This window comes from Acidiluteibacter sp. (assembly GCF_055129545.1).
The window spans coordinates 115,343-173,013 of record NZ_JBSRUB010000035.1 but is presented as its reverse complement, the minus strand read 5'-3'; the positions used below and the strand labels follow the sequence as shown (position 1 = coordinate 173,013).

The 57,671-nt window shown below is 36.1% G+C and carries 53 protein-coding genes (1 of these 53 cut by a window edge); 32 read left to right on the top strand and 21 right to left on the bottom strand.

The genetic code is table 11. The features are described from left to right. From porU to ACTB0X_RS17180, 7 genes are all read left to right on the top strand, one after another. Positions 1 to 2,031: the 3' portion of a type IX secretion system sortase PorU gene (gene porU, locus ACTB0X_RS17210; RefSeq protein WP_463026283.1), read on the top strand. Its footprint begins 1,794 nt before the window's first position; 2,031 of the gene's 3,825 nt are visible here — the last part of the coding sequence; the start codon falls outside the window, past its left edge; the stop codon is at positions 2,029 to 2,031. 68 nt (positions 2,032 to 2,099) lie between these two features. Continuing rightward, a complete protein-coding gene (gene porV / locus ACTB0X_RS17205) occupies positions 2,100 to 3,305 on the top strand; it encodes a type IX secretion system outer membrane channel protein PorV (RefSeq protein ID WP_463026282.1) in 1,206 nt (401 codons plus the stop codon). Position 3,306: 1 nt separating this feature from the next. Continuing rightward, the gene (ispF, locus tag ACTB0X_RS17200) at positions 3,307 to 3,786 is read left to right on the top strand and encodes a 2-C-methyl-D-erythritol 2,4-cyclodiphosphate synthase (protein ID WP_463026281.1); all 480 of its coding nucleotides are present in this window, start codon (positions 3,307 to 3,309) and stop codon (positions 3,784 to 3,786) included. A gap of 283 nt (positions 3,787 to 4,069) precedes the next feature. Beyond that, the gene (locus ACTB0X_RS17195; RefSeq protein WP_463026280.1) at positions 4,070 to 4,291 is read left to right on the top strand and encodes a GNAT family N-acetyltransferase; all 222 of its coding nucleotides are present in this window, start codon (positions 4,070 to 4,072) and stop codon (positions 4,289 to 4,291) included. Positions 4,292 to 4,393: 102 nt separating this feature from the next. Further along, a complete protein-coding gene (gene cdd / locus ACTB0X_RS17190; RefSeq protein WP_463026279.1) occupies positions 4,394 to 4,888 on the top strand; it encodes a cytidine deaminase in 495 nt (164 codons plus the stop codon). A 55-nt stretch (positions 4,889 to 4,943) separates the two neighbouring features. Beyond that, complete coding sequence (gene pdhA / locus ACTB0X_RS17185) at positions 4,944 to 5,972, top strand: pyruvate dehydrogenase (acetyl-transferring) E1 component subunit alpha (protein WP_463026278.1); 1,029 nt, start codon at positions 4,944 to 4,946, stop codon at positions 5,970 to 5,972. 15 nt (positions 5,973 to 5,987) lie between these two features. Next, positions 5,988 to 7,604 (top strand): pyruvate dehydrogenase complex dihydrolipoamide acetyltransferase, encoded by a 1,617-nt coding sequence (locus ACTB0X_RS17180; protein WP_463026277.1) that lies wholly within the window; start codon positions 5,988 to 5,990, stop codon positions 7,602 to 7,604. Between the two features lie 72 nt (positions 7,605 to 7,676). On the opposite strand, the gene ACTB0X_RS17175 is transcribed toward ACTB0X_RS17180, so the two are convergent. Then, positions 7,677 to 8,195 (bottom strand): plastocyanin/azurin family copper-binding protein, encoded by a 519-nt coding sequence (locus tag ACTB0X_RS17175; RefSeq protein WP_463026276.1) that lies wholly within the window; start codon positions 8,193 to 8,195, stop codon positions 7,677 to 7,679. Between the two features lie 62 nt (positions 8,196 to 8,257). On the opposite strand from ACTB0X_RS17175, the gene mtgA reads away from it, so the two are divergent. After that, complete coding sequence (mtgA, locus tag ACTB0X_RS17170) at positions 8,258 to 8,947, top strand: monofunctional biosynthetic peptidoglycan transglycosylase (RefSeq protein WP_463026275.1); 690 nt, start codon at positions 8,258 to 8,260, stop codon at positions 8,945 to 8,947. Continuing rightward, complete coding sequence (locus ACTB0X_RS17165; RefSeq protein ID WP_463026274.1) at positions 8,937 to 9,554, top strand: DUF6973 domain-containing protein; 618 nt, start codon at positions 8,937 to 8,939, stop codon at positions 9,552 to 9,554. Before mtgA ends, ACTB0X_RS17165 begins: the two co-directional genes overlap by 11 nt. Here ACTB0X_RS17165 and ACTB0X_RS17160 read toward each other — a convergent pair. Further along, positions 9,551 to 10,114 carry a hypothetical protein gene (locus ACTB0X_RS17160; RefSeq protein ID WP_463026273.1) on the bottom strand — a complete coding sequence of 188 codons (564 nt, stop codon included), beginning with the start codon at positions 10,112 to 10,114 and terminating at the stop codon, positions 9,551 to 9,553. The genes ACTB0X_RS17165 and ACTB0X_RS17160 overlap by 4 nt on opposite strands. Before the next feature lie 164 nt (positions 10,115 to 10,278). On the opposite strand from ACTB0X_RS17160, the gene ACTB0X_RS17155 reads away from it, so the two are divergent. From ACTB0X_RS17155 to ACTB0X_RS17145, 3 genes are all read left to right on the top strand, one after another. Further along, entirely contained in the window at positions 10,279 to 11,361 is a 1,083-nt protein-coding gene (locus ACTB0X_RS17155; protein ID WP_463026272.1) for a sensor histidine kinase, read from the top strand. Then, entirely contained in the window at positions 11,342 to 12,070 is a 729-nt protein-coding gene (locus ACTB0X_RS17150; RefSeq protein ID WP_463026271.1) for a LytR/AlgR family response regulator transcription factor, read from the top strand. Before ACTB0X_RS17155 ends, ACTB0X_RS17150 begins: the two co-directional genes overlap by 20 nt. A 123-nt stretch (positions 12,071 to 12,193) precedes the next feature. Then, positions 12,194 to 12,604, top strand: a complete 411-nt coding sequence (locus tag ACTB0X_RS17145; RefSeq protein WP_463026269.1) for a DUF1987 domain-containing protein — start codon at positions 12,194 to 12,196, stop codon at positions 12,602 to 12,604. Here the strand turns inward: ACTB0X_RS17145 and ACTB0X_RS17140 are convergent. Beyond that, a complete protein-coding gene (locus tag ACTB0X_RS17140; protein WP_463026268.1) occupies positions 12,597 to 13,433 on the bottom strand; it encodes a DUF1853 family protein in 837 nt (278 codons plus the stop codon). The genes ACTB0X_RS17145 and ACTB0X_RS17140 overlap by 8 nt on opposite strands. A gap of 63 nt (positions 13,434 to 13,496) precedes the next feature. On the opposite strand from ACTB0X_RS17140, the gene ACTB0X_RS17135 reads away from it, so the two are divergent. The 7 genes from ACTB0X_RS17135 (at position 13,497) to ACTB0X_RS17105 (ending at position 23,468) form a co-directional block, all read left to right on the top strand. Continuing rightward, positions 13,497 to 14,108 (top strand): OmpH/Skp family outer membrane protein, encoded by a 612-nt coding sequence (locus tag ACTB0X_RS17135; RefSeq protein WP_463026267.1) that lies wholly within the window; start codon positions 13,497 to 13,499, stop codon positions 14,106 to 14,108. A 4-nt stretch (positions 14,109 to 14,112) separates the two neighbouring features. Then, complete coding sequence (locus ACTB0X_RS17130) at positions 14,113 to 14,673, top strand: DUF4924 family protein (RefSeq protein ID WP_463026266.1); 561 nt, start codon at positions 14,113 to 14,115, stop codon at positions 14,671 to 14,673. A 517-nt stretch (positions 14,674 to 15,190) separates the two neighbouring features. Then, entirely contained in the window at positions 15,191 to 19,342 is a 4,152-nt protein-coding gene (locus tag ACTB0X_RS17125; RefSeq protein ID WP_463026265.1) for an ice-binding family protein, read from the top strand. Next, the gene (locus tag ACTB0X_RS17120; RefSeq protein WP_463026264.1) at positions 19,342 to 20,874 is read left to right on the top strand and encodes a T9SS type A sorting domain-containing protein; all 1,533 of its coding nucleotides are present in this window, start codon (positions 19,342 to 19,344) and stop codon (positions 20,872 to 20,874) included. Before ACTB0X_RS17125 ends, ACTB0X_RS17120 begins: the two co-directional genes overlap by 1 nt. 5 nt (positions 20,875 to 20,879) lie before the next feature. After that, entirely contained in the window at positions 20,880 to 21,785 is a 906-nt protein-coding gene (locus ACTB0X_RS17115) for a T9SS type A sorting domain-containing protein (protein WP_463026263.1), read from the top strand. Between the two features lie 108 nt (positions 21,786 to 21,893). Continuing rightward, positions 21,894 to 23,024: a hypothetical protein gene (locus ACTB0X_RS17110; protein ID WP_463026262.1), complete on the top strand. Its 1,131-nt coding sequence runs from the start codon at positions 21,894 to 21,896 to the stop codon at positions 23,022 to 23,024. A gap of 42 nt (positions 23,025 to 23,066) precedes the next feature. After that, positions 23,067 to 23,468 (top strand): T9SS type A sorting domain-containing protein, encoded by a 402-nt coding sequence (locus tag ACTB0X_RS17105; RefSeq protein ID WP_463026261.1) that lies wholly within the window; start codon positions 23,067 to 23,069, stop codon positions 23,466 to 23,468. A 73-nt stretch (positions 23,469 to 23,541) separates the two neighbouring features. On the opposite strand, the gene ACTB0X_RS17100 is transcribed toward ACTB0X_RS17105, so the two are convergent. After that, positions 23,542 to 24,633: a M20/M25/M40 family metallo-hydrolase gene (locus tag ACTB0X_RS17100; protein WP_463026260.1), complete on the bottom strand. Its 1,092-nt coding sequence runs from the start codon at positions 24,631 to 24,633 to the stop codon at positions 23,542 to 23,544. 111 nt (positions 24,634 to 24,744) lie between these two features. On the opposite strand from ACTB0X_RS17100, the gene ACTB0X_RS17095 reads away from it, so the two are divergent. Continuing rightward, positions 24,745 to 25,341 carry a hypothetical protein gene (locus ACTB0X_RS17095; protein ID WP_463026259.1) on the top strand — a complete coding sequence of 199 codons (597 nt, stop codon included), beginning with the start codon at positions 24,745 to 24,747 and terminating at the stop codon, positions 25,339 to 25,341. 20 nt (positions 25,342 to 25,361) lie between these two features. Further along, a complete protein-coding gene (locus ACTB0X_RS17090; protein ID WP_463026258.1) occupies positions 25,362 to 26,402 on the top strand; it encodes a hypothetical protein in 1,041 nt (346 codons plus the stop codon). A 182-nt stretch (positions 26,403 to 26,584) separates the two neighbouring features. On the opposite strand, the gene ACTB0X_RS17085 is transcribed toward ACTB0X_RS17090, so the two are convergent. From ACTB0X_RS17085 to ACTB0X_RS17070, 4 genes are read right to left on the bottom strand one after another with little or no spacing between them, the layout of a single operon-like run. Beyond that, on the bottom strand, positions 26,585 to 28,102 hold the full coding sequence (locus ACTB0X_RS17085; protein ID WP_463026257.1) for an OstA-like protein: 1,518 nt from the start codon (positions 28,100 to 28,102) through the stop codon (positions 26,585 to 26,587). Positions 28,103 to 28,110: 8 nt separating this feature from the next. After that, on the bottom strand, positions 28,111 to 29,391 hold the full coding sequence (locus ACTB0X_RS17080; RefSeq protein WP_463026256.1) for an adenylosuccinate synthase: 1,281 nt from the start codon (positions 29,389 to 29,391) through the stop codon (positions 28,111 to 28,113). Between the two features lie 9 nt (positions 29,392 to 29,400). After that, positions 29,401 to 29,760: an STAS domain-containing protein gene (locus tag ACTB0X_RS17075; protein WP_463026255.1), complete on the bottom strand. Its 360-nt coding sequence runs from the start codon at positions 29,758 to 29,760 to the stop codon at positions 29,401 to 29,403. A gap of 3 nt (positions 29,761 to 29,763) precedes the next feature. Continuing rightward, entirely contained in the window at positions 29,764 to 30,240 is a 477-nt protein-coding gene (locus ACTB0X_RS17070) for a Fur family transcriptional regulator (RefSeq protein WP_463026254.1), read from the bottom strand. Between the two features lie 231 nt (positions 30,241 to 30,471). Here ACTB0X_RS17070 and ACTB0X_RS17065 point away from each other — a divergent pair, with 231 nt between their 5' ends. After that, positions 30,472 to 31,746 carry a T9SS type A sorting domain-containing protein gene (locus ACTB0X_RS17065; protein WP_463026253.1) on the top strand — a complete coding sequence of 425 codons (1,275 nt, stop codon included), beginning with the start codon at positions 30,472 to 30,474 and terminating at the stop codon, positions 31,744 to 31,746. 52 nt (positions 31,747 to 31,798) lie between these two features. Here ACTB0X_RS17065 and ACTB0X_RS17060 read toward each other — a convergent pair whose 3' ends face one another. Beyond that, a complete protein-coding gene (locus ACTB0X_RS17060; protein WP_463026252.1) occupies positions 31,799 to 34,000 on the bottom strand; it encodes a RelA/SpoT family protein in 2,202 nt (733 codons plus the stop codon). A 149-nt stretch (positions 34,001 to 34,149) separates the two neighbouring features. On the opposite strand from ACTB0X_RS17060, the gene ACTB0X_RS17055 reads away from it, so the two are divergent. From ACTB0X_RS17055 to ACTB0X_RS17045, 3 genes are read left to right on the top strand one after another with little or no spacing between them, the layout of a single operon-like run. Beyond that, the gene (locus ACTB0X_RS17055) at positions 34,150 to 35,517 is read left to right on the top strand and encodes a methylmalonyl-CoA mutase family protein (protein ID WP_463026251.1); all 1,368 of its coding nucleotides are present in this window, start codon (positions 34,150 to 34,152) and stop codon (positions 35,515 to 35,517) included. 5 nt (positions 35,518 to 35,522) lie between these two features. After that, positions 35,523 to 37,664 (top strand): methylmalonyl-CoA mutase, encoded by a 2,142-nt coding sequence (scpA, locus tag ACTB0X_RS17050; protein ID WP_463026250.1) that lies wholly within the window; start codon positions 35,523 to 35,525, stop codon positions 37,662 to 37,664. A 4-nt stretch (positions 37,665 to 37,668) separates the two neighbouring features. Further along, complete coding sequence (locus ACTB0X_RS17045; protein WP_463026248.1) at positions 37,669 to 37,917, top strand: hypothetical protein; 249 nt, start codon at positions 37,669 to 37,671, stop codon at positions 37,915 to 37,917. 4 nt (positions 37,918 to 37,921) lie between these two features. Here ACTB0X_RS17045 and ACTB0X_RS17040 read toward each other — a convergent pair whose 3' ends face one another. From ACTB0X_RS17040 to ACTB0X_RS17030, 3 genes are all read right to left on the bottom strand, one after another. Continuing rightward, complete coding sequence (locus ACTB0X_RS17040; protein WP_463026247.1) at positions 37,922 to 39,433, bottom strand: histidine kinase dimerization/phosphoacceptor domain -containing protein; 1,512 nt, start codon at positions 39,431 to 39,433, stop codon at positions 37,922 to 37,924. Positions 39,434 to 39,512: 79 nt separating this feature from the next. Continuing rightward, entirely contained in the window at positions 39,513 to 40,427 is a 915-nt protein-coding gene (locus ACTB0X_RS17035) for a septum formation inhibitor Maf (protein WP_463026246.1), read from the bottom strand. An 81-nt stretch (positions 40,428 to 40,508) separates the two neighbouring features. After that, positions 40,509 to 41,522, bottom strand: coding sequence for an SRPBCC family protein (locus ACTB0X_RS17030; protein ID WP_463026245.1), 1,014 nt, complete (start codon positions 41,520 to 41,522; stop codon positions 40,509 to 40,511). 240 nt (positions 41,523 to 41,762) lie between these two features. Between ACTB0X_RS17030 and ACTB0X_RS17025 the strand changes: the two genes are divergently transcribed. The 4 genes from ACTB0X_RS17025 to ACTB0X_RS17010 are packed head-to-tail and all read left to right on the top strand — an operon-like array spanning position 41,763 to position 45,143. Then, positions 41,763 to 42,764 (top strand): peptidoglycan DD-metalloendopeptidase family protein, encoded by a 1,002-nt coding sequence (locus ACTB0X_RS17025; RefSeq protein ID WP_463026244.1) that lies wholly within the window; start codon positions 41,763 to 41,765, stop codon positions 42,762 to 42,764. Positions 42,765 to 42,767: 3 nt separating this feature from the next. Beyond that, positions 42,768 to 43,103: a hypothetical protein gene (locus ACTB0X_RS17020; protein WP_463026243.1), complete on the top strand. Its 336-nt coding sequence runs from the start codon at positions 42,768 to 42,770 to the stop codon at positions 43,101 to 43,103. A gap of 40 nt (positions 43,104 to 43,143) precedes the next feature. After that, positions 43,144 to 43,875: a porin family protein gene (locus ACTB0X_RS17015; protein WP_463026242.1), complete on the top strand. Its 732-nt coding sequence runs from the start codon at positions 43,144 to 43,146 to the stop codon at positions 43,873 to 43,875. A gap of 8 nt (positions 43,876 to 43,883) precedes the next feature. Beyond that, positions 43,884 to 45,143, top strand: coding sequence for a mechanosensitive ion channel family protein (locus ACTB0X_RS17010; protein ID WP_463026241.1), 1,260 nt, complete (start codon positions 43,884 to 43,886; stop codon positions 45,141 to 45,143). A 3-nt stretch (positions 45,144 to 45,146) separates the two neighbouring features. On the opposite strand, the gene ACTB0X_RS17005 is transcribed toward ACTB0X_RS17010, so the two are convergent. From ACTB0X_RS17005 to ACTB0X_RS16980, 6 genes are all read right to left on the bottom strand, one after another. After that, positions 45,147 to 46,979 carry a T9SS type A sorting domain-containing protein gene (locus ACTB0X_RS17005; RefSeq protein WP_463026240.1) on the bottom strand — a complete coding sequence of 611 codons (1,833 nt, stop codon included), beginning with the start codon at positions 46,977 to 46,979 and terminating at the stop codon, positions 45,147 to 45,149. A gap of 139 nt (positions 46,980 to 47,118) precedes the next feature. Next, positions 47,119 to 48,885: an acyl-CoA dehydrogenase family protein gene (locus ACTB0X_RS17000; RefSeq protein WP_463026238.1), complete on the bottom strand. Its 1,767-nt coding sequence runs from the start codon at positions 48,883 to 48,885 to the stop codon at positions 47,119 to 47,121. A gap of 20 nt (positions 48,886 to 48,905) precedes the next feature. After that, the gene (locus tag ACTB0X_RS16995) at positions 48,906 to 50,078 is read right to left on the bottom strand and encodes an acetyl-CoA C-acyltransferase (RefSeq protein WP_463026237.1); all 1,173 of its coding nucleotides are present in this window, start codon (positions 50,076 to 50,078) and stop codon (positions 48,906 to 48,908) included. Positions 50,079 to 50,123: 45 nt separating this feature from the next. Further along, positions 50,124 to 52,532 carry a 3-hydroxyacyl-CoA dehydrogenase/enoyl-CoA hydratase family protein gene (locus tag ACTB0X_RS16990; protein ID WP_463026236.1) on the bottom strand — a complete coding sequence of 803 codons (2,409 nt, stop codon included), beginning with the start codon at positions 52,530 to 52,532 and terminating at the stop codon, positions 50,124 to 50,126. A gap of 18 nt (positions 52,533 to 52,550) precedes the next feature. Next, positions 52,551 to 52,988 carry a MarR family winged helix-turn-helix transcriptional regulator gene (locus ACTB0X_RS16985; protein ID WP_463026235.1) on the bottom strand — a complete coding sequence of 146 codons (438 nt, stop codon included), beginning with the start codon at positions 52,986 to 52,988 and terminating at the stop codon, positions 52,551 to 52,553. A 115-nt stretch (positions 52,989 to 53,103) separates the two neighbouring features. Beyond that, positions 53,104 to 54,867 carry an AMP-dependent synthetase/ligase gene (locus ACTB0X_RS16980; protein ID WP_463026234.1) on the bottom strand — a complete coding sequence of 588 codons (1,764 nt, stop codon included), beginning with the start codon at positions 54,865 to 54,867 and terminating at the stop codon, positions 53,104 to 53,106. A gap of 75 nt (positions 54,868 to 54,942) precedes the next feature. Between ACTB0X_RS16980 and ACTB0X_RS16975 the strand changes: the two genes are divergently transcribed. Genes ACTB0X_RS16975 through ACTB0X_RS16965 form a run of 3 tightly spaced genes read left to right on the top strand, consistent with a single transcriptional unit; the run spans position 54,943 to position 56,025 of the window. Next, positions 54,943 to 55,440: a cupin domain-containing protein gene (locus tag ACTB0X_RS16975; RefSeq protein WP_463026232.1), complete on the top strand. Its 498-nt coding sequence runs from the start codon at positions 54,943 to 54,945 to the stop codon at positions 55,438 to 55,440. 52 nt (positions 55,441 to 55,492) lie between these two features. Then, complete coding sequence (locus ACTB0X_RS16970) at positions 55,493 to 55,732, top strand: hypothetical protein (protein WP_463026231.1); 240 nt, start codon at positions 55,493 to 55,495, stop codon at positions 55,730 to 55,732. Then, on the top strand, positions 55,732 to 56,025 hold the full coding sequence (locus ACTB0X_RS16965; protein ID WP_463026230.1) for a type II toxin-antitoxin system RelE/ParE family toxin: 294 nt from the start codon (positions 55,732 to 55,734) through the stop codon (positions 56,023 to 56,025). Before ACTB0X_RS16970 ends, ACTB0X_RS16965 begins: the two co-directional genes overlap by 1 nt. Before the next feature lie 89 nt (positions 56,026 to 56,114). Here the strand turns inward: ACTB0X_RS16965 and ACTB0X_RS16960 are convergent, their stop codons facing one another. The 3 genes from ACTB0X_RS16960 to ACTB0X_RS16950 all read right to left on the bottom strand — a co-directional run bounded on the left by ACTB0X_RS16960 (position 56,115) and on the right by ACTB0X_RS16950 (position 57,393). Further along, the gene (locus ACTB0X_RS16960; RefSeq protein ID WP_463026229.1) at positions 56,115 to 56,630 is read right to left on the bottom strand and encodes a DUF4399 domain-containing protein; all 516 of its coding nucleotides are present in this window, start codon (positions 56,628 to 56,630) and stop codon (positions 56,115 to 56,117) included. Positions 56,631 to 56,747: 117 nt separating this feature from the next. Then, positions 56,748 to 57,098: a HepT-like ribonuclease domain-containing protein gene (locus ACTB0X_RS16955; RefSeq protein WP_463026228.1), complete on the bottom strand. Its 351-nt coding sequence runs from the start codon at positions 57,096 to 57,098 to the stop codon at positions 56,748 to 56,750. Continuing rightward, the gene (locus tag ACTB0X_RS16950) at positions 57,085 to 57,393 is read right to left on the bottom strand and encodes a nucleotidyltransferase family protein (RefSeq protein ID WP_463026227.1); all 309 of its coding nucleotides are present in this window, start codon (positions 57,391 to 57,393) and stop codon (positions 57,085 to 57,087) included. The genes ACTB0X_RS16955 and ACTB0X_RS16950 overlap by 14 nt, the downstream gene beginning before the upstream one ends. Between the last annotated feature and the right edge of the window lie 278 nt (positions 57,394 to 57,671).

Genomic DNA, 57,671 nt, shown 5'->3' with positions numbered 1-57,671 from the left:
ATGTTGTATGAAAGAGCAACCACTACCGCTGAATTGCCAAAGTATTTGTTGCTATATGGTGATGGATCTTATGACAATAAGAATAGAACCTCTGGAAATACCAACTTTGTGGTGACTTATCAAAGTAAAAACTCAACTAGCCCAGTAGCATCCTATGTTAGTGATGATTATATGGGCGTGTTGGACCTAAATGAAGGAAGGTATTTAAGTTCTGATAACGATAAGGTTGATATTGGCGTAGGTCGATTTCCAGTTAAAACCTTGGCTGAATCGCAAGGGGTGTTGAATAAGGTGCTGATGTATGAGACTACTCAAACGCTAGGAGATTGGAGAAATTTATCTGTGTTTGTCGCAGATGATGAGGATGGAACGCTGCATATGAATCATTCGGCGATTGTGTCTAGAAATCTGGATTCGGTAGCATTTATGAATGTTGAAAAGATTTATTTGGATGCTTTCCAGCAGATAGCAACGCCAGGAGGAGACCGTTATCCACAAGCAACTATAGCTCTTAATTCTGCAGTGAATAAAGGTAGTTTGTTGGTTAATTATACTGGTCATGGTGGCGAAACTGGATGGACTGCAGAGCGAGTGTTGGGAGTAAGTGATATTAATGCATGGAAAAATAACAAACATTTACCTATTTTTGTAACTGCTACTTGTGAGTTTAGTCGTTTTGACGATCCGATGAGAAATTCTGGTGGTGAGCTTGTATTATTGAATAAAGATGGCGGAGGAATTGCCTTAATGTCAACCACCCGATTGGTTTACGCAACTCCTAATTTATACTTAAATGATACCTTGTATAAACGGATGTTTGAAAAGGAAAATGGAGATTATAAGTATCAACGATTAGGAGATATTTTTGCGATCACAAAAGCACAGCATTCTAACTCATCCAACTCAAAGAATTTTACGCTTCTTGGAGATCCAGCTACTAAATTGGCAATTCCTCAATACAATAATGTTGTGACTACAGCAATTAATGGCAGTGCAATAAATGGAAGAGATACTTTAAAAGCGTTAAGTAAGGTCACTTTTACTGGAGAGGTAAGAGATAACAATGGAAATTTGATGAGTAATTTTAATGGATTCGTTTATCCCACGATTTTTGATAAAATCAAATCTTATACAACATTAAATAATGATAACAATGGCTATTACAATTATAGTTCGAGAAATAGTCGATTGTTTAAAGGGAAGGCAAGTGTAGTCAATGGCGTATTTTCATTTGATTTTATAGTGCCAAAAGACATTGCTTATAATGTGGGCGCGGGAAAAGTAAGCTATTACGCAGATAATAGTCAGATAGATGCGAATGGTGGCTCTACAAACTTTTTAATCGGTGGGACAGCTGATTCAATAGATTTAGATGATCAAGGTCCTGAGATTGAAATGTATTTAAATGACAAGAACTTTGTTTACGGTGGAATCACTCACGAAAATCCTACATTGATATTGGAATTATCAGATTTGCAAGGTATTAATACCGTGGGAAATGGAGTAGGACACGATTTAGTCGCCTATTTGGATGATAAAACTGATGAGAGTTTTGTATTGAATGATTTTTATGAAGCTGCTCTAGATGATTACAGCAGTGGGAAGGTGACGTACCCAATGAAAAATTTGGCCGAAGGAAAGCACCGCTTAACTGTTAAGGCATGGGATGTTCACAATAATTCATCCGAACGAACTTTAGAGTTTGAAGTCCTAATGGAGAAAGATGTTGAATTGGATCACGTTTTGAATTACCCTAATCCCTTTACTACAAATACCCAGTTTTGGTTTGAGCACAATCAAGCAGGACAAACCTTAGATGTTAAAGTGGATGTTTATACCGTGAGTGGGAAATTAGTGAGAAGTATCACGCAAGTAGTTCAAGCAACCGGTTATCAATCTCGCTCAATACAGTGGGATGGACGAGACGATTTTGGGGATAGAATTGGACGAGGAGTTTATGTATATCGACTAAAGGTTAGTTCAAGAAATGGCTCTGTAGCTGAGAAATACGAAAAATTAGTGATTTTATAATAATGTGAGAATCCCAACGTTTAGAATTCTTACATTTGTTCCCCTTTGTTAAAGTTTAAAACAGATTAATGAAAATTAAAAATATTATTTCCTTTTGTGTTGTTCTCGTATTCACGATTGGAATTTCGATAGGTCAAAATCAATTTGATAGAGCACAGGACGTTCAGCTAAATACCATTACTACAGCAGTTCCATTTTTGCAAATTACCCCTGATTCTAGGTCAGGAGCTATGGGTGATGCTGGAGTTGCGCTTTCACCTGACGCCAATTCAATTCATAACAACCCTTCAAAATTGGCTTTTATTGAAAACGATTTTGGAGCATCATTATCTTATTCTCCATGGTTAAGAAATTTGGTTCCAGACATTAATCTTGCTTATGTGTCAGTTTTTAAGAGAATTGATAAGCGGTCAACTGTTGCTGCTTCTCTAAGGTACTTTTCATTGGGAAAAATTGCTTTTACGGACAACAATGGAACATCACTTGGTGATTTTAATCCAAATGAATTTGCTTTAGATGGAACATATGCTTCAAAGCTCTCTGACAATTTTTCAGTAGGAGTTACTGCAAGATTTATTTATTCTAATTTAACTCAAGGTCAATCTGAGAGTAAGGCTGGGATCGCTGGCGCTGCAGATGTGTCTGCTTATTATCAAAGTGAACGATTCCGTTTAGGAGATTATAAAGCAATCTTTAGAGCAGGATTAAATGTTTCTAATATTGGGTCTAAGATTTCTTATACTGAATCAGCTTCATCGGATTTTATTCCAATGAACTTAAGAATCGGGCCGTCTATCACAGTTGATTTGGATGATTACAACCAATTGACTTTCTTGTTCGATGTGAATAAATTATTAGTTCCAACTCCTCCAGTATATGCAGTTGACGAAACAGGAGCGCCTGTTTTTGATTCTGAAGGAAACCGAGTGATCGCTGAAGGTGAAGATCCAGATAGAGGGATCGCTAGTGCTATTTTTGGATCATTTTCGGATGCACCTGGTGGTTCCAAGGAGGAGTTGAAAGAGTTAAACTATTCAGTAGGATTAGAATATTGGTACGATCGACAATTTGCTGTGAGAATGGGCTATTTTTATGAAGATGAAACGAAAGGAGATCGTCAATTTTTTACTGTAGGGATTGGCTTGCAATTGAATGTGTTGGGAATTGATTTGGCTTATTTAGTTGGAAACAAACAACGAAATCCATTGGCAAATACTATTCGATTGACACTTACTGCTAATTTTGCAGATATGAAAAAACCAAAGGCAGAATAATATGAAAATACGTGTAGGATTTGGATTCGACGTACATCAGCTCTCAGAAGGAGCTGATTTTTATTTGGGCGGTATTAAAGTGCCACATACCAAAGGCGCAACTGGTCATTCAGATGCTGATGTGTTGATTCATACTATTTGTGATGCGCTTTTAGGTGCTGCAAACTTGCGAGACATTGGCTTTCATTTTCCTCCAACAGACAATGCTTACAAAGGAATAGATAGTAAAATTTTGCTTAAAGATGTGGTGAAATTGTTGAAAGATAAGGGATACATAATTGGTAATATTGATGCTACAGTTGCTTTAGAACGACCAAAAATTAATCCGCACATTCCGGCAATGAAAGCTGCATTAATTCCTATTTTAGAAATCGATGAAGATGATTTGTCGATCAAAGCGACCACTACTGAAAGACTAGGTTTTGAAGGAAGAGAGGAAGGAGTCTCTGCTTATGCGACTGTTTTAATTCAGAAAGACTAAACGAATTTCTGAATAAAACGTTTATTTCTTTTTCAATAATTGGATAGATTAAAATAACACTTAAAATTAGGTTCTATCATTCTGCAGATCAGTTAGCGGTTTTAAGACTTTTTCGGTCCAACACTCCTCGATTTTTTAATCCCTCTGAAGAAAACCATTTAATTGAATACCTACAAAATGAAATAGAAGAGTATTTCGTTGTAGAAAAAAAATATGAAATTGTTGATGCAGGTGGTATTAACTATTTTCTAGAAAATAAATTAGCTCGAATTCTTGGGATTTTGTGCATCCTGATAGGCATAGAGACGGAATTGGAGGTCAGCTAACTCAATATCGAATAGATCGTTTGCTTCTGAATAAACAAGTTGATGCAGTAGAAGTAAGAACCTCTCAATTCACTTTTGAATTTTACCAAAAAATGGGTTTTAAATTGGATAAAATTGAAAAAGATTATTGGGCAAAAGGATTCGATTTATACCATATGACTTTTGATAAAGTCACTTAATCTTAAAATCGTTTAGTGAATATTCTTTGTTGGGTTCTTGATTCAATGAAGTTCAATAAGTCTTTCTTATTTTGTTACCTTTAATCGTTCAAAAAACGAAACATGAGAGTAGTTAAAAAGCAAATAGAATTTACTGAATACGATACCATCGACCAGCTCAACTCTAACGACCAATCTTTACTAAAAGACGCTATAAATATTTCACACACTGCCTATGCTCCCTATTCTAATTTTAAAGTAGGAGCGGCTATATTATTGAGCAATGGAGAAGTAGTAATCGGTAATAATCAAGAAAATATAGCCTATCCATCAGGGTTGTGTGCTGAACGAGTGGCTATTTTTCATGCTGGAGCAACGCATCCAAATGAAACAATTGACACCATTGCAATTTATGCGGAATCAGATGTGATGCCTGTAGATACACCAATATCACCCTGTGGTGCATGCCGACAAGTCATCATGGAATATCGCCAAAAACAAAGCACGCCTATTCGTGTTATTTTAAAGCCCCAACAAGGAAATATATGGTTGTTTGAGTGTGTAAGTGATTTGTTGCCTTTTGCATTCGACTTAAAAGGACTTAAAAAACAAAATTAAGTACCAATAATCCCTCAAATATTATAAATTTGTAATCCATTTTAAAGAAGGTGTAATGGCTAAGAAAACAACATCAACGAAGAGTTCAGACAAGAGTAAAGAATTCTCAAAAGAAACATATTTAACCTGGTACGAATCAATGCTTTTGATGAGAAAGTTTGAAGAGAAATCAGGTCAATTATATATCCAACAAAAGATTAGAGGCTTCTGTCACTTATACATAGGTCAAGAAGCATTAGTTGCTGGTGCGATGTCAGTTATCGGAGATGATGACAATATGATTACTGCCTACAGAGATCACGCGCATCCTATTGCTAAAGGAGTTCATCCAAATGCGATTATGGCTGAATTGTATGGTAAAGTTACGGGCTGTTCCAAAGGTAAAGGTGGTTCTATGCACATGTTTTCTAAAGAAAAGAATTTCTTTGGTGGGCATGGGATTGTAGGAGGTCAAGTGCCAATTGGCGCAGGGATTGCATTCGCAGATAAATACAAAGGGAATAAAAATGTAACCATTTGTTACATGGGTGATGGTGCTGTTAGACAAGGAGCTTTTCACGAAGCGTTGAACATGGCGATGACTTGGAAATTGCCTGTTATTTTTGTGATTGAGAACAACCAATACGCAATGGGTACTTCTGTTGAACGTACGTCTAACGTAACAAATTTGAATCGTTTAGCAGATGCTTATGATATGCCAAACGAACAAGTAGATGGAATGGCATGTGAGCCAGTTCACGAAGCTTATGAAAGAGCAGTAAACAGAGCACGAAAAGGAGATGGACCAACTTTATTGGAGATGAGAACTTATCGATATAAAGGACACTCTATGTCTGATCCTGCAAAATATAGAACAAAAGAAGAGTTAGAGGAATATAAATCGTTGGATCCTATCGAGAATGTATTGGTAGTGATTAAGGAAAAAAAATATGCTACAGATAAAGAATTGAAAGTGATTCAAGATCGAGTGAAGGCTCAAGTTCAAGAATCAGTTGAATTTTCTGAGAAATCAGAATTTCCAAAAGCAGAAGATTTATATAAAGACGTTTATTCTCAGGAAGATTATCCTTTCGTGAGAGACTAAAAATAGTAAGGTATTATGGCTGAAATTATAAAATTACCCCAGTTGAGTGACACAATGGAAGAGGGGACTGTAGCAAAATGGCATAAGTCTGTTGGAGAGCAAGTGAACGAAGGCGATTTATTAGCTGATATTGAGACAGACAAAGCAACCATGGAGTATGAGTCATTTCAAGAAGGTGTCTTATTGTATCTAGGTGTGGAAGAAGGGAAAACGGCTAAAGTGAACTCTATTCTTGCCATTATAGGTGAAAAAGGAGAGGATTATCAATCTTTGTTGGATGGAGATGATTCAAAAGCTGATGCTAAGTCAGAAAAACCGGCGAAAGCAGATGATAAAAAGTCCAGTCCAGTTGCTGCAGATAAAAAAGAAAAAATAGATACTTCTTCTATCAAAGCGACGATCGTTAAAATGCCAAAGTTGAGCGACACCATGAAAGAAGGGACTGTTGCTAAATGGCATAAAAAGGTGAACGATACCGTTGAATCTGGAGAACTGTTAGCAGATATTGAAACAGACAAAGCCACTATGGAATTCGAAGCTTTCGATGATGGTGTGTTGTTGTATCAAGCTGTTGAAGAAGGTAAATCTGCTGAGGTAGATGCTGTTTTAGCGGTGATTGGTGAGAAGGGAGCTGATTATGAAAGCTTGATTAAAGCCTATCAGCAAAATGCCACTTCAGACACTGAAGAGTCAGGTGATGATGAAAAAGAAGAAACAGACAAAGAAACCAAAGTAGAAGAAGTTTCAGCTCCAGCTGCTGCTGAAAATGCGGATGGTTCTCGCATAAAAGCATCTCCACTTGCGAAGAAAATGGCTTCTGAGAAAGGAATTAATTTAGGCCAAGTAAAGGGAACTGGAGACAATGGTAGAATTACCAAGAAGGACATAGAGAACTTTGTGCCTGCAGTTGCTGCTCAAACAGCTACCGCATCTAATATTGCTACTGGGTCAGAAAACTTCGAAGAGAAACCGATTTCTCAAATGCGTAAAACCATCGCGAAGCGATTGGCAGAAAGTAAATTTACCGCACCGCATTTCTATTTAACAATAGAATTAGATATGACCAATGCCATTGAAGCAAGAAAAGCAATTAATGCAATGGAAGGGGTAAAAGTTTCATTTAACGATATGGTTGTTAAAGCTGCAGCAGTAGCTTTGCAACAACATCCACAAGTTAATTCTTCTTGGTTAGGCGATAAAATACGTATCAATCATCATGTAAACATTGGCGTAGCAGTTGCTGTGGAAGATGGATTATTGGTGCCTGTTGTTCGTTTTGCCAACACCAAACAATTGTCGCAAATTGGTGCAGAAGTGAAAGATTTTGCACAGCGAGCGAAAGACAAAAAACTGCAGCCACAAGATTGGGAAGGTAGTACATTCTCTATTTCTAATTTAGGAATGTTTGGAATTGATGAGTTTACTGCGATTGTAAATCCACCAAACTCTTGTATCATGGCCGTTGGAGCAATCAAAGAAGTTCCTGTGGTAAAGAATGGACAAATCGTTCCAGGTTCTGTTATGAAGGTAACTTTATCTTGTGACCATAGAACAGTTGATGGTGCAGCAGGTGCAGCATTCTTACAAACATTTAAGAAATTTATTGAGAATCCTGTCGCTATGTTGGCGTAAGGGAATATCTATAAAAATAAAAAAAGGTCTCGGCATTTGCCGAGACCTTTTTTCGTTTAAACTGTTTGGTGATTAATTTACGGTTAAGCGTCCAACCATTTTAGGGAAATGCCCAGGGTAGGTACAGATATACTGATAAGAACCTTTCTTAGGAGCAGTAAACGTTATGGTAACTTCTTCACCCATTGTTGTCATTTTGGTGGCTACAATGATTCGATCGTCATTTGGGGTGAAGTTATTTGCTTCACCTGCAGCAATTCCTGCTGTAGCAATTTCTTGTCCTGCTCCCATTGGAACTAAAACAAAGTTGTGCAACATGCCTGCAGCTGAAGATTGATTTTTAAAGATTAGGGTCACTTCTGCTCCTTCATTTAATGTTAGACTAGCAGGCTCATAGGCAATTTCTGCCATAGATTCTCCCTTTGCAGCAACGTTGATTTCAACTTGTTCAGTAATAATTTCTATACTGGACTCTTTTTTAGCAGGTGCTTCTTTCTCTGCTTTGTTTTCATCCACTGGTTTATCACCACCACATGCTATTAAAGCAATTGTTAGGGCAAAAAAAGTGGCACTTTTTAAATACTGTTTCATGACTTATTTATTTAGATTTAATTAATTCGGTATACATTTACATTAACAAATGTACTCCCCTTATGTTTAGGAAAATTCTCAAGTGGATTGGGCGACTAATTCTTATATTTTTTGGATCGACACTCTTGTCGGTTTTGGTTTTTAAGTTCGTGAATCCTCCAATAACCCCTTTCATGATAGCCAAGTATTTTGATGGTGATTCTAGGCAAATTCAAAAAGATTGGGTTTCAATAGAAGACATGAGTCCAGATTTGCCATTAGCAGTAATTGCCGCGGAGGATCAAAAGTTTATGACGCACAATGGCTTTGATGTAGAAGCGATTGAAAAGGCAATCAAGAACAATAAAAAGGGAAAAAAAGTAAAAGGTGCCAGTACCATTAGCCAGCAAACAGCTAAGAATGTGTTTTTAGTTCCTTCTAGATCTTGGGTTAGAAAAGGATTTGAAACATATTTTACTTTTTTAATTGAATTGTTTTGGTCGAAGAAACGAATCATGGAAGTGTATTTGAATGTCATTGAGCAAGGCGATGGAATATACGGCGTGCAGGCTTCTGCTATTATTCATTTCAATAAAGATGCAAAGAAAGTCAGCCGATCTCAGGCGGCATTAATGGCGGTGGTTCTTCCCAATCCGGTTAAATTTAAAATTAAGAATCCTTCATCCTATGTTAGAGGTCGCCGAAGCTGGACCGTTCGTCAAATGGGAAACCTAGGAGGGCAAGCTGTTGTAAAATCATTCTATGAAGATTAAGTTAGGGCTTGTTTTTTTGTTAGTTGGCTCGTTGAATGTTCATGCTCAATTTAGAAAGCAATTCAAAACCTTGGGGTGTGCAGAAAAAAGATGGGTGTTTTTTCATCCTTTTATTGCTAAAAAAACCGCAAAACTAAGTTCGGAAGTAGTGAAGGTGGCGAACTCAGATTCCATAAAATCAATTTTAGGTAAGGATGGAAATGGAGGAAATTTAGATGCTTTTCGCCACACGTATTGGATGGCAGTTTTAACTCAAGAAATAGGAAGCCGAAGGGCTTTAAAGTTGGGGAGCGCTCACGAAAAAAAGAACAAACAAGACTTTAAAAAGAAGCGACTAGAAGATGGAGCCATTCCCGATAGCGTAAGTATTGAAATGGATTTATTTAACAATCGTTTTGGTGCAAGTTTGGTTGAGAAGAAGCAAGCGGTTTCGGCAGTTCAAATGCAAGAAATAGTCATTCAGCAAATATGTAAAGGCAACACCATGGTCATTGCAAAGAATGCAGATCTGCAATCATTGGATTCAAATGGAAATAGAATTCTTCGTTCTGAATGGGAAGGAAAATGGAATTCTGGTCGAGTTTTGGTTCCTTCTAGTTGCAATTAAAAACCGATTCCTATACCTGCTCTAATCTGTGGATTAGAATAGGGGGAATAAATCGTCTCGTTAAGGTTAAAAAGCACTAGTAAACTTATGAATGAGTTGCCGCCGATTGAACCTCTATAGCCGCCGCCAACAAAAACTGAATGTATATTAATGCGTTCTAATTCAGGTCGTAGTATGTCAGGAGCAAAAGCAGTGTTCATTAACTCGTACTCTGCGTGAGCAATAAAGCTCTCTAAAAAATAATATTGAGTAAATATACTTCCTGCATAGCTACTGAATCGATACGTGAATTTATATGTACCGTCTTTGATGTAGTTGTATTTTGCTCCAATTCCGACTAAAAAATTATCGGTTAGTAAATACCCTACTGTTGGCGAAATATCTACATAAGTGTAAGTGCCAAAAGTGCCACCAAGGCTCCCACCGATGATTAACTTGTCCATAATGTTAAAATCCTTCTTCGGCTTTTTTACAGGTTCGTCTGATTCTGTCAGGGTCTGCGCATTGACTTGAGAAGCAGCGAGCACTATAAAAAGTAAAAACAATGTGATTTTTTTCATTGGTATTGGTTTGATTTTGTTCCTTTCAAACAATCAAATTTACAGAAAGTAAATCTACCGGTATTGTCCATTTGGACGACCTATTCGCCTTTTGTAATTTTTTAATTGAGTAGTCCCAAGTTTTAAAATATCTTTACTTCATTGCATTTAAACTGCATTTGCCCATGAAAATTGTTTTCAAACAACAAAACTTATACTGGATTTCACAAGTTTATGGGTGGTTGATCTATGTGGTGTTGATGGGGTTGCTAAATCAATTGAACGGAGCAGAACTCAATCAGCAATTGATCTTTAATTTACTGGTTACTTTTTCACTAGGGGTTTTGATTTCACACATTTATCGAGAATTAATCTTGAACCTGAATTGGCTGAAGTATCAATTGTATAAATTGATTCCGAGAATATTGTTGGCCTGTGTGGTGTTTGGTACGTTGTTTTTCACCGTTCACACCTTGATTTCTGATGTATTAATTGCCGGAGAAATTTATGTGTTTGAATGGATTGATGTCATCCGAAATGTGATCAATCAAACCGTGATATTTTTACTCTGGTCGTCGTTGTATTTCCTGTTTCATTTTGTTCAGAATTATCGCAAAGAAGAAATTAAAAACTTAAAATGGCAAGCGGCTCGAAATGAAATCGAATTGAATAAGATTAAATCACAATTGAATCCCCATTTTATTTTCAACTCCATGAACAGTATTCGAGCATTGGTAGGAGAGAATCCAGAAAAAGCAAAAGATTCCATTACTCGGTTGTCGAATATTTTGAGGAGTTCCTTTATGCTGGGCAAACAAGAAGTGATTGCTTTTAAGGATGAAATGCAATTGGTGCAAGATTATTTAATTCTGGAGAAAACACGATTTGAAGAGCGGTTGACCGTCGATTATTCGATTGATGAAAATACATACGACTGGCCAGTTCCTCCTTTGATGGTGCAAACCTTGGTGGAAAATGGAATAAAACATGGAATATCGAAGTTGACCGAAGGCGGGAGGATTTCGATTTCTTCCCGAATAGAAAATGATTTATTGAAAATTTGCATTTTAAACAGTGGAAATTATAACGAGCTATTAATTTCTGAAACGGCTTTTGGATTAGAGAATACAAAACAGCGGTTGCAATTATTATTTGGAAAGGAGGCTCATTTTTCCATCTTTAATAACCCCAAAGGTGAAGTGGAGGTGCAGTTGCATATTCCACATCACGTAATACAATACACCTATGATGAGAGTAATAATAATTGATGATGAACGATTGGCTCGAAAAGAGTTGGCGAGTATGCTAAATGAGTTTAATTCGGTTGAAATCATTGCAGAATGCACCAATGCAGACAATGGAATTGAAAAAATAGAAGAGCTAAAACCAGATTTAATCTTTTTGGACATTCAGATGCCAGGGAAGGATGGGTTTGCCATGTTGGAGGAATTGTCATTTGTACCCAAGGTCGTATTTACGACTGCTTACGATGAGTATGCGCTGAAAGCATTTGAAGTAAGTGCCTTTGATTATTTAATGAAGCCAATTGATGTGGAGCGTTTGAAAGAAACCATTGATCGGTTAAAACAACCGGAGGGGGAAGTAGAGTCAGTTCAAAAGTCAGTTGAAAATACTGGTCGGTTTTCTCCAGAGGATCAGGTTTTTGTAAAGGATGGTGATAAGTGTTGGTTTGTTAAGCTGACAGACATCAGCCTGTTTGAGTCTGAAGGAAATTATGTTCGGGTGTATTTTGGAGACAATAAGCCGCTGATATTAAAGTCGCTAAATAACTTAGAAGAAAGGCTAGATTCCAAAACTTTTTTTAGAGCTAATCGGAAGTACATCATTAATTTGAACTGGATCAGCAGTGTAGAAAGTTGGTTCAATGGCGGGCTATTGGCTAAACTTAGAAACGACAAACAAGTGGAGATCTCTAGAAGGCAAGCTGCAAAGCTTAAAGATATGATGAGTTTGTAAGTTGGTCGGCGAATTTAGTTACTTAGTCTAATAGTTGTAAAAATAGGTAGCAGATTTTTTGAAATCAGAAATTATATTTTGCATATTTGATTACACACTACAGATACAAATAACTCTTAACTTATGCAGTATATCCAAATAGAACCCACCTATAAAACTCCCAAAGTAATTTTAGATCCTGAAAATGGGTCCGTTCAAATTTCAGGTAGATCAATATTGGCAGATGTTGATGAATTTTACCAGCAATTGTTGGATTGGATTGATACTTTTTTATCTAATTCTCTGCCTCGAAGAGTTACTTTCGAGTTTGATTTAGAGTATTTCAATGTTACTTCGTTCAAACGAATTCTATTTATTTTCTATCGGTTTATGGAAAATGAAAAATTCAAGAAACTAATAGAAGTGAAATGGTTTTATCAAACTTCTGATGCCGATATGTTAGAAATGGGAAAAGATTTTAGCATGATGATCAATATGCCTGTTGAATTGATCGGATATGAAAAACTGAAACAACAAGCCAAAACAATCAATTAGGCCAATCGTCTGAAGTAATAAATCCTCGCTGAAAATTTTCATCTAAAACCATAATGGCTTTATTGTGCTCGAATTGAGATTCGAAAAACAATTCGAATGCTTTATTTTCAATTCGTTGAGTGCGGTTCATTCCTAGCCATTCAGTTTTTGGAAGATGATAAAAATGGGACATTTTTTGAGCCATAAAATCATGAATATTCAGGTGCCAGCCTTTTAAATGATTTGTGGCTAAATAATCCGGATAACTGAATTTTTCAACTAAAAAATCTTGAAACGGATAGAAAATAATTCCTTTTATCAAGCATTTTGATGCAGACAATGGTTCTCCATTCGTAATTGTTCCTATTTCTTCTGGTGTGGATTGTTGCAGCTGATGATTCATTAACCGGCTGTGTTTTGTTTCTAAATTATCGGTTGCATTTGGCCCTATAAATTGATCACCATATTTGATGTAAAACTTTGTGGCCAATTCTACCTGAATGATCTTATTGGTATTTTGATCTCGAATCAAAAAGTCAATTTCTCCGGTAGTAATTTTTCCATCAAATAACTGAATGTTATGGCCCAATAGTTTTACTGATTTGCAATTAGAGAAATAATACTGCATCAAACGTTCGGCATACCAACCCAATTTTTTAATTGTGTACGCCTTAAAATAAGCATTGATTCTTTTGGGATTTGCTGCTTCTTTGGTAATCCATTGAAGTAGGCTTTCTGGCTCCTTGAAATAGGTCTGGTTTTCATTGCCTAACAAATCAGGACTAAGCAGAATAAATGCCAAATCGTCTAAATATTTGTTGTTGAATGTAGATGTAGGAGATAATGCCATTTATCCGTGACTATTTCAATTAAATATAGCAACTTTGCAAATTATAATTTTTAAATCAGAAAAGTGAAAAATTTATCGATAGTTTTTAATGTGGTGTTGGCAATAGCAGTGGCTATTTTATTTTATATGGTATCTAATCAGAATGCTGATCCAATCGAGGAAACTCCTGTGGTTCAAAAAACGGATAGTGTAAACAATCAAACAGAGTTGAGTATTGCTTACATCAATACCGATACATTGTGGGAAAAATACGATTTGGTAAAAACATTGAGGGCTGAATTGGAATCGAAGCAGAAGCAATTTAGAGGTCAGTTGGAAGGCAAAGTAAAGACATTAGAGAATAAGTATTTGAAGTTAAGGGAGGATGCTCCAATGTTGACTCAAGCAGAAGGGGAGAAGAGACAAATGGCATTGATGCAGGAAGAGGAAGGAATCGGTAAAATGCAAGAAGAGTTGGCAATTAAGTTAGCCGAGGAAGAAGACAATATGAAGAAGAAAATTAGAATCAGCCTAGATGGATATTTAGTTCAACTAAAAGAAGAAAAAGGACTGACACTAATTTTAGATTATTCGACCACAAGTTCATTGTTGTTGGCAGACTCTAGTATGAACATCACCGCTGAAGTGATAGACGGACTGAATGCTAAATACCAAGAAGCTAATAAAAAGAAGTAAAATTATGTTGATTGCACAATTAAAAAAAGAAACCAATATTGCCGAGTATATCATTTACATGTGGCAAATTGAGGACATCATCCGCTCTTATAAATTCGATTTAGATCGAATCGAAAAAGAAGTGGTGGAAACCTACCCTCAACCAGATCATGTGAAAGTTCAAATTAAACAGTGGTATGCTGAATTGATTGACATGATGATTGAAGAAGGCATTCAGCAATCAGGGCATTTAAGTTACATCAATACAGATATTAAAGGCTTAGGTATTTTGCACCAAACATTATTGACGACTATTCAAGACAAGCAATACAAAGAATTGTACGAAGCGGCGAAGGAGCACATCGCAGGGTTAATGCAGAAATCTGACGGAAAGTACATGAACGAAATGGAGGCTTGTTTGAATGGGTTGTATGGCTTGTTGTTATTGCGATTGAAAGGCATGAATATATCAGAAGGCACCAAAGCGAGTATGGCTAGTATTTCGGCGCTATTGGCACACCTAGTGCTGCAATACAACAATATGAAAATGGGAAAATTAAGTTTGACGGATGTGTTGAATAATTGATTTGAGTTAGAAAAAATGTATAATAGTAGAAGCCATCTTTTCATTGAAAGGGTGGCTTTTTTTGTTGAGGAAGTTTAGGTATGATTTTTAAAATGCCAAAATAGACCTTTTAGAGCTAGATTATTGTAAAAACCTTAAACGTGTTTGCTCAACTGTATGGTTACTAAAATGTTAAAAAGCAACTTTTTTTAGAATTATTTCTCATGGTAAAAATCAATGCTGATATGGGTTTGAGCTATTTTTAAAAACCTTTGTAACTATTTAGAAAATAGAACACTATTGTTTTTTATTTTTTTTGTGTTTATGTTTGATACTGAAACTAAACCCAACCCTAATGAAGCTCAACAGTGAATTACTCTTGTCTTTTGACTTCTATTTTATCTCTCTCCTCCCAATCTTATTTAAACCATGGTATCGTAAATGTCTACGATTCCTATTTTGTGGCAGGAGTACTTTTTATTGGCGTTTTTGTGCTATTGAATAAAGAAATTACATTTAAAAACATAAAACGTATAAAATGAAAAAACATATTTTTACTCTGAGTGCATTATCATTATTGTGCACCCATCAAATTTACTCGCAAAGTGTAGATTTTTTATCATTAAGTACTATGTCTTTGGCCAGTACAGAAAATTTTGAGCCAGATGAACGAATTATTGTAATGGAAGGGGATATAGCTTCCCCTACTAGCCTGCCTGCTAACTTTTTATATTCTTCTAATGTAACTGTAATAAATGATAATGCTCCTGCTTGGAGTCAGATATTTACTGATTTAGCGACAGTAAAAAGTAATGTTAAAAGTTTAAGTTCCCAATCTTTAAGTGGTAGCCAATCAGGTACAACAATATATCCGGGAGTTTATACTGTAGAAGGAAATCTTGACCTAAGTGGATTTGTTGATTTAAGTGGACAACCAAATGACGAATTTATTTTTAATGTAACTGGGGATTTGATTTTTTCAGATTTTACAACCGTTATTTTCGAGGGATTAAATCCTAAAAATATTGTATGGAATATTGAAGGGAATATTTATTCAGGCCATAATTCAACTGTCGCTGGTATTTTTCTAGCAGATGGATACATTCATTTTGAAAATCATATCAGAGGACCGGTTTCTCTCTTTTCTCAAAACTCAGATATTAAGCCAAGTAGTCTTTTGAATATTCACAGTCCTGACGGTCACTTTGTTCAGAATTCTCAAAATCAAGGCGGCGATGACTGTCTTACAGGGCCTAGTTTAACTGCTATGGCAGGTTGTGCTTTTGGAGTTTCGCCATTGACAGACCCAAGTAACTGGAAATTAGAAAATAACTACAATATTGATGCGCCAGTAATAGAAGTTGGGATCAATATGCATATTATGCAAGATGATAATGGAGGAAATAATTATCAAGATAACCCAAATGGAGATAGACTTGTATTACTACAATTATTTGATTGGGCGAGTAGTTTTATTCGATATCCTAGTGCACCAACTAAACCTGTAGTTTCTGTGTGTGGAACTTGCTATGTTAGAGATTCTAAGATTCAACTAGTTTTAAAGAAGACTGAATTTTATACTTCTAATAGTTTGAATGTTATTAGTTTGAATGTAACTCCGCTGGAGAACGCAATGAATGCAAGAGATCCAGAAATGATAAAAGACATAAATGTATTTTGGACTCAAGGAGTGTATGGAACAGCTGCAGGGCATGCAAGTATGCCTTATGAACTAAATAGGTCAAATAATGAGCATTTTATGTTCGCCGTAATGTTGAATAGTTACAACCAATACAATCAATATAATCCTGCTAATCAATACCAAGGAAATTATGCGACTGCATTATTTGTTGCGCATGAGGTTGGACATAATCTAGGTTTCTATCATACTTATGTTGATGGTGGCGCCGGAGCCATATGTAATACAAATAATGTTAATTATTTAGAGGATGTTCATGGGCCTGTTGGGAGCCAATTATGTCCTCATGCACCAATAGGAGGCAATTGGGGGTGTGATGCCAATAATTCAGACCCTAACTGTACAAATAATCTAATGAGTGGAAATAACAATTCTAGATATCTATCTCCAAAGCAGATAGGAATGGCGCATGTATCTTTTAGAAGTAAATCGACACGGCAAAAAATTAATAACTGTCCTTACACCGCTACTCCTTTAGAAATTAGTGCAAATCAAACTTGGGATAAAGATATTTTCTTATTTAGAGATATTGTCGTTAAAAATCAATCAGTTTTGACTATTACTTGTAAAATAGGTATGCCTGAAAATGGTAAAATTATTGTTGAAGAGGGAAGTAAACTGGTGATTGATGGCGGAGAAATATCAAATAGCTGTAAAGAAAAATTCTGGTATGGAATTGTACTTATGGGAAATAATAATTACAACCAATTCCCATTTAGTCAACCAACGCATCAAGCAAAATTAGAGTTGAAGAATGGAGCGTTAATAGATAATGTAATGTATGCCATTACTTTTGGTGGAAGTGGAAATTGGACTGACTTTGGTGGCCTTGTTCAAGCAGAAGATGCAACAATTCGAGTGAGTAGAAGAGCTGTTCAATTCATGAAATACCCATTTCAAAACAATAGTTATTTCAAACGGTGTACCTTCGAGTATGTATCAACTATTACAGAAATTCCATTACCATTAGTAACATTATGGGATACATATGGAGTAAATTTTAGTGGGTGTACTTTCCAAGACAACACACGGTTAAATTTATTTGAAGATGATAAAGCCATTGGTATATTCTCAATGGATGCAGGCTATCAAGTTACTGCGGACTGTAATGATCCTGCCCAAACATCCCCTTGTGGAGCTCAATATAATACTCGATCATTATTCAAAAACTTAAATATTGGAATTAAGGCAACTAGTTCGTCTACAAACAAATACCTTTCAATAACAGAAACAGATTTTGAAGATAATTCTCTAGCGGTACTTATAAACTCATTCAATAATATTCGATTTGAATACAATCATGTCTTGGCTGGAGGTGTACTGAAAGCTAACCATACCAGTAATTATCATTACGGACTAAATATAAATTATTCTTCTGGCTTTGAGATAGAGAATAACACATTTGAAGGCAAAAATAACCCTGTGAAAGATGTTGTAGGTTTAAGAATAGCAGAATCAGGAACAGAAGCAAATCAAGTGTATCGTAATAATTTTATAAACAACTTTTTAGGGCAGGAGTATTTCGGTAGAAATAGAAATGTCAACCCTTATGAGGGATTACAGTTTTTATGTAATAAAAATACAATTTCAAATAATACAGATGTGTCTATTAGGGAGAATAGATATAATTATCGTTATTATGATGATGGTGTACGTACTTTCCAGGGGTCTACTAATCCTGAAAAATCAGCAGGTAATCTATTTTCTACAGACCCTTTATCTACTAGTATATTTAATTCATCAAGTTCTGGCATTATGTATCATTATAGCAATATAAACGAGTTGCCAATTAATTATACTCAGGGAAAAGTGCTTCCTAAGTTAGTTGCAAATACGAATGTATGTGCTGAGTTATCATTCAGCAATGTTTCGTCTAGTGAGTTTTTTGGATTAAGGAGTCAATATGATGTAGTGATGTACAACTATTTTCAGCAAATAGATAATGGAAATACTGATTCCCTAGTTCAAGCTATAAATATGTCTTGGAGTAATGAGGCTTTAGATCTTCGAAACGATTTAATGAGCCAAGCCCCATATTTATCACAAGAGGCACTTTGGGAAGCTGCTGGTAGCGGTGTTTTAACCGATGCATTTTTGTTAGAAGTCTCTTTGGCAAATATTGATGCGACAAGAAATGAGGCGTTCTTGGATTATATAGAATTTGAAATTCCGGATCCATTACCTGCATCCATGATTCAATTAATCTATCAGAGCTGGGGAGATGAGACACCACGTACTTTATTGGAGAATCAGTTAGCTAATATAAATTCAGAAATGGGTGTTTTGTCAAATAGTTTGCTTGGTAGGTTTATGGCTGACAGTATTAATAATTCAGATAGTATCTACAGTTTGTTGGATGCACGTAGAAATACAATTAGCAAGTACAGAGCAATTGAAGTTGCAATCGCTAATGAGGACTACCCTACAGTGAATAATTATTTAACACAGTTAGATAATGTAGAGATCTCAGAAAATGAAACAAGTGAGCACAGCAATTTCATTTCCTATGTTCAATTCAGGGAAAGTATGAACGACAATAGTAAAAATGTTTTACAATTGGACGAAAGTGAATTGACTTCATTGAGAATAATTGCAGAAGCTAAAACCGGCCGATCTTCTCAATTGGCTCAAAATATTCTATGTTTTGGATATGGCGAATGCGGAACTAATCAGGAAGTAGAAGGGAGATTGAAGAGTAGAAGAGTTTATGACATGACTAAAAAATCAGAGAGAGACTTTATTAGTGCTCAAGTATCGATATCTCCAAATCCTGTTAAAACTAATTTTACATTGACTTTGAATAATATTGCTAGTGGTAGTTTAAATAGAATAAGAATTACTAACTTAAGTGGGCAGTTAGTCATGGATCAGTCTTTCAATGGAAATTCTAATCAGTTTAAGGTGTCTAATTTAGAAAATGGTACTTATATTTATGAAGTCATTTCTAATGACCAAAGCATAGAGAAAGGTAAAATTGTAATTCAACACTAATGAAAATTACATTGAAACATTTACTATTTATTTTATTCATTTATTCAGGAATGAAGGTTGAGCTTATGGCTCAACCTTCATTTTCTATTGATTCTTCTTTTACCCCCTTTTTAGATTTTACTCAGAGTTTCCTTTCAACTGGTGGTAGAGTCTTTGATTTATGGGAGCATCCCAAAAATGGAAATATTTATGTCGTTGGAGATTTCAATCAACAACACAATGGGAAATATTATAGAGGCAATGTCTGTTACACGCCGTCTGGTTCGCTTTGTCCAAATTATGATGGTAAGATTGGTACTGATTTGAACCGAATTTACTCTATAAATGATACATCTTTAATTCTGATTAAGGAATCATTCATCCTACACTTTGACTTTGATGGAACTCCATTTAAGCCGAACTATAATTCCAATTTGCGTGAAAGTGTTCCCTGTAAGATTGGCTCCATACCCTACTTTTATAAGGATGGATCTGCTTTAATTGTAAATAGACAAGGAAGTATTCCAAAAGCGTGTAACCCAAGATTTTTGTCGGATACTTTTCCTCATTCTTATATTATAAAAGTAGACCCTGATGGAATTTATGACAGTACCTTTCAGCACTCAATGAATTTTACGCCAACTGGTTTTATTCCATACGATAGCAACCGAATCTTTGTGTTTGGTTTGAATCATAAATTTACACAGTATGATGGGCATACAGTCGATGGACTTTGTCGAATCTTTTTAAATGGAGACATTGACACTACTTTCGAAAACCCTATTCTACCCATAAATAATTATTATGATGTTGGTCTAGTGGAATTAAACGGCGATTTTTTTATTTTAGGGAGTAATTTTGCACTAAAAGACTATCCCAATCAAAGATTTTCAATTGCTAAGTTTAATTCAGATGGCTCATTAGATACCACTTTTATGAATTTTAATGGTCCAGAGGATACTTCGGCTAATCCATATTTTGGAATTAAAACAATAACAAAAACTGAAGATAATGGGTATCTAGTTTCAGGTGATTTTGATAAATATCAAGGATATGTCAAAAATGGGATGGTTAAATTAGATTCAACAGGGAAAGTAGAACCTCAATATTTCAATAATTTTATTGGACCGGATAGCTCTATTGTAAGGTGGGGAGTAGCGGGGATTTTAAATATTGAAAAGTCAATTAATGGAGGGTATTATATTTATGGGGATTTTAAATATTGGGATGGAAAACCTTCCCAACCAATTATTAAAATTCATGGAATGAGTGTAGGACTAGATGAGAAAAAACAAAGTGCTAAAACCCAATTACTGAAAGCAGTTTATCCCAATCCTACGAATTCAATGGTGAATTTGGTATGGTTGCCCTATCAACAGATCAATCAAATCCAAGTAATCGATATTCAAGGAAGGTTAGTCCAAAATTTTAATCAAAACCTAGGTCAATCTGATAGTTATCAGATCAATTTAGAAAATGTAAATAATGGCATCTATTTCCTAAAGGTGTTTGGTAAAGAGGGTATTGAGATTAAAAAACTAATAAAAAAATAATTGCCATGCGAAAAATTACACTACTATCAATACTATTACTTGCTGTTAATTTTATATTCTGTCAAGCTTTTGGTTCTAAGGGCGCTGTGTGGAAATACAGTTTAGTGAATAAAATTAACGGACAACAAAAAGTGACTACCTATAAGTGCGACACAGCGTATGTTTACAACAATAAAATGGCTAATCGGGTTGTAATTACTTCCGGGCCTGTTTCAGGTTTCCCTTGTCCTACTGATGTAGATGGCTCATTGTTTGGGTATGGAGCAGATTCTGTGTTTATTTTCGAAGATGGAAGGTGGCAATTGTTGGTTGATTTGTCAGCAAGTAATTTTGACACCACTACTGTTAAGGTTAGTATTTCAAATGGTCAGCAAACTGTTACGAGAAATATATCAATAGAATTCGATTCGGTAAGAACTACAGTGCTTAATGGAGTTACTTTAAGAAAAGTGTATATGCGTCATATTGGTACTCAATCAGCTTATGAATTCCATGATGGCTGGTTTACAGAACGTATCGGCCATGAGTATTCATTGATTCCATGGGTTTTTGCTTCCTGTTCACATGCAAGCAACTATACTTATGGTCTCCGTTGTTATTCGGATAGTTTATTAGGAAACTTAAACTTTACTACAATTGATTGTGATTCAGTATTGACCTCCATTTCAAAAAATGAATTGAATGCTACTAAGATTAGTATCGCTCCGAACCCAACGACAAATTCGATCACCATTACTTCTCAAGAAAAAATTGCTAAAATGGGATTGTATACTATTACAGGTCAAACTGTTTTAGTTCAAACAAATGGAAAGAATCAGATTGATTTATCTAATTTAAAATCTGGAATTTATTTTATCAGTGTTGCTTTGGAAGATGGTGCAGTAATTTCTAAACGAATTGTCAAAGAGTAATTGTAAAAGAAAATTTTATCTCTACAGAGAAAGTGGTGAAGCTTTAATTTGACAAGCAACAATCCCTAGCTTGCTAGTGTCTTTCATTTAGAACTAAAATCTACCCTTATGAAAAAGCTATATTTTTTAATTGTTGTTTACCTATTTTCAAACAATGGATACTCCCAAACATGGACCGAATTTCGTTCTGTGAATAAAGAGCATCTAAATATTGTGGGAACTTTTTTGGACAATGATACGTTGTCCATTTATGGACAAACAGGAGTTTTTTCATTTCCAGTAGGATTAGCAAAGCAATTTGAAGTGTTTCGTTTTGTAAATAGTGTTAATCAGCTGGGTAGGAAGGATACAACAGTTATTGATACCAACGATATCATTACTTCTAACTTTGTGTTTCCCTATGGAAATACATTTGTCAAATTTGCAACAGAAGGAGATGTTGTGAATCAACAATTTAAATTGTTCTACAGCATTGGAAATTTAAACGATTATTCAAACAGAGTATATATTGATACACCCTCTACAATATCCAAACTTGTTTTTGTAAAGAAGATTGATAATTTCTATTTAGTGGCTTTGTCGAATGGTGATTCAAATAATACCCCATATGGTATTTTGCTAAAGGTAGATTTAAATTTAAATGTAGTTGATAGGCTAAAAATTAATTGTTTAGGTATAAATTGTTATTTTGATGATATCTACTATAATAGAAAAAGGCAGCGATTTTATGGAGTCACAGGTGCTGGTGTTAAAGATTCTTTAAATCAGCCAAATAGTGCTGGAAATGGACTAATTACATTAGATACTAATTTGAATATTATTAAAGGAAGTAATCAATTAATTGAGGTGAATGCAAATTTTTATTCAGGGACATTTCCGGCTAAAACTTTTATTGGAGCTTTAGCACCAGTATCCGATTCCACATTCATGTTGATGTCTACTACCGCTAATTTTTTTAGTATAAACAATCCTCAAAATCCGAATCCAGTTTTTTTTTATGATATCGCAATAGGTTTAAGAAATACAGATTCTTTTTATACTGAAATTGGTGGACTCTCAAAACTGTATGGTGCTATAGATACTTCAGAAAGTGCAATAGACGGCCAGGTACAAGTAATAAAGTATGATAGTAATTTATTTGTGACCGCTTTAACAAAAAGATTCTACACCTGGAATCCTTCTCAATGGGATACAGAGGCCGCCATATATGGGTTGAATGAAAAAGGAGACTTGCATTGAGAGTATCATATTCCGTTTAATGATTATTGTTGGGTACGTCGGATGGATCAGGATAGTAAAGGTGGTCTATGGGTAACTGGTCAGTGTACAGAATCGGTTAATAATACAACAAGAAGCTTTGCAAAAGTAACATATTTAGATAGTGTTGCTTTTTGGCCAAGAATTTCAACAACAGTTGCTATTAACGAACCTGTAAAGCAAGCTAGTGAAATCTCTGTTTTTCCAAATCCTGCTCAAGATCAAATTACGGTGCGTCAATATTACCGTCCTACTATTTTACATTTTTTAGTGTTGGATCAATCCGGACGAATAGTGAAAGAATCAACTTCGACTTATACCGATACTCAAATTAACATTTCGGAATTAAAAAGTGGCTTGTATTTTTTAAGAATTACAGATTCAAGAGGGAATTTTATAAGTACAGAGAAAGTGGTGAAATTCTAGAAGTATTTAGTGGAGAATAAACGCTTTAAGAGAAAAATAAAAAGGGTGGTTTCAATTAGAAACCACCCTTTTTTTATTGGATATAATTGAAATTTTGATTTTCTTCAATGTTAAGTAATGTTTGATAAATCAATTCGATGACATTCAACACATCGTCTTGGTGAACCATTTCTACAGTAGTATGCATGTATCGCAATGGCAATGAGATTAGTGCCGAAGCAATTCCACCATTCGCATATGCGAAGGCGTCAGTGTCGGTTCCTGTGGCACGAGAAGCCGCCAATCGCTGGAATGGGATTTTATTGTCGTTGGCTGTTTTAATAATTTGCTTCAATAAGTTATTCTGCACTGCAGGAGCATAGGTCAAAACAGGGCCTTTTCCTGCATGAAAGTCACCTTGCTCTATTTTATTGATTAGTGGCGTTTGTGTGTCGTGGCAAACATCTGTAATAATAGCTACGTTGGGTTTAATTCGCTGCACAATCATTTCTGCACCTCTCAAACCTATTTCTTCTTGCACACTGTTGGTGATGTATAATCCAAATGGCAACTTCTTTTTGTCTGCTTTTAGCTTTTTGGCTACTTCAGCAATCATAAACCCACCAATTCGATTGTCCAATGCACGTCCTACAAAGTAGTTTTTGTTCAATACCATGAATTCATCTTCATAGGTAATCACACAACCTACATGCACTCCCAAAGCTTCTACTTCTTCCTTGGTGTTGCAACCGCAATCCAAGAAAATGTTGTTCAATTTTGGCGTGTCTTCTTTTTCATATCCTGATCTGGTGTGAATGGCAGGCCATCCAAATAATGCTTTTACAATACCATTGTCTGTATGAATGTTTACTCGTTTTGACGGAGCTATGATGTGGTCGGATCCACCGTTTCTTCTCACGTATATAAAACCTTTTTCGTTGATGTAGTGCACAAACCAACTGATTTCATCGGCGTGAGCTTCTATCACTACTTTGTATTCTGCTTCTGGATTAATAACGCCAACTGCTGTTCCGTAGGTATCCACAAAAGTTTCGTCTACGTATGGTTTGATGTATTCTAACCATAATTTTTGTCCTTCTGATTCGAACCCAGTTGGTGATGGGTTGTTGATGTATTGTTCTAAAAAGTCAAGTGATTTTTTATCTACTTTATTTATTTTGGTCATAGTAAGAGTTAAATTTGTTTAGCCTTCAAATATACAAGATTAATATTTTATAATTTGAAGGTATGCCATTGTAAAAGAATAGATTTGTATTCAATAATGTAATATAAGCTCATGGGATTTCTCGATAAATTGCTTCAAACTGTTTTGCCTGCTGACCAATCTGTCAATGATGGGTCTAGCGTATTGGTAAAACGTACCTTAAAGCGTTCTGAGAAGTATGTGAATGATTGGGAGGAATGGAAAAGTCAGCAGAGTTATAATTTTAGTATTCGTGCGCTTAAAGAAGAATGGGAGACCAGAAGTGAGATAGCTGCAATAGAAACGAGTTTTTTTTATTACAATAGCCCTCATTCCAATGGTTTCGTTTACTATTTCGATAACGGAACAAATAATGAGGAAGCCTCTTTTTTGTTGGAATTATTCAAATTTCGCATCAAGGAGTTGGACTACGCCATCAATCATTCGGAAGAAGAAGTGAAAGAAGAAAAAGATCATGTGGTAACAAAGGAGTCTTATTACCTAAAGCCAAAATTGAAGTACAGAAAACAACCGCCATTTCAACAACTTTATGGCACTATTCGCATAGAGTTTACTTCACGAGATGGACGACCTTATTATCTAAAATTAATGGCCAATTATTTTTCTGATCGATCTTATCAAGAACCATTCACCTTTGAAGAGTTGGCTGAACAATTATTCGTATTTTGAGGTCTTGCCAAAAATAATGTATGAATACCATTTCTAAAAAGAAGTTTTTTTTTCCGATTCGCGAAGAGTTAAGGGGTTATTTATCTGAATATAGCCGAGAAGTAAAATTGCCCATTCAGTACAAAGATTTATTGCATTTTGAATCCAGTATGCCTGTCTATGACAAGGAAGGGCGAGATACGTTGTGGGAAACAGTCATGTTTTCTCAATCTGACATGGATGAGATCAATGAAAATTTGACAAAGATTTATTCGTTGTTGAAAACAGAAGGAGACCTTGAAGTAACCGAACATTTGTACACCAATCGCATTGACTATTGCCCGTTTGGAAACTCCAAGCCATTCCGGATTCGGATCACCAATCGATACAACGACAACTACGATTATTTTTATGTGAAACGTGCAGATGCATCGAGAATCTATGGATTGGAGCTGGAGCACATTTTGTCACCAAATCGAATTAATTATGTGGTGGATGGGGATACCATTATTGAAGAGCACATTGCCGGAATTCCTGGAGATGTGTTTATTAACAACTGGTTGAACGATGCCGAATTGAATGAGATTCGATTGGCAAAGGAATTCGTAAAATTTAATGAACGAACATTTGTGCGCCTCTTAGGGGATATGCGTTCATATAACTATGTGGTGGATATGACGCCTGATTTTGACGACATTCAATATCGAATCAGAGCCATCGATTTTGATCAGCAAACCTATGAAGGAATGCGAACCATGTATTTGCCTCAATTCTTTAAGGACAACAATTCTATAGTGGACTTTGTGGTTCGTTACATCAATCCAGAAACTATTCGGCAATACCAATTGGAAGAGCGAGCCATGATTGCGAATCGAATCAAAGTATCACGCTATCGATTAAAGGATTTACTGGACATTATGGAAATTGATGAAATTTCCACGGAAGAAAAAGTAAAACAACTGAGAGAAGAATTGGCAGTTCACTTTAACGACGATGATTTTTTGCAGTGCGAAAACATGGGGAAAATATTGAGGCACCGACTGTATATCTTGTTGTATAACAATCGAGATATTTTAGCTTAGTAAGGTCTCACTGTAATGTTGGACCAACTGACGGGTTCTCCTAATTTTTTTTCTCTTAATGGTGTTTGGGTTTTTCTGGCTCAAGAAATATGATAATCACCCTGTACGGGTGATACATTATTAGTTGGAAGATAAAAGAAATACCGACCCTGAAGGCGGTCGAACAATCATAGGAACTTCTTCTACCTTAATCTTCCCCTTTTCCAAATAAAGACATCACTCATTTTTAATGGGCGGAATTCCGTTTTCCAATTGAAGCCACCGAGTAACAATTCATCAGGTTTTAATTCATTCAATGGATAAAGTGTGGCATCTGGATCGTTCATGAAGGTGATTGATTCTATTTCATTTTCTTTCAGACCAATCAATAAATCAGAGCTTTCAGCTCGGTTAACCCCAATGAATTTTTTCTGCTCATCTTGACCGTAATAAATGGTTTGCCCATTTCCTTCAATGAGCACTTTTTTTAATTTGTTGTCCAAAAAATTTCCGGTCAATTGCTTGCCTTTGATTTGATTGAAACGTGTTGAGTCTACTTCTGATGAAATAAAGGCGTCTTGAGGAATAAATAATTGATCAATTTTCCCATCCTTCATGTTGATTTTTATAATACTTCCTGTAATTTGATTTTGCTCCGACCATAGAATCGGCTGGTAATACATTTTTAGTGTGCTGTCTGTAAATGCATACGCCAGTGAATCACAACTTCCTTGCAAGTCTTTTTTGAATAAATTGACTTGGTAAAAAGCTTGCATCACTCGTTTGCCATCTTTGTTTGGATAAACTCGGAATAACTTGGCGTGCATAAACAAGGTGTCTTCGTCAAAAGGTTGAACCAGAAGGGCTTTTTTAGTGACTTCGGCACTGTCTTTTTGCTCGTAAAACTTGGCCAATCCACCTTTTACAGTAATATTGTTTGAGGTATCAATAATGCTAATGCGACCTCTGGCCTCGCCGTATCCTTTTGTTCGATCATAAGTGAGGGTGTCACCCATTAATTTTTGCTTAGACGAAATTAAATAGGCGTTTTTAAAGAATTTCGACTTTTCATTCACCGTATTGTAGTACCCGTTTTCGCAATAAATGTAGTTGTCTTTACTGATGATTTCAGTAGGTCCAAAAAAGTAGACTTCCTCAGTGGTTGTCCAGTATTTCATGGTATCCGACTTCATCGTATAATTTTCATTTTTAAGGACTACGCTGTCTTTAAAGAAGAAAATATCTTGATCAATGTAATAGTATCCTTTTCTACTGTATAGCCTATTGTTGTCAGTTTTACTAGTGATATTGGCTCCATTTAGATAATATGCAATTCCTGTTGACCGATCCAGAATCAGTTTATCTGTTGTCAATGAAATGTCAGGACGATTTAAAACTACATTTTGTCGAACATCAGCTATTTTAGTATTTCCATCATATTTTAGGTATTTGCCAGTCAAAGACAAGGTGTCGCCTTGCTTGATTTTTACATTTCCAAATGCTTCCATTTGGTTGGTCAACTTATACACATAGGCACTGTCGCAAAACATCAGCGCATCTTGGTGCTTCAGTTTTACATTGCCCACCAATTTCTGAACATCGCGATTGCTTTTTTCAGAATAGATGAAATCATCCGCATTCAGAATCTGGATTTTCTCCTTTTTCTGAGCGAAGGTTATTATTGAAATGAAACTAAATAAGACAGCAAAAATGGTCTTCATAAATTCGATTATGCAGTAGCTGCTTCTCTCATCAAAGTTTGATTTCGATCAGGTCCCACAGATACAATGGTGATTGGTGTTTCCAATTCTCGTTCCAAATATTCAATGTAGTCGTTTAAAGCTGCAGGAATCTCATTGATAGACGCCAAGCCAGTCAAGTCTTCTGTCCATCCTTTCAATTCTTTGTAGATTGGTGAGATTGCTTCATCCAACACATCGTAAGGTAAAAAGTCGATTTGTTTACCTTTGTAGTTGTAATGTGTACACACTTTAATGGTTTTGAAATTACTCAAAACATCCGCTTTGGTCATAATCAATTGAGTGACTCCATTGATCATAATCGCATATTTTAATGCAGGGATATCAATCCATCCACATCTTCTTGGGCGACCAGTAGTGGCACCAAATTCATGACCTACTTTTCTTAATTCTTCACCAGTCTCGTCAAACAATTCAGTTGGGAATGGTCCGCTTCCTACTCTTGTGCAATAGGCTTTAAAAATACCATAAACCTCACCAATGTTATTCGGTGCAATCCCCAAACCAGTACAAGCGCCTGCGGTAATGGTGTTTGAAGAAGTAACAAACGGATAAGAACCGAAATCAATGTCCAATAATGTTCCTTGTGCGCCTTCTGCTAAAATAGTTTGGTTGTTTTTTGAAGCGTTATTGATGAAATGTTCACTATCAATTAGCGTCAACGACTTTAATAAGTCGATGCCTTTGAACCAAGCTACTTCCATTTCAGTCACGTCATATTCGTAGTTTGATTTACTCAATAAGTCGTGGTGTTTTGCTTTCAAGGCTTCGTATTTTTCCATGAATTGAGGTGATTCAATATCTCCAACTCTCAATCCATTTCGGCCTGTTTTATCCATGTATGTTGGTCCGATTCCTTTTAAGGTAGAACCAATTTTTTCTTTTCCTTTTGCTTGCTCAGAAGCTGCATCCAACATCCGGTGAGTAGGCAAAATCAAGTGCGCCTTTCTAGAAATTTGAAGCGACTTTTTTACATCAACTCCCATTTCTACCAACGCATCAATTTCTTTCTTGAAAATGACTGGATCGATCACAACACCGTTTCCAACTACATTTGCTTTGTCTTTGTGAAAAATTCCAGAAGGAATGGTGTGCAACACATGTTTGATTCCATCAAATTCTAGCGTATGTCCAGCATTTGGCCCACCTTGAAAACGTGCAATCACGTTGTATTTTGGGGTTAATACATCTACTACTTTTCCTTTTCCTTCGTCGCCCCATTGTAGGCCTAATAATACGTCTACTTTCATTGTTGTAATTTATGCAGTCTGTTCTTTTATAGCTTGCAGTGCTTCTGCTTCCGTTTTGTAAAGCGAAAACACTGTATTTAATTTTGTAAGGATAATTAATTTTTCAATTCGGTCGTTCACTCCAAAAATAACGGCTTCACCACTGTTATTTCTAGCCTTCGTCAATAAAGCGATTAAGCTATTTAGCCCACTGCTGTTCATGTAATTGAGTTCGCTCAAATTGATGAGGTAATTGTTTCTACCTTCCATCAGCAATTGATCTACTGCAATCATTAAGTCTTGGGTCTGCGATTTTTCAAGGATGTCACCTTTTAAATCAATGCGCAGCATGGAATCTTCAATGGGTTGTATGTGGAATGAAAAATTCAATGATTAGTCTTTTTTTAGCGCTTTGGCTTCTTCAACAGCACTGCATGAACTGCAAATGCCATAAAGGTTCAATGAATGGTGGAGAATTTTAAAATCTAAAATTTCGCCCACTGTCGATTTAATGTTTTGAATTCTAGGGTCACAAAATTCAATCACTTTATTGCATCTGGTGCACACCAAGTGGTCGTGTTGTTTGAACTCATAAGAGCGTTCAAATTGTGCAATGTTGTTTCCGAATTGGTGTTTTCTCACCAAGTTGCAAGCCAATAACAATTCAATCGTGTTGTACAAAGTAGCTCGACTCACTCTATACTTCTTGTTCTTCATGGAAATGTACAACGACTCTATGTCAAAGTGGCCTTTCTGCGTGTATATTTCATTCAGAATGGCAAAACGTTCGGGTGTTTTCCGATGGCCATTCTTCTCTAAATAAGCAGCAAAGATTTGATTTACTTTTTCTATTGTCTCTTCCGTGGCCATAGTTTCGGCTTGCAATTTTAAGGAATCAAAGATACGGTTTATATTAGGATGGGAAAACTGATTTTTGAACAGTTTGTTAACGAAAATTGGTAATCAACGATAATTCTATTTTTCAGTTATAAAAAAATAAAACAACTTTTATAAATGATTAATTTCTAAATAACTGAAATTGTTTTTTTCATATATTTTTATAATTTTACTGGCTAATGAGTTATTCTCAAAATTAGATTTATGAAAAAGTTATTTATCATCTACTTCATTGGGTTATTTATGAACCCATTTTTATATGCACAAGTCCAAATAAAAAGTTATACCGTTGAAAAGTTTGATGGTACTCAATATGTCAAACAAGATTCAATCGACTATTTATGGACGACTAATCAAGATGATAAAAGTTTGCTAAATATATTTACTGGTCAAAGAAATCCATTGAGCGATCCATACCTCAATAATTTTAATGAAAAAAATACTTTCACATGGAGCATTCAAAATAGTGTTTATTTACCTAAAACGAAAATTGTACAAATACTAAATACACTTGGACAAGTCGAGAAGCAAATAACACAAGGTTTAGTTGCCGGAAGTTTAGTGAATGAATCAAAGGGGGTGTATTTGTATGATCAATTAGGGAATATTAAAGAGGAGCGATATGAATCATGGGTTGATTCGGCATGGAAATCTGTACGCAAAAATATTAGAATATATTCTAACAATCAACTGGATACTCTGATTCTCGAAACTTTACAATCAGATAATACATGGAAAAAACTTTTTTCTACTTCTTTTAAATATACTAATTCAAGACTTTCTGAAAAGGTTAAGAAATTTGTGCAGAGTCTTAATCCTCAAGGATCAAATTACCAAAAAACCATTTATACTTATGACAATTTTACTAATTCAACCTCTGAACTGGGTCAGGATTGGATAAATAATAATTGGGAATATAGTTATCGTTTAACGAATTACTATAATTCTAACAATCAAGTTGACTCTATTATCCAAGAAGTAACATGGCAAAGTTTACAACGAAAATCCTTCAAGTATAACTCTAACGGAATTAGTGAAGTGATCAGTTCGATTTATTTTGGGCCTCAAAGAGGTTATTATCATTTTTACAGAGTTTTATTTAGTTATGACTCGAAAGGTATCCTTGAATCAGCTATTGAAGAGTCTATTGATACCTCTGGCTGGAAAGTGAAGGTGGGCAATTTGAAATACAATTACAATTATCAAAAAAGAGTGGGTCTAGCGGAAAATTCTACTTTAGTTGACTTTAAAATATTTCCTAACCCAACTTCAGATCAAATTACGATTTCAACCAAAGGTAATCGCATTAATCAAATCCGAATCGTCGATTTATCGGGAAGAGTGGTTTTTGAAAATCAATCGACTTTAAATTCGAATGAAGTAACAATTCCAGTGTATCATCTAGGTAATGGAACTTATATTCTAACTGTTACCTCAAATGGGCAACAGAAAAGTGAGAAGATAGTGGTGAATCATTAAGACCTTTAAAGATAAAGTAAAGCCCATGTTAAGTATTCAGCATGGGCTATTTTTATGCCGTATCTATCCTAGAAATATTAATCACACCATTTACATTTTTCAGCTTTTTAATCAGGTCGGTTAAGTGGCGAGTGTCATGCACAAATACCATAATGGTTCCTTCAAAAATACCATCGTTACTGTCAAAACTAATGGAACGCATGTTTACGTTTAGCTCCATAGAAATGAGCTTGGTGATGTTGTTTACAATACCTACATCATCAATTCCGGTTACTTTAATTCCGGCTAAGAAAGCAATTTGTTCTTGACTCGTCCACCTTGCTTTTACTACTCTGTAAGCGTAATTGCTCAATAGCTGCACTGCATTCGGGCAATTGGTTTTGTGTATTTTGATGCCATCGCTAATGGTAATAAATCCAAACACTTCATCACCAGGAATCGGATTGCAACATGGAGAAATTTTATAATCAAAATGCTCCATGTCTTCACCGATGACCAGCATTTCGTCAGCTTGTCCTTTAGATCGAAGCGCTTCTTCAAACTGCTTGCTGGTGTTTATTTTTTGTTCAGGTTTGTTCCAGACCAATTTGCTTCCTTCGTAGCTCACTTCATCCAGTTTGCCCAACTTCACTTTGTTGATTGCTATTTTATAATACAGCTCCAATGGAGAGGGCAATCGATAAAAACTGAGTAAATCTTTTATAATGTCATTGGTAAATGGAATTTTTAGCTTCTTTAATTTTTTCTCTAAAGTTGCTTTTCCGTCTACAGCTATTCGTTTTTTATCTTCTTTAAGCGCCGATCGAATCTTCGATTTAGCTTTACCAGTAATCACATAATCCAGCCAGCTTTCATTTGGTTTTTGCTTCCGAGAAGTAATAATTTCCACTTGGTCTCCACTGCTTAAGACGTAGCTTAATGGAACTAGTTTGGTGTTCACTTTTGCTCCAATGCATCGCTCTCCTACTTGTGAGTGAATCTCAAAGGCAAAATCTAAGGCGGTAGCTCGCATTGGTAAACTCTTTACATCCCCTTGAGGAGTAAAGACGAAAATTTCTTCGGCAAATAAATTGAGTTTAAAATCATCCAAAAAGTCAATCGCATTGCTTTCTGGGTTTTCGAGTAGTTCTCTGATTTTATTGATCCATGTGTCAAAGTTAGATTCTTCGCCACCTTCTTTGTATTTCCAATGCGCTGCATAACCTTTTTCAGCGATTTCGTCCATCCGTTGAGATCGAATTTGAACTTCTACCCATTTTCCCGTCGGACTCATTACGGTCGTGTGCAACGATTCGTATCCATTGGCTCTTGGTGTAGAAATCCAGTCTCTCAGTCGGTCTGGACTTGGTTGGTAAAAATCAGTGACAATGGAATAAATGTTCCAGCAGTCTGCTTTTTCTTTTTCTGGACTTGAATCTACAATGATTCGTATGGCAAAGATGTCGTAGATTTCTTCAAAAGAAACGTGCTTGTTTTTGATTTTATCATAAATTGAAAAGACTGATTTTGTACGTGCTTTTATCTCAAAATTGATTCCTTGCTCTTTTAATGCTTTTTGAATCGGCAATGAAAATTGGTTCACAAATCGAGTTCGAACCGCTTTTGTCTTTTTTAATTTACTAGTGATTTCATCATAAACTTCCGGCTCTGTGTATTTCAGAGACAAGTCTTCTAATTCAGATTTTATGCTGTATAATCCCAATCGGTGAGCCAAAGGCGCAAATAAATACAAAGTCTCCGAGGCAATTTTAAGTTGCTTATCCCTGCGCATCGACTCTAAAGTTCGCATATTGTGCAGTCGATCAGCCAGCTTGATCAAGATAACACGAACATCATCTGAAAGCGTCAGTAATATTTTTCTAAAGTTCTCGGCTTGCATCGACACGTTGTGGTCAACCACACCAGAGATTTTTGTCAATCCATCGATGATTTTTTCAGCTTTCGGGCCAAACATTCGTTTCACATCGGCCAAAGTCATGTCTGTGTCCTCAACCGTGTCGTGCAGCAATGCGCAAACGATGGAAGTAGAGCCCAACCCAATCTCTTCTGCGACTATCCGAGCCACCTCAATGGGATGATAGATATAAGGCTCGCCAGTTTTTCGGCGCATGTCCTTATGTGCTTCTAATGCCGTGTCAAACGCCTTCCTAATCAGCTTCTTGTCTTTGTTGTCTTTTGGCTTACTGACCTTCAAGAGGTGTTTGTAACGTTTTAGAATCTCTTTTTTCTCTGCCTCGAGTTCGATTGGAATCATAAATTGGATCAATAAATATACAAGCCCTAAATTACAAAACGTAGGTCAATAGAAGAATGTAGAATGAAATAAAAATGAGATTCGAAGCAATTAAATAGTGTTTTCTTATTCGAAATGATAAATTTGTAGAAAGCATTAAACGCAGGTTTATGAATCAACAAGAGTTAGATATTTCTAAAGACTTTTCTGCTATTTCAGATGAGCAGTGGCGAGACATAGTAATCAAAGATTTAAAAGGAAAGGATTTTTCAGAAACCTTGGAGTGGAAGGCGAATGAAAAGTTGACTTTTCAGCCGTATTATCGCAATTCTGATTTTAATAAAATCACAAATCCTGAACGATTTCGAGTATTGTCAAAAGACTGGGTGATCCAACAAAATTTTGGAGCTGCCACTGTTACCAATGCAAAAATTTTGGATGCCCTAGAAAAAGGAGCAGAAGGGATTGGGTTAGAAGTTGCCCCACAAACTGACTTGAGTGCTTTGTTAAAAGGGGTGTACGTTGATGCAATTTCGTTGCATTTAACCGGCGATATTTCTAAAGATACCTTGAATCATTTAGATAAACTCATAGCCGAAAAAGAGATTGAAAAATCTTCCATTCATGGGATGATCGCTTTTGCTCCACTGACAACTGCGATAGGAAAAGGAATAAATCAGTCGTTAGATGAATTGTCTAAAGCGATTCAATCACATGGAAATGATTATTCCAACCTAAAAATGATTCACATTGATGCTCGGATTGTAAAGAATTCAGGTGGAAATGAGATCCAAGAAGTTGGGTTTGCATTAGCGCAAGCCAATGAATACATCGACCAATTGGCAGCAGCCGGAATCGAAGCCTCCACCGCAATCAATAAAATGGCATTTTCCTTTTCCTACGGGACTTCCTATTTTATGGAGATTGCGAAAACTCGAGCTTTTCGATTTTTGTTCCAAAGCTTGGTTCAGCAATATAAAGTTTCAGCCGAACCAACCATTTATGCAGAAACAGCAGCTATCGTTTATTCTAAAAAAGACCCTTATACCAATTTGTTGCGTGGCACCACAGCAGCAATGTCTGCAGTAATTGGAGGATGTAATAATTTAGTGGTTTTGCCACACAATATCGGTTTGGAACAAACGTCCGATTTTGCCGATAGAATTGCTAGAAATGTGCAAATAGTGGTGAAAGAAGAAGCACATTTGGCGAAAGTAAAAGATGCCGGTGCAGGGTCCTATTACATTGAAAAAATGAGTGACGACTTAGCAAAAGAAGCGTGGAGTTTCTTTCAAGAAATTGAAAATACAGGTGGATATGTATCTGCGATTCAATCAGAATTTATTCAAAATGCAGTTGCTAAAAGTCGGAAAACCACTCAAGATGCATTGGCAAATGAATCAGAAATCAGAATAGGAATCAATAAATTTCAACCGGCAGATCAAAGTGAGTTGAATGAATTGCCAGTAAAAGAAATAGTAGGGAAGGAATTCAAGGCGATGAACGCAATTAGATGGTCAACACCTTTTGAAAAATAGAAAGTATGAAAGTTAAGATTACAGATATTTCTTATGATCAGCTGGTGAATAATTATCAGCAGAAAGAGGATAAAGTAGACGGAAAAAATTGGGAAACACTTGAGAAAATTTCAGTGAAGCCAGTTTATTCTGCTAAAGATATAGTGACATTAAAGCACTTGGATTATGCAGCCGGAATTGCGCCTTATATGCGTGGGCCTTATTCCACCATGTATGTGATGCGACCTTGGACAGTTCGGCAATATGCTGGATTTTCTACCGCAGAAGAATCAAATGCATTTTACAGAAGAAATCTAGCGGCTGGTCAAAAAGGCTTGTCGGTAGCATTTGATTTGGCGACCCACCGAGGATACGATTCTGATCACGAAAGAGTGGTTGGAGATGTTGGAAAAGCCGGAGTGGCGATTGACAGTGTAGAAGACATGAAAATTTTATTCGATGGAATTCCATTGGATAAAATGTCGGTTTCCATGACAATGAATGGCGCAGTTTTACCGATTCTGGCTTTTTACATTGTAGCAGCAGAGGAGCAAGGCGTAACTTTAGATCAATTGTCTGGTACGATTCAGAATGATATTCTAAAGGAATTTATGGTACGGAACACCTACATCTATCCGCCACAGCCATCCATGAAAATTATCGCAGATATTTTTGAGTATACCGCTCAGAAAATGCCAAAGTTTAACTCCATTAGTATTTCTGGTTACCACATGCAAGAAGCAGGAGCAACTGCAGACATTGAGTTGGCGTATACCTTAGCAGATGGGTTGGAATACTTGAGAGCAGGGATTAAAGCTGGAATGGACATCGACTCTTTCGCACCACGGCTGTCATTTTTCTGGGCCATTGGGATGAACCATTTTATGGAAATTGCCAAAATGAGAGCTGGTAGAATGTTGTGGGCAAAAATGGTGAAAGAGTTTAAGCCAAAAAGCACCAAGTCGATGGCTTTACGAACTCACTGTCAAACTTCAGGTTGGAGTTTAACCGAACAAGATCCATTTAATAACGTGGCTAGAACGTGTATCGAAGCCATGGCAGCAGCATTGGGTGGAACTCAATCTTTGCATACCAATGCATTGGATGAAGCCATCGCATTGCCAACTGATTTTTCTGCCCGAATAGCACGAAATACACAGTTGTTTATACAGGAAGAAACAGACATTACAAGAAGTGTAGATCCTTGGGCGGGTTCCTATTATGTAGAGAAATTGACTGATGATTTGATGAATCGTGCGTGGGAGTTAATTCTCGAAGTAGAAGAGTTGGGTGGTATGGCAAAAGCCATTGAAGAAGGGCTGCCAAAGCAACGAATAGAAGAAGCAGCGGCAAAGCGTCAAGCTAGAATAGATGCAGGAAAAGAAATTATAGTTGGTGTCAATAAATATCCGCCAAGTCAGGAGGAGCCGATTGAAATTTTAGACATTGACAATACCAAGGTTCGTTTGGGACAAATCGCTGGATTGAATAAATTGAAAGCGGAACGAAACGAGGAGGAAGTAAAAGGCAAATTGGCGAAATTGACAGCTGTTGCCAAGTCAGGTCAAGGAAACTTATTGGAGTTTGCAGTGGATGCAGCTCGATCTAGAGCTACCTTGGGAGAGATTTCAACTGCGTTAGAAGAAATCTTTGGACGATATAAAGCCAAAATAAGTTCAATTTCAGGAGTATATTCTATGGAAGCTATGGGAGATAAAGATTTTGAAAAAGCGCAGCAGTTGGCTGATCAATTTGCTGCAATGCAAGGCCGTCGTCCACGGATTATGGTGGCCAAAATGGGGCAAGATGGACACGACAGAGGAGCTAAGGTAATTGCGACTTCTTTTGCAGATATGGGGTTTGATGTAGACATTGGTCCATTGTTCCAAACGCCTGCTGAAGCTGCGAGGCAAGCAGTAGAAAACGATGTTCATTTATTAGGAATTTCTTCATTGGCTGCAGGTCACAAAACGTTGGTTCCTCAAGTGATGGATGAATTGAAAAAGTTGGGCCGAGAAGATATTTTAGTGATCGTTGGTGGTGTAATTCCACAACAAGACTATGACTTCTTGTGGGAAAAAGGAGTAGCAGGAATATTTGGTCCTGGTACAAAATTGCCAATAGCGGCACAAGAAATTCTAAACATTTTAATAGAAATTAATTCTTAAGAATATGAAATATTTATCGATTGCTTTGTTAGTAATAGCTTTAGGCTTTGCAGGATATTCCTTTTATCAAAAAAGTCAGGTTGATGAATTGAAGATGGAAATTGATGGTCGTCAGCAAGAAATTATTGACTTGAGTGGACGAATTGCATCGTATGAAACACAGCTAGATACTTTGCAAATGAAAAATGAGGAGTTAAAAAGAACCATCTTAAAATTGGCCAACGATTTGAGCAGAGAGAATCCTGGCAAATAAGAATTTAGGTTAAAGGAAAACTTAATTGGTATCCTGACCATTCGTCGTGATTCATTTGTTCAATTTTGCCACTTAATTGTTCACTAAAGGTTTGGATGAGAAGGATTCCTGTAGATTCTCCATAAGTGGCGAAAATATTCAATGGAAGACCAATCCCATCTTCCATATATTTAAGGACTACATCATGATTGATTATTTGTAAATAAATTTTGATGATTCCCGTTTGATGACTTGGAAATCCATGTTTAATGGAATTGATAATCATTTCATTGACAATTACCCCTAAAGAAACGGTTTGCTTTATGTTGAGGTTTATTTCTTCAATAGTCAAGTCTAATTTAATATCTCCGGCCACGCTGTTGATTAAATTTTTAGCTAATGTTGGGATGTATACATTCATCTCACTTTGAAAAGAATTCGATTCATTTAATTGATCGTAAGCAGTAGCCAATGTTCCTATTCTATTGTTTACATCTGTGATGGCTTTCTTAACTTCTGGATTTTCTACATTTTGATAAATAATCCGATTCAAACTACTAATCATTTGAAAATGGTTTTTTATTCGATGATGAATCTCCAAGATAATCGCCGATTTTTCATTTAGTTGGGACTTTATACTTTGGTTTTTTTTGAATAGTGTTTTGTTGGTGTTGTAGATTCTCAAAATTAGAGAAGTAGAAAACGCAGCAAAAGTTCCAATTAAAAAAGAGAACAATAAGAAGAAAATATTAAGTGATAAGTCGCTAAATAATAAAGGTTTTGTGTTTTTTATTCCAACTTGTAGTTTCCATTTGTCGTTTGGTAATTCAATAGGAATTTCAACATACTTATGCTGAAGAATAGATGAATCTCCATAGAAGTATCCATTTCTGCTCAAACTTTGACTCACTGAAATTAATGCGATGTCAATATTTTCTGAATCATATTCACTTACTTTTTCGAATAAATTGTTTAGATCCACGACTATTGCTGCATATCCCCAAAGTTTATTTGTGTCTCTGTTCATGGAGTCAGCAATAATTATGGGGTGTCGATAAACCAACCCCATTTTACCTTGAAGTAATATCCTTGGTCCAATAATTAGTGGAGTTCTGTTTTTTCTCGAAGAATCAGTTAGTCTTCTATCATTCAATAATGAGTTGATATTTACGCCAACTGTTTTCTCATTTCCTATTTCTGGATAATTGAATTTTATGATGCTGTCCTTCACCAATTGGATAGAAAGTAATCCATTTGTAGAGATTTGGTAAATTCCTTTAGCGAATTCATAGAATGACTCTTGATTAATGTTGGGATTAATCTCAACATAATTGGCCATTACTTTTGATAAATAAAATTTATCTTTAACTGAACCTTCAATAATTGATTTTATACTGAACGCTTTATTCTTTAGTTCTTCTTTCAGCACTAAATCTTCATGATCTTTCTTGTTCTTGAGGTAAAATAAAGAGGTCGTTCCGATAATTAACGTCGTCACAACACCAGAAAGTATGGGCAGTAATATGTGCTTTTTCAATAGCATATGAAGGTTTGAGTATAAAGCGCATTCAAGTTAACTCATTTAATCCTGAAAACAAAATAAAGTCAATGAGGCATTATTTTAAATGCAGTAGCTTTCTCATTTGTTCGTCTTCATTTTTATTTTTACTCCAATAGGCAGACAGGATAGTAGTGTCCAGTACTGCAATCGAAGTCATCATTTTTCTATTTTCTCCATAACCACTTGGATAAGATTCCTCCCAGCCCAATATTTTATTTGGAAATGCTTTCTCAAAATTAATGTTGATTTTACGATCAATCGATTGATAAATAATTTGTAACGTCAAGACTTCAGTTTTTTCAGACTCCGTTAAATTTATAATTGCAGTTTGAGGTTGAACGGCTGTATGGGATAATCGCAACCATTGGGTGGAAGGCAGTAAGTCAACTTCTCCTCTTGGGATAGATGTATAATCTAGTCGAATGCGATTAAATAATTCGTCCTCTAAAAGAACATTTTCTAGCTGCCCTGCTTCATCGGCTTCATTCATGAAGTAAGAGTGACCAGTAAATTCGAAGTTTTGTTTTCGTTTATTCAATTGTAAATAAGTATGCCCACACCATTCTTGTGATGAGGTAGATACTTTTAATGTAGAAGGGTATTCATTTGAATTGATTGGAGTAAAAATTGAACTCATCAAAGAGTAGTCATAAATCCCGGTAGTAAATTTTTTGATGAAATTGGTTTTTAAAACGGTGGTTGATTTACTATTATCGGCACTTTCATTTTTTACCTGTTTTTTTGGTAAAAAATCTTCTGTTACGAAAATCAATACTACATCGCCATTTCGTTCTTCCCCATACCTAGCTTGCGATAGTTGATAATGTTTAAGCTCTGCAACACCTGCATACCAATAGCTCGAAAAGTCTGGATGACGTTCTGCAGTTTTAGTAGTTTCCTTTATTGAATTTGGTTGGCTAGTGCAGGCAGAAATAAAGCAACCAACAATGAGAACTAGTTTGAATTTCATGCTTTTTTATGATAAAATTAGGCATAAAAAAACGCCCAATTATTAATATAAAAGGGCGTTATTCTATTTTCTATGTACATATTATTCAATTGGGTAATAGATCTCAGTTTCCCATTTAGAAGTGTCTGCTTCCATTGCCGGATCTGTGATATAAATCTCATAAGGAGGTCCAGTCATTTCTATTTTTGCTGCTGTAAGGTAGGAGTTCATCGTTTCGTGCATTTCACCTGTTTTGTCATAATCGCCAAAAAAGACTCCTTTCAATGTTTTTTCTGCCTTCTTTTCTTTTAGCTTTATTCTTCCATCTTCGGATAGGTTTCCTTCAAAAGGAATAGCTGCTTCTAGTATCACTTTTTCAGGACTGTAGTAATGGTAATAAGCTAATTGAGAGCCACTTTGGTTCATTCCCGCAATAGTGGCGTAGATCAATATATCTTTATACAAATCAACTAATTTGTCCTCTACACCATTCGCATCAGTAGAATCCAATATGGTCAATATCATTTGAGCCTCCACATCGGTTATTGAAACATTCTCTGGAAGTGCTATTGTTTTTGGTTTACTTTCTACCACTTCTTTTAGTTGATTCAATCCTATGATATAGGCATCGTGAATCATGTCTTCAATAAAAAGATAGCTAATTAAACGCATGTGAAAAGGCATTTCACTGCCTTCAAACGTCCATTTGACAATTGTCTTTTCATCACTTTCTGGAGTCAGGTACCAAGCTGAATAGTCATTTGACTCATAGTCGCCAAACTCCATTTTGGTTTTAATGTAACTGTAGGCTTCAAGTTCGGTAATCGTTTGTTTTCCATTGCCCACTTTTTCATGAGTGCTTTCCCAACGGTTGAAGGATCCGATCTTCCCCATGGAGTCTGAGTAGAAATTTTTCATTTCAGGATCCAATTGGTGCCACATTGACCAATTGGACCAATTCCTAAAATCAATTATTTCATTGTAAACCATTTCTTGAGGTGCATTTATTGCAATGGACTCTTCTACTTGTAGAGAGCTCGGAGTGAAGAAGGTGGCAATTGCAAGTAAGCCGATGAAAATTAGTAGGATGCTTAGTATTCTTTTTAGTATTTTCATTGTGTTTGGGTTATTGTTTAGCTAAGGTAGCACATCAAAATTGATAATTATAATTTGATTGGGTGTTTCATAAACTCAAAAATATCAGCGATAATTTTTTAGTCTCAAATGAATTTTAACAGTTAAAAGTCAATTTTTTGCTCATCTTTAATTAGATTAGCAGGTTGTAAATAATACCTACTATTTTTATTTAACCCCAATTTATATCATTAGACTCTTGTTTTGAATAAGTTGATTGATTTGAATAAAATATATTTTAATTTTTTCCTTCTTGTAGGCTTAGTCATTTCGATTAATTCTGCAAAAGCATCTAATACTTCTGAAAGTGATACGGTTAAGGCATTAGTCTTTAATAGTAGTTCATCTATAGCTGCTTCAGTTAAGGATCTTTCAGGAAGCCAATTGATCAGTTTGATCGATTCCTTATTAGATCAAAAAGAGTTGCCCGAAGAATTGTTGCGACAGTTGGTTGAGGTGGTTGGTGAAATTGCATTGGAAGAGGAAGAAGTTCCAATTACTTTGAGCGGATTTTATGACGATTCAGAATATCCGTCTAATTCATTTTATGGCGATTGGGATAATTTCAAAATGCACCCATTGATTCCAACTGATAATGAGAAGCTAACACTCATTCTTCAAGATACTTTTAATAACTGTTCGTTTTATCCACCACTTAAAGGGTTAATTACCTCCAATTATGGTTGGAGAGATGGACGAAGTCATCATGGAATCGACATAGATTTACAAGTATGGGATCCGGTTCACGCCGCATTTGATGGAATGGTAAGGATTTCCAGAAATCATCCGTCATATGGTAGAGTAGTGGTGGTGAGGCATTACAATGGATTAGAAACGTTGTACGCCCATTTGCACAGATTGAAAGTAAAAGCAGGAGATGTAGTAGAGGCAGGACAAGTTGTTGGTCTTGGTGGTAGTTCAGGTCGTTCTACAGGTAGTCATTTACATTTTGAAGTACGTTTTAGAGGACGACCATTGAATCCAAGAACATTAATTGAATTCAATCACAATCGTTTGGTGAGCGACTCCATTGTTTTAGTAACCAATCGATGGGGGAATTATACTTGCTACCCTGCAGGAATAAATTATTATACGGTTCAAAAGGGCGATTTTTTGGTTAAAATTGCATCTCAGTATGGTACCAGTGTTCAGCGTTTATGTGAGCTAAATGGGATCAATCGGAAATCTACTTTAAGAATTGGTAAGAAATTGAGAATCGACTAACTAATGACCCTAACTTACATCAATTTTGAGGATCATCCGACCAATAGGAACAAGATGGTTTTTCATTTTAAGGAAGCAGAGCATGCGGCCTATTTCCAAAACTTGTTAAACGAGAACAAAATTAAACATGAACGTCAAGTAGACGAAGAAGGAGATGGACGTGTCTATTTCGGTGTAATGAAAAGTGATTTTAAAGTGGCAAAGCGATTGAACTATCTGACTTATGGTCATTTTAGAGAACCATTTATTACAGTTCCTTTTTTTAAGTATCTATTGTTGCTTGTTACCATCACTGCTGTGACCTTGGCAATTTATGGCGCTATAAAAGGGAGCTTATAACGTACTTTATTTGGTATTATTAATCTTAATTTTGTCGTCCATGAGAATAAAAATTGCTCTTGCTTTTTTCTTGTTATCTACTGTAACAAGTGTCTTCGCTCAAAAAGATGTCACCACCTTTGGAATTCAGTTGAAACCAATTATTCCGATGAGTATTATTGGGTTTAATGAAGAAACAATTGATGCCAATAATGTAGACTTTAATCTTTCATCAAAACCTGGTTTTAGTTTTGGGATGGTAGCCCGCAGGGGGTTTACTAAAATGTTCTCCGTAGAAGCTGGTATCAACTATACCAAACGGAATTATGACTTAGTGATTACCGACGGAAACTTTGAAGGGAAATCAGACTTCTCCTTTCTCTCTTATGACATTCCTTTATTGGCACTTATTTATATCCAATTGGGTGAAAAGGCTTTTCTGAATACGGCCTTTGGAGCATCTATTGATTTTTACCCATCCGATTTAGAAACTTCTGATGACTACTTTCGACATTCTACTTACCGCAAAGAATGGATAGTTCCCAGTTTATTAGCAAATGTTGGTTTTGAGTACCGAACCTATAAAAGTGGTTATTTCTATATCGGAGCATCCTACCATCGGCCATTCAGTAACATTTCCCAAACTGATGTGGGATACTACCGAAACCAGAATAGCAATAATGCGCTAAATTATGATGCCTTTGCCGATTTTAATTTAGATGGAAGTTACCTAACACTTGACCTAAGATATTTCTTTCACGAGGATCCAGAGAGAAAAACCAAAAGAAAATAAACCAAATTATGATTGAAGAAAGTACCCGCTATTTTATCGAGAAATTTATTAGCCTAGGGGTTTCTGAAACTGCTGCAGGTTACCTAAATTATGCCCTTCTAGGATTATTTTTAATAATTGTTTGTTTAATTGCAGATCGATTTTCCCGATTGACATTGGTTAGAATTGTTAGCGCTCTTGCCGCAAAAAGTAAAACACATTGGGATGATATTCTAGTGGAGAAAAAATTCTTTTATGCAGTTGCGCATTTGGCTCCTGTTTTATTAATCGAAATATTGGTGCCCATAGTATTTAATGGACTTCCCACTTTTGTCGATTATGTCATCCGATTGAATGATATTTATTTGATTGTAGTGGTGCTCATAATGGTCAATCGTTTTTTACTAGCGGCACAACTGATTCTTTCTGAATTCGAATTGTTTAGGGATAAGCCACTGGAAAGTTATTTTCAATTGTCTAAAATTATTCTAGGCATCATCGCTACTGTGTTGATATTGTCTGTTTTAGTAAGTAAATCTCCGATTTACTTCTTGAGTGCTGCAGGTGCTATGACAGCAGTTTTATTATTTGTTTTTAAGGATACCATACTTGGTTTTATTGCTTCGATTCAATTGTCTGTGAACGATATGATTCGAGTAGGAGATTGGGTTCAAATGGATAAATATGGAGCCGATGGAGATGTAATGGAAATTAACTTGACTACCGTAAAGGTTAGAAACTGGGACAAAACAATTAGTACCGTTCCTACCTATTCCTTTATTTCTGATTCCTTTAAAAATTGGAGAGGGATGCAAGAAACTGGTGCAAGAAGAATAGCAAGATCCATTTATATTAATATTAGCTCGGTTAAGTTTTCAACTCCAGAAATGATTGAGCGATTTAAAAATATCCACATCATTAATAAGTATATTCAAGATAAAGAGATAGAGCTTAAGGCATACAACAAGGAACATTCAGTAGATACTACACATGTTTCTAATGGAAGACGGATGACTAATCTGGGTACATTTAGAGCTTACGCTGAAAAGTATTTAGAACGTCATCCAAAAGTGGATAAAAGCTTAACAATTATGGTGAGACAGCTAGAGCCGAATGAGAAAGGTGTTCCTGTTCAGATTTATTGTTTTTGCAACGATATCGCTTGGGAAAATTATGAATCTGTTCAATCGGATATCATGGATCATTTGCTTTCTGTGGTTCCTCAGTTTGATTTGCAGGTTTTCCAAAATCCATCTGGTTCTGACTTTAGAAAATTACAGGCAGAATAGAACCTAGTGCGCTATTAAAACTTTCGTGACCAATATTTCGTTGGATTGACGATCAACACTCTTTATAAAGTAAATCCCTTCTTTAAGGTGTGAAGTATTAATAATCACTTCGTCATTTGTAGATGTTTGAGGTAGTTCTATTGATCGGCCTAAAACGTCCATGATTGTGATGTCATTTTCGTTTTGATTAGCAATCGTAATTGAATGGTCAGCAGGGTTTGGAAATAGCTTAATTTTATTCGATGGCGTTTTCTCAATATGAATGATATTGGAGTAGTCAAAACTGCCATTAAAATCGACTTGCTTTAAGCGGTAATAGTTCTCTCTATAGTTTGGCGATTGATCTTTGAAAAGGTAACTCGTTCTTTCAGTAGAATTTCCCTTGCCTGAAACTTGTCCAATCTCATTCCAACTTTCTCCATTGGCACTTCTTTCTATTGAAAAGTAATCGTTGTTGATTTCAGTCGCAGTTGCCCAACGAAGTATGTTATTTATTCCATTATTGGTTCCAGAAAAGTTGAGCCAGGTAACAGGCAGTGGCGTGTTTGTCTCATCGATCGTACCCAAAGTAAACCTTACACTGTCGCGAACTCCTGTAACTCCTAAAAATTCGAATTGATTAATTCCTAAGCTTATCGCACCAGAAATAGGAGTCTCGTCTGCAAAAGATCCATCATTATCACTATCAATGAGTAATCTTAAATGGGAGGCTGTTGCTGGGGTTCCATTACTTAAATCCCACCGTAAGTCTACTGTTCCAACATCCACAGAGGCACCAGAAGTATTCCGCTCGCTGACTCTCCATACTCTATTCATTCTTGCTTCTAAGCCGCCTGAAATATCTGCATAGTTTTTTCCCGTTGCGTTGTTGTGCCCCCATAACATGAATTCACCATTGTTTAAATCGGTCGGATTTAGGAATCGAGGTTCTGAACTGCCTTGGGCATCATTGTGAATATTGGAAGCATCCACACGACCTATCCCTGCCACCTCATGGTCATAATTGCCATTGGCCACTTCATCATTTCTGTAGACATCATTCGCACTTAAAGCAATGTTATATTGAGCTGATAAATAGTTATTAATTATTATTCGTTGAGCAGAATTGACAGCAAAATTGTACTGTACAATTTCAGCGTAATCAGCTCCTAAGTAGGAACTATAGTCTTTGTTTAATGCACCAATAGTAACGGGTTGATTGCTGTTGCCTATTGCAGCAGAAGCTTCGGTAGCAGTTGTATTTAAACTTTCCTCTATATAAATTCTGACTCTGCTTGCAGCTGCGCTTGTACCATCATATCGCAGACTTAATAAATAATTAGTGGCACTAGTAAAAGTTGTTGCAGTAGAAAAGCGATTATTTTGAGTTTCAATATCGGCATATAAATTTCTCCCAGTATGAAAAAACCAAGTGTAAGAATAGTTGGCCGAGGTATTAAAATCTCTACGCTTTCCTACAATTCCTCGAGGTGTTCCATCAATGTTATTTCCTCGTAAAACAGCAAAGTAGGTTAGGCCGCTAGAATTGTCTAAAATATCAGCGTCAGCAATTTGCATCTGATCGTTGGATCCATCTAAGCGAATAATGGGCTGCCCATTTATTGAACTGGTAGAAAAATAAAGTGGTTGTTGAGAAGCAATTAGTTGAATAGCATCATTGTTATTTCCAGAGGTGTCCTTCCAAACGGATACTGGATCACCACTTGTTCCATAATAATTACTCGCTTTTAGCCAGAGTCCATTATTAGTTGAATTGCCAACTCCTCCAGGCCCAAATTGACAAAGGGCAAAAAAAGGAGTGCCTAAAGCGAAGATAATAAGAAATAGTAACCTCATTAATTGTAGTGTAGTTAACCAAAAGTAACCATATCATTTAATTTTTGAAATTTAATTTAAAAGAAGGTAAAAAAAGAAGCCTGCCAGACTCAGTAATACTGATTCCAACAGGCCTTTCCTTTCAACTAATTTAAAACTACTAATAACAATATTTATTTTCTTCAATTAATTTCGCAGCGACAATTCTTCTGCTTTCTTTTACGTTAAAGAATTCATGTTTGGTAAATCGTTTCATACCCATCATCATTGCTCTCTGCTCATCGCCCTCAGCAAAAGATTGAATAGCATCTCTACCAGCTTTGCCAATTCTATCTGCAGCATCGTATAAGTATACTTGCATCATCGCAATTTGCTCTTTGCTAGCTTTATCGTCTAATTTCTGAATTCTCAATAAAGTAGATTCGGCAATGAACGTTTCCATCATCATGTCCGCAATGTTCATCAATACTTCTTGCTCTTTTGCCAATTGTTGCATCAATGTTTTTGCCGCAGCACCTGCTACTAAAAGAACTGCTTTTTTGAAGTTTCCGACTAATCGAGTTTCAGTGGCATACGCTGCTGAATCATCAAAATCAAAATCAGGAATCTCCATTAATTCTTCTGCGATTTTCATGGCAGGAGTCATTAAATCCAATTCTCCTTTCATCGCTCTTTTCAACATTAAGTCGACAGAAAGCATTCTATTGATTTCGTTCGTTCCTTCAAATATTCGGTTGATTCGTGCATCTCTAAATGCTCTTTCCATAGGAGCTTCAGCAGAATAGCCCATCCCGCCATAAATTTGAACACCTTCATCAACCACATAATCCAATGTTTCTGAACCATGAACTTTCAAAATGGCACATTCAACAGCAAATTGTTTGATGCCTTCTAATGTGGCTTTCTGCTTGTCCATTCCTTCAGCTATGTAATTTTCAATCTCGTCTTCGATGCTTTGTGAAGCTCTATACAATGCAGACTCAGTTGCAAAACACTTAATAGCTTGTTCTCCTAATTTGAAACGAATTGCTCCATATTTTGAAATAGCCCTACCGAACTGCTCTCTTTCATTTGCATAGGTTACTGAACGTGTAATGGCCATTTTTGCAGCTCCAAGAGCAGCTCCCGCCAATTTAATACGGCCAATGTTCAAGATGTTCAATGCAATCATGAATCCTTCTTGACGGTCGCCCAATAAATTCTCTGCAGGAACTTTTACATTATTAAAAAATACTTGTCTCGTAGATGAACCTTTGATTCCCAATTTCTTTTCTTCAGGATTCAAGCTTAATCCCTCCATGTCTTTTGTTACAATGAAAGCTGAAAGGTTGTCATCGTCTCCAATTTTAGCAAAAACAGTAAATACATGAGCGAAACCACCGTTGGTGATCCACATCTTTTGTCCGTTCAAGACATAGTGTTTTCCATCTTCTGAAAGCACCGCTTTTGTTTTTCCTGAATTGGCATCAGACCCTGCACTTGGCTCTGTCAAACAATAACATCCTTTCCATTCTCCCGAAGCTAATTTTGGGATGTATTTTGCTTTTTGCTCTTCTGTTCCGTAATATAAAATTGGTAATGTTCCAATTCCAGTGTGTGCTGATAAAGCCACTGCAAATGAATGTCCCGCCCCTGTAACCTCTGCAGTTAACATTGAAGTCACAAAACCTTTACCAAATCCACCTAAATCTTCAGGAACTGAAATGCCCAATAAACCAAGTTCTCCTGCTTTATCCAAAATGGAAGGCATTAATCCTTCTTCCATTGCATCTATTCGATCTAAGTTTGGGAATACTTCAGCATCTAAAAACTCTTTACAAGAGTCTGCTATCATGTGTTGTTCTTCCGTATAATCTTCTGGTATAAATATGTCTTTTGCATCGGTTTCTTTGATTAAAAACTCTCCGCCTTTTGTTCTGTTGCTCATGGTTATAATTTTATTGATTATTATAATAATTCGAAGATTCCTGCTGCTCCTTGTCCTGCTCCTACACACATGGTTACCATGCCGTATTTGCCGCCTCTCTTCTTTAATTCATTCAATACTTGAACGGTTAATTTTGCACCAGTGCATCCAAGAGGATGACCCAATGCAATAGCGCCACCGTTTACATTTACTTTCGATTTGTCCAATCCTAATTCACGAATCACAGCTACCGATTGAGAGGCAAAAGCTTCATTTAATTCAATCAAATCGATGTCTTCTAATTTTAGATTAGCTTGCTCCAATGCCATCGGAATCGCCTTGATTGGTCCAATTCCCATAATTCTAGGGTCTACACCTGTTGCAGCATAAGACACTAATCTAGCGATTGGTTTCAGTTTTAATTCTTTCACCATCTTTTCAGAAACAACCAATACAAAAGCACCACCGTCATTTGTTTGTGAAGAGTTTCCTGCTGTAACTGAACCGCCATTGGCAAAAACAGGACGCAATTTAGAAAGTGCTTCTACACTTGTCCCTTCTCTTGGGCCTTCATCTACATTTACTGTATAGTTTCTTTTTTTCTTCTTTCCATTGTCGTAGTAATTTTCTTCTACTTCAATCGGTGCGATGTCATCTGCAAAACGATTCTCTGCTTGTGCTTTTAAGGCTTTCATGTGCGACTCATATGCAAATTGATCTTGCTCTTCTCGCGATACGTTGTATTCTTTCGCTACAGCTTCGGCAGTCAATCCCATTCCCCAATAATAAGTTGGGTTGTCTTTTGCGACATCTGCGTTTGGAACAATTCTCCATCCACCCATTGGCATGCAGCTCATGGATTCAACCCCACCAGCAATAACGCAATGGTTCATGCCGCTTTTAATTTTTGCCGCTGCAATCGCAATGGTTTCCAATCCAGAAGAACAATATCTATTCACTGTCATCCCCGGAACGGTAATGTTATTTAATCCAATCAGAGAAATCAATCGACCAACGTTAAGGCCTTGTTCCGCTTCAGGACTTGCATTTCCTACTATGACATCGTCAATGTGGTCAGATGTTACTTGAGGATTGTCTTTCATTAAATGTTTGATCACTTGCGCTGCAATATCATCAGGACGAGTAAAGCGCAATTGGCCTCTGCCTGCTTTACCTACTGCTGAACGATATCCTGCTACTATATATGCTTCCATTTTGTTGTCTTTTTTTAAGTTTTGAAAACTTCGATTCAGTATTGTTTAGTTTCTTAGCACTTTTCCTTTGGTCACAATGCTTTGTAATCGTTCCAATGTTTTTTTCTTGGTACACAATTCTACAAATGCCTTTCGCTCTAAATCCAAAAGATAGGTTTCTGATACTTCTGTGATTTCAGATAAGTCTCCACCGCACATTACATAACCTAATTTCTCAGAAATTAATGCGTCGTGCTCTGAGATGTAGTTTCCTGATTTCATTGAATTCGCTCCTACGTATACAATACCCAGGCCTTCTTTTCCTAGTACTTTAATGTCAGTTCGCTCAACTGGCTGGCTGTAACCTTTGTCAGCTAATGCGATTGCTGCTTCTTTAGCACGCTTCAATTGAAACTCGCGGCTTACAATTACTTCGTCAATTCCTTCACGTAAATAGCCTTTGTCGAATGCTTCGTAAGCTGAGGTAGAAACCTGAGCCTGACCGATCGTCAAGAAACGTTCTCTCATTGCATTGATACGGATATCACCTTCTTTCAAACTGTCTGATAATCTAAGAACGAATTCTTTCGTTCCACCACCACCAGGAATCACACCAACTCCAAATTCAACCAATCCCATGTACAATTCTGCATGAGCCACTACTTTATCAGAGTGCATGCACAATTCGCAACCGCCACCTAACGCCATTTGGTGAGGCGCAGCTACTACTGGGATTGCACTGTAACGAATACGCATCATTGTTTTTTGGAATTGAGCAATTGCAAATGATAATTCATCATATTCTTGCTCTACGGCCATCATGAAAATCATTCCCACATTGGCTCCGGCAGAGAAATTCTGACCAGTGTTGGAAATAACCAATCCTTTGTAATCAGCTTCAGCTAAGTCAATGGCTTTATTGATTCCTTGAATCACTTCAGCACCAATTGTATTCATTTTGGTGTGGAATTCTAAGTTCAATATTCCATCACCTAAGTCTACTATCGTTGTTCCTTTATTGCTCCAAACAGTATTGGCAGCTCTTAAGTTATCCAATACGACTAGGTCTTCCGTTCCTGGAATTACTTTGTACGATTTAGTAGGAATGTCATAATAGTACTTTGCTCCATTTTCTAACTTATAGAATGTCTTCGCTCCACTGGCTATCATTTCATTGATCCAAGCTGCAGGCTTTTGACCTTTCGCTTTCATCAATTCAATTCCTTTTTCTAAGCCCAATGCATCCCAAGCTTCAAATGGACCTAATTGCCATCCAAAACCTGCTCTCATTCCGTCGTCTATTCTGAATACTTCGTCTGAAATTTCAGGAATTCTGTTCGAAACATATTCAAATAAGCCCAAGAAATTCGCTCTAAAGAAATCTCCAACTTTACCTTCAGATTCAATCAATAGTTTGGTTCTTTCTCGAACGTCTTCTATTTCTCTAACTTTTCCAATAATGTCGAAGCGCACTTTCGTTTGCTCTTCATATTCTAGAGTCTCTAGGTTTAATGACAAAATATTACTTTGACCATCTGCACCTTTTACCTTTTTATAAAATCCTTGACCGGATTTAGAACCTAGCCATTTGTTGTCCAATAAATGTTGCACATATCCTGGAATCGCAAACATGTCTTTTGCTTCATCGTCTGGGCAATTCTCACGAACACCGTTTGCTACGTGAACCAAAGTGTCCAATCCAACTACATCACAAGTTCTGAATGTAGCTGATTTAGGTCGACCTAGTATACTTCCAGTTAGTTTATCCACTTCTTCCACTTTGAAGCCCATCTCTTTCACGGTATGAAAAAGATTCATAATGGAATATACGCCAATTCTGTTGGCGATAAATGCAGGAGTGTCTTTTGCAAGCACTGATTTCTTTCCCAAGAAACGTCTGCCATAATCCATTAAGAAGTCAACTATTGCAGGATCTGTTTTAGGTGTTGGAATAATTTCTAATAACTCCAAATACCTTGGCGGATTAAAAAAGTGAGTTCCTAAAAAGTGGGTTTGAAAATCTTCACTTCTTCCTTCCAACATCATATGAATCGGAATTCCTGATGTATTCGAAGAAATAATGGTTCCTTTCTTTCTATATTTTTCTACGTTATCAAAAACGATTTTTTTAATGTCTAATCGTTCTACAACTACTTCGATTACCCAGTCAGCTGATGCAATATCTTTCATATTGTCATCCATATTTCCTGTGGTAATTCTTTTAGCGAATGATTGCCTATAAATAGGGGAAGGACTAGATTTTAAAGCCGTCATTAGGGCTTCGTTTACAATCCTGTTTTTTACTACAGTATCGTCTAATTTTAATCCTTGTTTCTCTTCTTTAGCCGAAAGTTCTTTTGGCGCTATGTCCAAAAGCAATACCTCGAGACCAATGTTCGCGAAATGGCACGCAATCTGCGAACCCATTACTCCTGAGCCCAAAATTGCAACCTTTCTTATTCTTCGTGTAGCCATAAAATATTAATTTATAGATTATTTAGTGTCCTTGTAATTAGCTATTAGTTCGTTGATGTTTTCCATCACTTCAAAGTACATTTCCAAATTCTTTTGAGGAATGTTTTTAATGATGTATTCGTTCAGTTCTTTCACCACATGCTTGGCAATATTCTTTTTTTGAGTTCCTTCTTCTGTGAGGTGAATTCGAACCATTCTGCCATCAGACTTATCTCCTTTTCTTTCGATCAGTCCCGAACTCTCCATGTTCTTAAGAATTCGACTCAAACTAGTTGCTTTCATACCCATCAGTGGGGCTATTTTGGTAGCAGGTGTTCCTACCTGATCCTCTATGTTTAGAAGTACAAATCCTGTTGCCTGCGTAAGTCCGTATTCAGCGGCAATACCGTTGTATAAATTGGTCAAAGCATGCCAATTTACTTTGATGTGGTAATCTACAGTTTCGTTTGGTTTCATTTATTTGACTTGAATGGAAACAAATATAATAAATTATTACTATGCATGCATAATAAAGATGAAGTTATTTAACAAAAAAATCCCTTCTTAATTTGTTAAGAAGGGATTTTAATGATTATCGATATATCGCCTCTATTTGATCGAGGTATTTAGCTTTAACGACTGCTCGCTTAATTTTCATAGTCGGTGTCATTTCTCCGGTATCTATTCCCCATGCATCGGGTACTAAAATGAACCGTTTTACTTGTTCGTATTGCGCGAAACCTTTATTGTAATGATCTACTTCCTGTTGAATTCGATCAACAATAGTTTGATTGTTAACGATGGAAGCATTGTCAGTAAACGGAATATTTTTACGCTTACAGTAATCCTTTAAAAAATCGAATGCAGGCTGAATCACGGCAGATGGGTGTTTTTCACCTTCTCCTACCACCATTAATTGCTCAATGAATGACGATTCCTTCATTTTATTTTCAATCACTTGTGGAGCAATGTATTTTCCACCTGAGGTTTTGAATGTTTCTTTTTTACGACCAGTAATTTTTAAGAAATTATCCGCACTCAACTCTCCGATATCTCCAGTTTTAAAGTAGCCATCATCGGTGAATACTTCTTTTGTTGCATCAGGTTTTTTATAATAGCCCATCATAACGTTGGGTCCTTTAACCAATATTTCTCCATCTTCAGCAATCTTAACAGTCACATCATCCAACGGACGACCAACTGTGCCAATTCTTACTCCATTATTTTCTTCACAGTTTACTGAGATTACAGGAGACGTTTCTGTTAATCCATATCCTTCCATAATTGGAATTTGAGCCGCTAGAAAAATTCGTGCTAAACGAGGTTGTAATGCTGCAGCACCTGAAGCCACTGCCAAGGCATTTCCACCTAACGCTTCCCTCCATTTACTGAAGATTATTTTGTTGGCTAATTTTAATTGAAAATTGTAGATTGGATTGTTTCCACCGATTTCATATCGATTGCCCAAACCTACTGCCCAAAAGAACAATGCTCTTTTGATGCCAGTCAATTCCATTCCTTTGGCCATTATTTTGTCGTATACTTTCTCTAATAATCGTGGAACTGCCGTGAAGATCTGAGGTTTTACATCACGCAAGTCATCACCAATGGTCTCCATTGATTCCGCATAATAAATAGAAACTCCCACATAAATGTACATGTAGGCTACCATTCGTTCATAAACATGACACAGCGGCAAGAAACTTAGTGCTTTGCTGTTGTGATCGCATGGTAATCTTTTTCGTGACGAAAGTGAATTGGAAACCAGGTTTTTGTGTGAAAGCATCACACCTTTTGGTCTTCCTGTTGTCCCTGATGTATAAATTAAGGTAGCTAAATCTTCAGTTTTAATTCCATCCATAATGGATTGAACGGCACTAAAGTCTCCATTGGCATCTAATTCCAACACCTCTTTCCAGTTCTTCGCACTGGAAACTTGGTCGAAAGTATAGATATTTTCCAATGTTGGAACTTGATTGCTGATGTTGCTTACCTTTTGAAAAAGATCCGCATCGGAGACAAAGCAGCATTTAATTTCTGCATCGTTCATGATGTAAGCATAATCTTCTTCGGTGATGGTTGGATAAATCGGAACGCTAATTCCGCCCATTTGGGTAATTCCTAGGTCGGTGATGTGCCATTCCGAACGGTTGTTGGATATGATGGCAATTTTATCACCCGGTTTTAGACCCATTTTTAAGAAGGCCAAACTCATTTTTCGGCCCATCGAGATGAATTCATCCGTGCTAATCTTCTCCCACTTTCCATTAACTTTTGACGTTAATGAATCCTCTTTTTTATAATTTTTCTGCTGATGATAATGCAGGTCGAATATTCTTGTTATTTGCTTTTCCATCTTCTCGAGTGATTTATTTTGCATAAATATATCATTTTCTAATGATAGTTTTGTGAATCGCAAATGTGAAGAAATATGAAAAAAGTAGACTATTGGGTAAATTACCTTGATTTATTGCCACATCCAGAAGGTGGATTTTTCAAAGAAATGTATCGTTCAGAGGGGATGGTTTCGGCTGATATTATGGAAAAGGGAATGGAAGGAAGCAGGAACTTAGCAACTGGAATTTACTTTTTAATTACCGAAGGAAATTTCTCTGCATTTCACCGAATAAAATCTGATGAGATGTGGCATTTCTATTACGGCGAACCATTAATCGTTCATGTAATCGAGTTAGATGGAACCTATACCAAACTCTCCATTGGATTAGATCTAGAAAATGGGCAAACTCCACAAGCAGTCGTTCCAGCTGGTGCTTGGTTCGCCAGTGAATCGTTGGGGGCTTATTCACTAGTTGGTTGTACGGTTTCTCCGGGGTTCGATTTCCAAGATTTTGAATTGGCTAAGAAGGCAGAATTGTCTCTAGCTTTTCCTCAGCATATGGAGTTGATTGGAAGGTTGTGTAGAGAGTAGGTTGAATTGAATTCAGAAAAGAAGTAACTTTATAGTATAAAAATCAATCACTATGGGATTGCAATCTTCAAAAATAAATTTAGTCCAAAAAATATTGTCTGTTGATCAAGAGTCAATTATTAAGAAAATTGATGAGATGTTGGATCAAGAGTTGATTGTGGGATATACCGCAGATGGACAACCTTTGACAAAAAATCAATATAACGAACGCCTGGCTGTTGCCGAGAAACAATTATTAGAAGGCGAAGTAATCACCCAAGAAGATTTGGAGAGCGAAAGCGAAGACTGGTAATGGAAGAACTTAAAATTGTTTGGACTATTCAAGCGAAAGAGTCTTTGAAAGTTATCTATGATTATTACTGTAAAAAATCGATTCCTGCAGCTAAGAAAGTGAAAAATGAACTTTTAAAAAGTCCAAAAAGTATTTATTTTTCAAAGCAGTATCAAATAGATGAGATAAATCCTAAATATCGAAGGATTGTTGTGAGAGACTTCAAAGTGCTCTATAAATCAAGTGAAAATAGAATTGAAGTAATAGATATAATATGTTCGAAACAATCTCCTGAAATATTGAGAAAGTTGTAAGCGACACATATATTATTCCAAATAAAAAAGCCACACAGTTCCTGAGTTATCAGTTTGCTGCGTGGCTTTTTAATTTTATAATTTGTTACCTATTCTACGATCACTTTAATGGTCGCACTCAATTGCGCTCCATAACTCTGGTGATATCCATCAGCAAACTGCATTGTTAAAGTATGCTCTCCTTTAGGTAATACTAACTCAGTTTCTGTTTGGCCCTTTCCATAATGGATGTTTAAAGAATCAGCAGGAACAATTGTGCCTCTTTCTAATGCTGCTCCATCAATGATAATATGGTGGTGACCTTTTCCTTCATGTAATTCTCCAGCAGGTTCTACTTCCATACCTTCTACACCAAATTGAACTTTCAAAGGAGATTTTACTTTTTGTCCATCTGTTAGGTTTGCGAAGAAAACTTTAGCATCTGCAGGAATAGCAACAGGTTCAGCTTTGTCTGCTTTTTCCATCATTGCTTCGTGGTCATGACCTGCATGATCATCGTGCATTTCTTCACTTTGCATTTCTTTTTCTTCAGTTGCTTTTGGTGCATCTCCACAAGAAGCTACAAATAAGCCCAAAGCAATTGCCAATACATTTATCTTTTTCATGTTCATTGTTTTTAATTATTTTCTAAAATTAGGCAATAAATTACTGCTTGTAAAAAGTATTAGGTAGAATAATATTGAACTATAAAAATCAGCTTTTGTAGCTTTTTAAGCTTTGATTTATAAAAACTGGTTGCTTTCAATTAGTTTTGATACTTGCTTTTTAAGAAGTGGTAAATCTTTGTCAATAACTCCCCAAATAATGATATTATCAATATTGTCGTAGGCATGAATTACCCAATTTCGAAGGCTTATAATTCTTTTGGCATTTGATATATCAATCTTGGAATCAATTTTTATAATGCGATTAGTCGCCTCTCCAATTATTTCTAATTCGCGCTCAACAGCCCTTCGAAGTAATTTATTTGAATCATAATGGTTGAAGTCTCTTTTGTCTCCCAAATAGTCAAAAATGGAATCAATTGCATTTAAGATATCATGCAAATACATATTTATTCTATGCTGCGGCATACAATAATTGCTTGGTTTGATCTATACTTTCAATAAAGTAAGGGTTTGATAGGGACCGTTCAGTAAGTAAGTCTATTTTTCTTTCCAATAGCTTTTCAAGATCAACATGTAGCTTAAAAAAATTATCGGTGTATTGATCAAAAGGGAGTTCTTTGAACGTTATTAAAATATCGATATCACTTTTAGCATTGAATTGGTCAGTAGTAACTGAACCAAAAGCATACATGCTTTTGATTGAATATTGCTCGCACAGTTTGATTAACGCGTCTTTTTTATTTTCCAGAATGGGCAACATGGTTACTTTTTATTCAAAGATACTAAAGAAGAGATTGGTTTTGATTATTCAAAATAATTCTAAATTAATATTACAATAATGCACATGAAGTTATGTTATTTATTCTCGAAACTATGTGAGAAATGTCTAGTAAGTTTAACTTTTTCTAAAGGAAAGTAGTCAACTATTCCAAATACTTCATACTTCCCTTTAGATAGTTTGTTGGTTAATAAATTGCTAAAAGCATAATTAGTTTGAATTGTAAAAGTAGATTCTGTAATTACTCCATCGAATTATGA

What these genes read in the sequence shown, in the direction of transcription:
- ACTB0X_RS17125 (WP_463026265.1), top strand. Translation starts at nt 15,191, where the DNA reads ATGAAAAAACATATTTTTACTCTGAGTGCATTATCATTATTGTGCACC.
- ACTB0X_RS17095 (WP_463026259.1), top strand. Translation starts at nt 24,745, where the DNA reads ATGGGATTTCTCGATAAATTGCTTCAAACTGTTTTGCCTGCTGACCAA.
- ispF (WP_463026281.1), top strand. Translation starts at nt 3,307, where the DNA reads ATGAAAATACGTGTAGGATTTGGATTCGACGTACATCAGCTCTCAGAA.
- ACTB0X_RS17105 (WP_463026261.1), top strand. Translation starts at nt 23,067, where the DNA reads ATGGATCAGGATAGTAAAGGTGGTCTATGGGTAACTGGTCAGTGTACA.
- ACTB0X_RS17065 (WP_463026253.1), top strand. Translation starts at nt 30,472, where the DNA reads ATGAAAAAGTTATTTATCATCTACTTCATTGGGTTATTTATGAACCCA.
- ACTB0X_RS17020 (WP_463026243.1), top strand. Translation starts at nt 42,768, where the DNA reads ATGACCCTAACTTACATCAATTTTGAGGATCATCCGACCAATAGGAAC.
- ACTB0X_RS17030 (WP_463026245.1), bottom strand. Translation starts at nt 41,522, where the DNA reads ATGAAAATACTAAAAAGAATACTAAGCATCCTACTAATTTTCATCGGC.
- ACTB0X_RS17145 (WP_463026269.1), top strand. Translation starts at nt 12,194, where the DNA reads ATGCAGTATATCCAAATAGAACCCACCTATAAAACTCCCAAAGTAATT.
- scpA (WP_463026250.1), top strand. Translation starts at nt 35,523, where the DNA reads ATGAAAGTTAAGATTACAGATATTTCTTATGATCAGCTGGTGAATAAT.
- ACTB0X_RS16980 (WP_463026234.1), bottom strand. Translation starts at nt 54,867, where the DNA reads ATGGAAAAGCAAATAACAAGAATATTCGACCTGCATTATCATCAGCAG.
- ACTB0X_RS16965 (WP_463026230.1), top strand. Translation starts at nt 55,732, where the DNA reads ATGGAAGAACTTAAAATTGTTTGGACTATTCAAGCGAAAGAGTCTTTG.
- ACTB0X_RS16985 (WP_463026235.1), bottom strand. Translation starts at nt 52,988, where the DNA reads ATGAAACCAAACGAAACTGTAGATTACCACATCAAAGTAAATTGGCAT.
- ACTB0X_RS17175 (WP_463026276.1), bottom strand. Translation starts at nt 8,195, where the DNA reads ATGAAACAGTATTTAAAAAGTGCCACTTTTTTTGCCCTAACAATTGCT.
- ACTB0X_RS17015 (WP_463026242.1), top strand. Translation starts at nt 43,144, where the DNA reads ATGAGAATAAAAATTGCTCTTGCTTTTTTCTTGTTATCTACTGTAACA.
- ACTB0X_RS17005 (WP_463026240.1), bottom strand. Translation starts at nt 46,979, where the DNA reads ATGAGGTTACTATTTCTTATTATCTTCGCTTTAGGCACTCCTTTTTTT.
- ACTB0X_RS17115 (WP_463026263.1), top strand. Translation starts at nt 20,880, where the DNA reads ATGCGAAAAATTACACTACTATCAATACTATTACTTGCTGTTAATTTT.
- ACTB0X_RS16975 (WP_463026232.1), top strand. Translation starts at nt 54,943, where the DNA reads ATGAAAAAAGTAGACTATTGGGTAAATTACCTTGATTTATTGCCACAT.
- ACTB0X_RS17045 (WP_463026248.1), top strand. Translation starts at nt 37,669, where the DNA reads ATGAAATATTTATCGATTGCTTTGTTAGTAATAGCTTTAGGCTTTGCA.
- ACTB0X_RS16970 (WP_463026231.1), top strand. Translation starts at nt 55,493, where the DNA reads ATGGGATTGCAATCTTCAAAAATAAATTTAGTCCAAAAAATATTGTCT.
- ACTB0X_RS17090 (WP_463026258.1), top strand. Translation starts at nt 25,362, where the DNA reads ATGAATACCATTTCTAAAAAGAAGTTTTTTTTTCCGATTCGCGAAGAG.
- ACTB0X_RS17120 (WP_463026264.1), top strand. Translation starts at nt 19,342, where the DNA reads ATGAAAATTACATTGAAACATTTACTATTTATTTTATTCATTTATTCA.
- ACTB0X_RS17110 (WP_463026262.1), top strand. Translation starts at nt 21,894, where the DNA reads ATGAAAAAGCTATATTTTTTAATTGTTGTTTACCTATTTTCAAACAAT.
- ACTB0X_RS16995 (WP_463026237.1), bottom strand. Translation starts at nt 50,078, where the DNA reads ATGGAAGCATATATAGTAGCAGGATATCGTTCAGCAGTAGGTAAAGCA.
- ACTB0X_RS17070 (WP_463026254.1), bottom strand. Translation starts at nt 30,240, where the DNA reads ATGGCCACGGAAGAGACAATAGAAAAAGTAAATCAAATCTTTGCTGCT.
- cdd (WP_463026279.1), top strand. Translation starts at nt 4,394, where the DNA reads ATGAGAGTAGTTAAAAAGCAAATAGAATTTACTGAATACGATACCATC.
- ACTB0X_RS17055 (WP_463026251.1), top strand. Translation starts at nt 34,150, where the DNA reads ATGAATCAACAAGAGTTAGATATTTCTAAAGACTTTTCTGCTATTTCA.
- ACTB0X_RS17035 (WP_463026246.1), bottom strand. Translation starts at nt 40,427, where the DNA reads ATGAAATTCAAACTAGTTCTCATTGTTGGTTGCTTTATTTCTGCCTGC.
- ACTB0X_RS17100 (WP_463026260.1), bottom strand. Translation starts at nt 24,633, where the DNA reads ATGACCAAAATAAATAAAGTAGATAAAAAATCACTTGACTTTTTAGAA.
- pdhA (WP_463026278.1), top strand. Translation starts at nt 4,944, where the DNA reads ATGGCTAAGAAAACAACATCAACGAAGAGTTCAGACAAGAGTAAAGAA.
- ACTB0X_RS16960 (WP_463026229.1), bottom strand. Translation starts at nt 56,630, where the DNA reads ATGAAAAAGATAAATGTATTGGCAATTGCTTTGGGCTTATTTGTAGCT.
- ACTB0X_RS17080 (WP_463026256.1), bottom strand. Translation starts at nt 29,391, where the DNA reads ATGAAAGTAGACGTATTATTAGGCCTACAATGGGGCGACGAAGGAAAA.
- ACTB0X_RS17155 (WP_463026272.1), top strand. Translation starts at nt 10,279, where the DNA reads ATGAAAATTGTTTTCAAACAACAAAACTTATACTGGATTTCACAAGTT.
- porV (WP_463026282.1), top strand. Translation starts at nt 2,100, where the DNA reads ATGAAAATTAAAAATATTATTTCCTTTTGTGTTGTTCTCGTATTCACG.
- ACTB0X_RS17010 (WP_463026241.1), top strand. Translation starts at nt 43,884, where the DNA reads ATGATTGAAGAAAGTACCCGCTATTTTATCGAGAAATTTATTAGCCTA.
- ACTB0X_RS17060 (WP_463026252.1), bottom strand. Translation starts at nt 34,000, where the DNA reads ATGATTCCAATCGAACTCGAGGCAGAGAAAAAAGAGATTCTAAAACGT.
- ACTB0X_RS17180 (WP_463026277.1), top strand. Translation starts at nt 5,988, where the DNA reads ATGGCTGAAATTATAAAATTACCCCAGTTGAGTGACACAATGGAAGAG.
- ACTB0X_RS17130 (WP_463026266.1), top strand. Translation starts at nt 14,113, where the DNA reads ATGTTGATTGCACAATTAAAAAAAGAAACCAATATTGCCGAGTATATC.
- ACTB0X_RS16955 (WP_463026228.1), bottom strand. Translation starts at nt 57,098, where the DNA reads ATGCCGCAGCATAGAATAAATATGTATTTGCATGATATCTTAAATGCA.
- ACTB0X_RS16950 (WP_463026227.1), bottom strand. Translation starts at nt 57,393, where the DNA reads ATGTTGCCCATTCTGGAAAATAAAAAAGACGCGTTAATCAAACTGTGC.
- ACTB0X_RS17165 (WP_463026274.1), top strand. Translation starts at nt 8,937, where the DNA reads ATGAAGATTAAGTTAGGGCTTGTTTTTTTGTTAGTTGGCTCGTTGAAT.
- mtgA (WP_463026275.1), top strand. Translation starts at nt 8,258, where the DNA reads ATGTTTAGGAAAATTCTCAAGTGGATTGGGCGACTAATTCTTATATTT.
- ACTB0X_RS17160 (WP_463026273.1), bottom strand. Translation starts at nt 10,114, where the DNA reads ATGAAAAAAATCACATTGTTTTTACTTTTTATAGTGCTCGCTGCTTCT.
- ACTB0X_RS17140 (WP_463026268.1), bottom strand. Translation starts at nt 13,433, where the DNA reads ATGGCATTATCTCCTACATCTACATTCAACAACAAATATTTAGACGAT.
- ACTB0X_RS17085 (WP_463026257.1), bottom strand. Translation starts at nt 28,102, where the DNA reads ATGAAGACCATTTTTGCTGTCTTATTTAGTTTCATTTCAATAATAACC.
- ACTB0X_RS16990 (WP_463026236.1), bottom strand. Translation starts at nt 52,532, where the DNA reads ATGGCTACACGAAGAATAAGAAAGGTTGCAATTTTGGGCTCAGGAGTA.
- ACTB0X_RS17150 (WP_463026271.1), top strand. Translation starts at nt 11,342, where the DNA reads ATGAGAGTAATAATAATTGATGATGAACGATTGGCTCGAAAAGAGTTG.
- ACTB0X_RS17000 (WP_463026238.1), bottom strand. Translation starts at nt 48,885, where the DNA reads ATGAGCAACAGAACAAAAGGCGGAGAGTTTTTAATCAAAGAAACCGAT.